The sequence below is a fragment of the Rufibacter sp. JT3400010 genome, from assembly GCF_054956755.1.
Map to the genome: position 1 here is coordinate 57,672 of NZ_JBUDXA010000024.1, position 42,030 is coordinate 99,701.

The window sequence follows — 42,030 nt, forward strand, 5'->3', positions numbered from 1 at the left end:
GCGTGCCTTAGGCATTGACCCCGCCATTTACCTGGCCCGCGTCATTCATAATGACCTGGTGGTAGCCAATGCTACTGCCTGGCAATGGTGGTTGGCCATCTCGCCCTACAACTACAAAGACGGTTTGGTGTACATAGACCAAAACAAAACCGACGGCAATTACTATGAGAGTAAGATGCTGTGGGCCTTGGGCAACTATAGCCGCTTTATTCGTCCCGGAGCAGAGCGCGTAGATCTTCAGGTTACGGGGAATCAAAAAGCTGAAAATGATGCTTTCCTGGCTTCGGCTTATCTAGATTCAGACCAGAAGAAGCTGATTGTGGTCGCTATCAACTCTAGCATTTCTCCTGTCAAATTGAACATGGAACTGAAGGGAGCAACCATCAGCCATATAAAGTCTTATGTCACCTCAGAAAAGGAAAGTTTGACGCCAGGCAATAGCATGGAAGAAACCAATGAGATGTCCGTAGCCCCCAGGTCAATCATCACCTTAGTGGCTGACGTACAGCCTTAAGCAAGATTGATGGGTTTTGAGCCTCCTTTCTGGAAATAAAAGCTAAAACAGACTTTCATGTAGAGTCTGAAAATCAAGAAGTGAATTTGGTTTGAAAGTATCATTTTACATCTACTATAAATGAAAAATAAACTTTTACTGATCCTGCTAACCGCGCTGCTGGCCAGCTATGCACAACAAGCATCGGCGCAAAAAACACGCACAAAATTGCTTTTCAATGACAATTGGAAATTCCACAAAGGCGAGGTCGCGAAGGCTGAAGCGGTCAACTTCTCTGATCAGGGATGGCGGAGTTTAGACTTACCCCATGACTGGAGCATTGAAGGCCCTTTCAGTCAGGAATGGGCGAGTGCCACTGGTTACTTGCCGGGCGGCATAGGTTGGTACAGAAAGACCTTCAAAGTAGCCCCCGAGCAACAGAACAAACAGCTCTTTCTGTATTTTGATGGTGTGTATAAGAACAGTGAAGTTTGGATTAATGGCCAGCCACTAGGCAAAAGACCCAATGGTTTTACTCCGTTCCAATACGAGATTACCAAACACCTGAATAAAACAGGAAATAACGTGGTAGCCGTGAAAGTAGATCATAGCCAGTTTGCTGATTCTAGGTGGTATACAGGATCGGGCATTAACCGGAACGTCTATCTCATTTCTACTGAACCAGTGCATGTGAGTTTATGGGGAGTGGCTTTTACCACGCCAGAAGTTTCAGCTTCTCAGGCACTGTCCAATGTGAAAGTCTCTGTAACCAATGACTCCCAAAAAGCGACCAATGTTCAGGTTAAAACAGAATTGCTTGATCAACAGGGCAAGGTAGTCAGCCAGGCCCAGAAGCAGGTTCAGGTGGTAGAAGGAAAGGAAGCGGAAGCCGCTTTGTCTTTTCAGGTGAAGAGTCCGAAGTTGTGGTCAGTGGAGCAGCCCACTTTATATCAGTTAAGGGTTTCCTTGCTGGTAAACGGCAAAAAAACAGATGAAGTAATAGAATCTGTAGGTTTCAGAAGCTTTGTTTTTGATGCGAACAAAGGCTTTTCTCTGAACGGGAAAAGCATGAAGCTAAAAGGTGTCTGCATTCATGATGATGCAGGAGCTTTAGGAACAGCGGTGCCGGAGGAAGTTTGGGAAAGAAGGCTTATTACTCTGAAAGAAGCAGGCTGTAATTCCATCCGGATGAGCCACAATCCGCACGCCGATTACGTCTATGACTTATGCGACAAGCTAGGCTTTTTGGTGCAGGACGAAGCCTTTGATGAATGGGAAACCGGTAAAAACAAATGGATTGCAGGCTGGAACGTGGGCACTCCGGGCAAAGACGGCTACCACGAGCACTTCAAAGAGTGGGCAGACCGGGACTTAGCTGATATGATTTTGCGTAACCGGAACCGTCCTTCCATTATCATGTGGAGCATTGGCAACGAGATAGATTATCCCAATGATCCTTACTCCCATGAAGTACTCAGTACAGGAAATAACCCACAAATCTATGGCAAAGGATATCAGCCCAATAACCCACCTGCCAGCCGTTTAAGTGAGTTGTCAAGGCATTTGGTAGAAGTGGCGAAGAAATATGATACCTCTCGGCCTATTACAGCGGCTTTGGCCGGGGTGGTGATGTCTAACTTCACGGATTACCCCAAAGTGCTGGATATAGTAGGGTACAATTACCAGGAGCACCGTTACCCCGAGGATCATGCTAAATACCCTGAGCGCATCATTTATGGCAGTGAAAACGGCATGCGCCTCAATGCCTGGGCCGCCGTAGACACCAATGCCTACATCTCGGCGCAGTACCTCTGGACTGGCATTGACTACATGGGCGAGGCGGGTAAATGGCCAAGCCGCAGCAACGGAGCCGGTTTGTTGGATTTGGCTGGGTTCAAGAAGCCAGAGTATTTCTTTCGGCAAAGCCTTTGGTCAAGCAAACCTATGGTGTACATAGGAACTTCTGAGGTGCCGAAACAAGAGGATAGAGGCATCTGGAGTCATAGAAGAGCAGACCCCAACTGGAATTGGAAAGCCAATGATAGCGTACGGGTGAGCTGTTTTACCAACGGTGACGAAGCTGAACTCTTCTTGAATGGCAAATCATTGGGCAGGAAGTCTTTGGCCCAGGCCAGCCAACGCGCCCTCTATTGGGATATGGTGTATGCGCCTGGCGAACTCATGGCCAAGGCGTACAAGAATGGAAAAGAAGTAAGCCGCCATGTATTAAAGACAGCATCTGAGCCAGTTGCTATCAGGGCCATGGTGGATAAGAAGTCTTTGAGAAAGAAAGGGCTTGCCCACGTGGAGATAAACGTAGTGGATAAAAACGGAAACCTGGTGTACGGCGCCGAAAATGAAATCACCGTCACAGTAGATGGCCCAGCCGAACTCATAGGCATGGAAAACGGAAGCCATACCAGTCATGATGACTACAAGGCGGCAAAACGAAAAGTGCTGCGCGGCAAGTTATTGGCTTACCTGCAGGCAACCCAAAATACCGGGAAGGTGAAAGTGACCATCCAGTCTCCGGGGCTTACGCCTCAGGTGCTTGATCTTTCGATTCTATAAACGCGCCCACATTATAAAATAGCCTAGTGAAGAATCTTCTGAATATAAATTCAGAAGATTCTGTCCATTTGATCTTACTTAGGTCTCTATGCAAGTAGAAGACTCTTTATCTAAAGCACGATTCTAACTATTAATTTACTTGATTTACATGGTACGCATGCGAAAGTTACTTACCCTTTGTTGCTTATTTCTGTCACAGATTGTGGCAGCGCAGCAGGCAGGCAATGAATGGGAAAACCCCAAAGTATATGAGCGGAACAAGGAGAAGCCTCACGTGGACTTCATGCTCTACACCAGCGCCGAGGATGCCCGCAAAAACGAATACAGCAAATCCCCTAACTTCCAATCCCTGAACGGCACCTGGAAATTCTCCATCGTGAAATCAGTGGCAGACCGGCCCATGGATTTCTACAAGCCCGGGTTTGATGACAGCAAATGGTCTAACATCCAGGTGCCTTCCAACTGGGAACTGCAGGGGTTTGACATTCCCATTTATACCAATGTGCGGTATCCGTTTCCGGCCAAGCCGCCTTACATAGACCAGCCATACAACCCGGTGGGAACGTACCGCCGCACGTTCACGGTGCCAACCGCCTGGAACGGACAAGAGATTATGCTGAACTTCGGTTCTATCTCGGGGTACGGACGGGTGTTTGTGAACGGGCAGGAAGTAGGTATGACCAAAGCTTCTAAGTCTCCAGCAGAATTCAATGTAACTAAGTTTTTGAAGCCGGGTGAGAACCAACTGGCGGTACAGGTATTCCGCTGGCACGACGGCAGCTACCTGGAAGACCAGGATTTCTGGCGCCTGAGCGGTCTGGAGCGGGATGTGTACTTACAAGCTTTGCCCAAACTGACCATCTGGGACTTCTTCGCGAAAGCAGATTTAGACAATGCCTACAAAAACGGGGTGTTCAGCGCCGAGGTTGACCTGCGTAAGTTTGCCCCAAAAACTGCCGACAAAGCCACTGTAAGCGTGGAGCTGTTTGATAAGAACAATGCAAAAGTGTTCTCTCAGCAAAAAAGCGTTTCCACTAAAGGAACCGGCAAACTTCAGGCTACTTTCAACGGCACCATCAACAATGTGCTGCAATGGAACGCAGAGCACCCCAACCTGTATGACCTGGTGATCACGCTGAAGGATGACAAAGGTAAAACCTTGGGTGTGACCGGCAGCAAAGTTGGTTTCCGCAAGGTGGAGCTGAAAAACTCCCAGATGCTGGTGAATGGCGTTCCTATTCTGATCAAAGGCGTGAACCGTCACGAGCATGACGATGTGCACGGGCGTGCCGTGACCAAAGAGTCTATGATCAAAGACATTGAGTTGATGAAACTCTACAACATCAACGCCGTGCGCACCAGCCATTACCCTAATACCAAACTCTGGTACCAACTCTGCGATGAATATGGTTTGTATCTGGTAGACGAAGCCAACATTGAAACCCACGGCATGGGAGCCGAGTGGCAAGGGCGCTTTGACAAAAGCAAGCACCCGGCTTACCTGCCTGAGTGGGCACCCGCGCACATGGACCGGATTGAGCGCCTTTTAGAGCGTGACAAGAACCATGCTTCCGTGATCATCTGGAGCATGGGCAATGAATGCGGCAACGGCCAGGTTTTCCATGACGCCTACAAATGGATTAAGAGTCGCGACAATTCCCGTCTGGTAATGTTTGAGCAAGCCGGTGAAGACTGGAATACCGACATTGTAGGACCTATGTACCCGGGCATCAGAGACATGAAGTCTTACGCGGCGGCTAAAAAAGAGCGTCCTTACATCATGTGCGAGTACTCGCACGCCATGGGCAACAGCAACGGCAATTTCCAGGAGTACTGGGACATTATCAACGGCAGCAAGCACATGCAGGGCGGCTTTATCTGGGATTGGGTAGACCAGGGCATCAAGACCAAGAACGACAAAGGCGAAACCTTCTGGGCCTACGGCGGAGACTTGGGCAGCGGGCATCTGTATAACGATGAAAACTTCTGCGCCAACGGGGTGGTATCTGCCAATCGTACGCCGAAGCCGGGCCTGAACGAAGTGAAGAAAGTATACTCGGGCGTTCAGTTCAACGCGAAAGATGCCTCCAAAGGGATCATCACAGTGTGGAACCAGTTCGGCTTCACAGATCTGAACCAGTACGCTTTCAAGTGGCAGTTGATCAAAAACGGAGTGGTTCAAAAAGAAGGAGAGTTTGGCGTAACGGCTGCCCCGCTGCAGAAAACCGATGTGACCTTGCCGCTTCCGGTTTTCAATGCCCAACCGGGTGAAGAGTATTTCATCAATGTGTTTGCCTACACCAAAACCGCCAAGCCGTTTGTGCCAGCCGGTCATGAAATAGCACGCGACCAGTTTAGTATCTCCAACAACACTTACTTCACGAATGCCTCAGCAGCCGGTAAACTTAAGATCAAAACCAAAGGAGATAAGCTGAGTTTTTCCTCTGGTGAAGTATCCGGGGAGTTTGACCTGAAGGATGGGAAATTAGCCTCTTTCAGCAAAAACGGCCGCAAAACAATTGAGAAATTCCCAGAGCCTTATTTCTGGCGCGCCGCTACCGACAATGACTTCGGTAACAAAATGCCTGAGAAGCTAGCACCCTGGCGCAATGCCCATCAGGAAATCAAGTCGGTCAACGTGGCGGTAGGCAAGAAGCTCGCTCAGGGGCAACCTATCACGGTAACCTACGCGCTCACCGAGAAGCAGATTCCTTACACCATTGAGTACCTCATCCATAACGATGGCTCGGTACAGGTAACCGCCTCTATTGACATGACGGGCAAAGAAATGCCGGAGATGCCAAGATTTGGGATGCGGATGCAACTGGATGATGATTATGATAATCTCCAGTACTACGGCCGTGGCCCATGGGAGAACTACAGTGACCGCAAGGCCTCTTCGTTGGTAGGCTTGTACCGCGACAAAGTAGAAAACCAGTACTATCAGTTTTACATCCGTCCGCAGGAAAGCGGCAATAAAACAGATGTGCGCTGGGTGGAACTGACCAACAACTCCGGTAACGGGATTGCGGTGGAAGGCCTTCAGCCCATCAACTTCACGGCCCTGAACTACACCGCCGAAGACATTGACGAAGGCCCTAAGAAGATCAACCGCCACCCGGTAGACCTGAAGAAACAAGACTTTGTGAGCCTGCACGTAGACCTGGCCCAAAGAGGCTTGGGAGGCGATGATAGCTGGGGACGTTTGCCACACGAGCCGTATCTGCTCAAGGACAAGAAATACACCTACAGCTACATCATCAGACCCATCACGAAGGAGACTTCTAAACTGACCCAGAAATGAGAAGGCAGTTGGGCTTCATTACACTTATTCTGTTGCTGGCAGGGGTTCAACCCCTGCTGGCGCAGAAAAAGGCTACAGCTGTCATAAAGCCTGGAGAAATCTGGCCAGATACTGACGGCAAACACATCAATGCCCACGGCGGCGGTATCCTCTTCCACAAAGGGACTTACTACTGGTTTGGAGAACACAAAACAGAAGGACGGCGCGGAAACAGTACCTTATTTGGGGTAGGGGCTTATTCTTCCAAAGACCTCACCACCTGGAAAAACGAAGGCATTGTCTTGAAAGTGGCGGAAGACAGTACTTCTGAAATTACCAAAGGCTGTGTGATTGAGCGGCCCAAGGTGGTCTACAATGCCAAGACCAAGAAATTTGTCATGTGGTTTCACCTGGAACTGAAAGGCAAAGGGTATGAGGCTGCCAGAACTGGAGTAGCCACCAGTGACAGCCCTATCGGCCCCTTCACCTACCTGAAGTCCTACCGGCCTAACGCCGGGGTTTGGCCCGTGAATGTACCGGTAAGCCTGAAGGAAAAACAGGTAAATGAGACTAACTTGAAATGGTGGACGCCGGAGTGGACGAAGGAAGTACAAGACGGCCTTTTCATCAGGAGAGATCTGGAACAAGGGCAAATGTCCCGTGACATGACTGTTTTTGTAGATGATGACGGCAAAGCGTACCACATCCATTCTTCAGAAGAGAACCTGACGCTGCATATCTCAGAACTGTCTGATGATTACCTGTCCTTTACCGGAAAATGGAGTGTTCTGGCGCCTGCAGGTCATAATGAAGCCCCGGCTATCTGCAAGAGAAACGGCAAGTACTACATGATCACCTCCGGCTGTACCGGTTGGGATCCCAACGCCGCCCGCTCCTTTGTGGCGGAATCTGTCATGGGACCCTGGACAGCCTTGGGGAACCCGTGCGTGGGAGAAGGGGCGAACCTTACGTTTGAATCGCAGGGAACCTATATTCTACCCATCCAAGGCAAGAAGGATGCTTTTATTTTCATGGCTGACCGCTGGCGTCCCAAGAACCCGATAGATGGGCGCTACATTTGGTTGCCTCTTACCTTTGAAGGAGACAAACCGGTGCTGAGATGGCAGGATGAATGGAGCTTGGATGTGTTTGACAAAAAACAGAAAGAAAAAGCAGTCACCTCAGAGAAAAAGAAAACTGCCTCCAGGTAGGTTTTGAAACCAATGTCAATCTCTTTTTGGAGATTCAATTACGTGCTACTACATGATATGTCATCTGAAAATTATCCGCCAAGCCTCCTTCAGCACCCTCACCCTTGCTTTCTTGCTGGGACTCAATGCTTGCAGTTCCTCAAAAATTGGGACTGGTGAGGGGGCAAATACACCAAAGATCACCCAGGTGGCCGAGGGCGGATGGGCAAACAACTCAGTGAATGTGGTAGCCTTCCGGAAGAACTCGCTGGTCACCTTCAAAGGAACCCAATACACCGGCTGGTATGATGCAGACCGATCCATGATGCTGGCCAAAAGGAAGAGTGGGGCAGACACTTGGGAGATTGTAAAGACCAACTTCAAGGGCAATGCCGCTGATGCTCATAACACCATCAGCCTGATGGTAGATGGCAAAGGCTTTCTGCACGTTTCCTGGGACCACCACAACCACCAACTAAACTACGCCCGTAGCGTGAGCCCCGGCTCTCTGCAACTCACTGATAAAATGCCCATGACAGGTTCAAACGAGAAAGCGGTTTCTTACCCAGAGTTCTACCGCTTACCTAACGGGAACCTCATGTTCTTTTACCGCGACGGCGGCTCTGGCCAGGGCAACATGGTCATCAACAGCTATGACACCAACTCCCAGAAATGGACGCAGGTACATAGCAACCTCATCAACGGCGAGAAAAAACGCAACGCCTACTGGCAATCCTATTTAGACAAAAAAGGCACCATCCATGTGTCCTGGGTGTGGCGCGAGAGCCCTAACGTAGCCAGCAACCATGACATGGCCTACGCGCGCTCTGCAGATGGAGGCAAAACCTGGGAGAAGTCTACCGGCGAAAAGTACACCTTGCCCATCACGGAAGCCACAGCCGAGAAAGCCATGGTCATTCCGCAGAACAGCGAGCTGATCAACCAAACTTCCATGGCCGCTGATGAAAATGGAAATCCCTTCATTGCCACTTACTGGCGCGAGGCGGGTTCTACCATTCCGCAGTACCATTTGGTGTACCATGACGGCACCGCTTGGCAAAAGCTGGAGTTGAATTTCCGGAAAACACCCTTCAGTTTGAGTGGGGTGGGCACCAAACGCATTCCCATCGCCCGGCCCCAGGTGCTGGTGAAAAATGCAGGAGACAAGGCATCGGTGCTCATGATCTTCAGGGATGAGGAAAGAGAAAGCAAGGCCTCGGCATTGATCATCAATAAAATGTCAGACCCTAAGTGGTCCATCATTGACCTTACGCCGGAGTCGCTGGGTTCCTGGGAGCCTACCTATGACACCGAACTCTGGAAAGAAAAGAAAGTACTGAACCTCTTCATCCAGAATGTGGACCAGGTAGATGGGGAAGGGCGCTCCAGTATGGGGCCTCAGCCCATACGGGTGGTGGAGTGGAAGCCTACTTTCTAAATGTGTTGTCGGCCTGTTTTTGGCAAAGTACCTATAAACTGAGTTTATCCTCCCGCATATTAGTAACTATGAGTCAGAAGAAAGCATTATTTACATTCCTTTTTTTGCTGCTCGGGTTTGGGGCAGTAAATGCCGCTGCCAAGCCAAAGCATCCTTTGCTCCCCAAATCAAAGAAAGACGTAGCTGAGCAGTTGAACAAGGCTAACACCTACTACCAGACTACCAACCCAAACCCCGGGTGGGCTTTCTGGGACATAGCCGCTTACCATACCGGCAACATGGAAGCCTACAAAGTGACCAAAAACGAAGCCTACCGGAAGTACTCTGAGGCTTGGGCCGAGAAAAACCAATGGATGGGTGCCAAGTCTACCGACAAATCGAAATGGAAATACAGCTATGGCGAAAAGGATGAATATGTGCTGTTCGGAGATTGGCAGATCTGTTTCCAGACCTACATTGATCTATACTGCCTGGACGGCGCCAAAGACGATAGAAAAATTGCCCGGGCGAGGGAGGTGATGGAGTACCAGATGAGCACGCCCAACAATGATTACTGGTGGTGGGCCGATGGCTTGTACATGGTGATGCCCGTGATGACAAAGCTGTACAAGGTAACCGGCAACAAACAGTACCTGGAGAAACTGCATGAGTACCTGACTTATGCCAACTCCATCATGTATGACCAGGAAGAGAAATTGTATTACCGCGATGCCAAGTATGTGTATCCTAAACACAAAAGCGCCAACGGGAAAAAAGACTTCTGGGCGCGCGGAGACGGTTGGGTGTTTGCCGGTTTAGCCAAGGTTTTGCAGGATCTGCCCAAAAAAGACCCGCACCGGAAAGAGTATGAGCAGCGGTTCAAAGACATGGCTAAAGCGATTGCCAGTTCCCAACAGCCAGAAGGCTATTGGACCCGCAGTATGCTGGACCCTGCCCACGCGCCCGGCCCCGAAACCAGTGGTACCGCCTTCTTTACCTATGGCTTTCTTTGGGGTATCAACAACGGCTTGCTAGACAAAAAGGAATATTTGCCCGTTGCCGCCAAAGGGTACCATTACCTCACCAGCACGGCCCTGCAACCAAACGGGAAAGTGGGCTATGTGCAACCCATAGGGGAGAGAGCCATTCCGGGGCAAATAGTGGATGTTAATTCCACCACGGGTTTTGGGGTGGGAGCTTTTTTGCTGGCCGCTTCTGAGATGTACCGTTTCTTAGATTAAAAATTTTCTGCCTAAATCGTTTGGGGGCTGGTTTTTGGAAATCAGCCCCCAAACGATTTAGGCGTAGTAGCTTTCTATATTTAAATGCCAGGCATTCTGCTGTTATTCTTACCGCGGGTTGCTTGTATTCCTTCAGTTATTTCAATCTTCTGTTTCTCCATGAAGTATTTCTCTAAAGCGCTTTTGTTGTCCGCTTTCCTGCTCACCGGTAATCTGCTGAAGGCGCAGTCTGAGGCCAACCCGGTCAAGGCTGAGGCTGGTCAGAAAACCTTTCAACTAACCAATCCTGACTTCAAGACGAGTCCGCATACGGGCATGACCAGGAAGCATTGGAAAGATGCGGCGCATTATCTATTATCTGGGGCTTTCAGTTACATCAAGACGCTGGATGATCCTATGGTGTTTCCCAAGCAGCCGGGCAAGAGCTATCCGCGCGATGGTGTGCATAACAACACCGAAATGCTGGAAGGCCTGTGCCGCACCCTGTTTATGGCGGTTCCCCTGCTCAAAGAAAACCCCAACCTTGAGATCAACGGCATCAAAGTGGCCGACTATTACCGCCACCAGCTGGTACGGTTGAGCGACCCATCCAGCCCCACGTATGTGAAACCACGAGCGAAAGACGGCGGACCCAGTCAGATATTGGTGGAGTTTGGCGGCTTGGCTGTGTCGCTTTTCTATGTGCCGGAAGTCTTATGGGCGCCGCTTACTTCTTCACAAAAAGAAGCCCTTTCCACGACTATGCTTAGCTACGGCGATGGACCTACCATTGGGTCTAACTGGCGGTTCTTCAACATCTTCGTGATGAGCTTCTTCAAGGAGCAGGGCTACAAGGTAAATGAAAAACTGATGCTGGAATATGTAGATAAATCCCTGGAGCAATACCGCGGCCAGGGCTGGTACAACGACAGCCCAGCTTATGACTACTACAGCATGTGGGCTTTCCAGATGTATGGGCCGCTGTGGTCAGAGTTCTTCGGGAAAAAGCACTATCCAGAGTATGCCGCCAGGTTCATGGCCAACTTCAAAGAGGTGAATGACAATTACCCGTACCTGTTTGGTCGTGACGGGAAGATGATCATGTGGGGCCGCAGCATTGCCTACCGCTTTGCCGCAGCAGTACCGTTTCCGCTCATGGGCTTGGTTCAGGAACCCGGCACCAACTACGGCTGGATGCGCAGAATCGCTTCTGGCACCATGCTCCAGTTCCTGCAGAACCCAGCCTTTATGGCCGCAGATAACATTCCAACGCTGGGCTTTTACGGAGCCTTTGAGCCCGCCGTGCAGATATACAGTGCCCGCGCCAGCGTGTTCTGGATGGGCAAAGCTTTCCTAGGTTTGATTGTGCCGGAAGGTAATCCGTTCTGGACCGAGAAAGAAAATGAAGGCGCCTGGGAAAAAGAACTGGAGAAAGGAAAAGTCTACAACAAGTTTCAGGAAGGCTCCAAGATTCTGATTACGGATTACCCCAACATTGGAGCCGCCGAGGTGCGGGCCTGGTGCCATGAAACGGTTGCCAAAGACTGGCAGGGTTTCCGATCTACCGAGAACTACAACCGGCTCTCCTACAACAGTGCTTTCCCGTGGCAAGCCGATGGGCCCAAAGGTGAAGTAGCCATGAACTACGTCTTTAAAAACAAGAAGAACGAGTGGGAAGCCCTTCGTCTCTACACCTTCAAGAAATTTGAGAACGGCATCTATTACCGCGACGTGGTGCTGGAAACCAGCGACAAAATAAAGCTGAACCTGGCAGATATCACCCTGCCTAACGGTATTCTGCGGATAGACCGCAACATAAGCACCGAAGCGTCACAGGTGCGATTAGGTCATTATTCCTTGCCCCAGAAGAACGGACCTATCAGAGAACAATCTAGGAAAGTGAAAGGCCACAAAGTGCAGATCATTGATAACGGAGAATATCAATTAGCCATGGTTTCCCTCAACGGGTGGGATGGCATGGAAACTGTGAAAGCAACCGGTCTTCACCCGGTCAGCAAGGAAAGCTCCGTGATTAACGCCACCGATAGTTTCCAGCCGCAGCAACAGCCTAAGCTATATGCCACGCTCATGCTCTGGAAGAAATCTGGGGAGAAATGGACAGATGCTGAGTTGGTGCCTGTGAAGAAAGTGGAGCACTCCGCTAAAGATAAAACCGTGACTGTTTCCTTCAGAAAAGGTGAGAATAAGGTAGTGCGGTTTGAGTAAGTTTGAAGATCATCTACGTTCTCCCAGTACTGCTACAAATTAAAATAATGAAAAATACTACCCAGTGGGTCATGTTGGTGATGGCGGTTACAGGCCTTTTCTCCTGCAGTAAAAAGCAACTCGCTTACAGACCTACCTCGCTGCCACCCGCTCAACTAGAAGGCTATAAACTGGTATGGAATGATGAATTCAATGCCAAAGGAAAGCTTGATGCCGCAAGTTGGGACTATGAAAAAGGGTTTGTGCGGAACGAGGAACTTCAGTGGTACCAACCCGAAAATGCCAATGTAGCCAACGGGGTTTTAGTGATTGACGGAAAGCGGGAAGAAGTAAAGAACCCGTCCTATGAGGTAGGGGCCAGAGATTGGCGACGAAACCGTGAATATGCGCATTATACCGCGGCCAGTATCAATACCAGGGGCAAAAAGGAGTTCCAATACGGCATCATGGAGGTAAGAGCCAAAATTGATACGGCCTTGGGCATGTGGCCCGCTATCTGGACCTTAGGCGTTTCAAAGCGCTGGCCCGCGAACGGAGAAGTAGACATCATGGAGTATTACCGAGTAGAGGGGAAACCTGCTATTCTGGCAAATGCCGCGTGGGCAGATGAAAGAATGAGAGCCGTCTGGGACGGTGAAAAGATTCCGTTTACCCAGTTTCTGGAGAAGGATGCCGACTGGCCCAACAAATTCCACATCTGGAAAATGGATTGGACTGAGACGTCTATCAAACTGTACCTGGATGATGAACTGCTGAACGAGATTGATCTAACCAAAACGCTCAACCCCGATGGCTTCAACCCTTTCCACCAGCCGCATTACATTCTATTGAACCTTGCCATTGGGGGAAATGGAGGAGATCCCACCGGTACTTCCTTCCCTAAAAGGTATGAGGTAGATTACGTGCGGGTTTATCAGAAGCAGTAGGGGAAGAAGGTTTTGAATGAAAGTTTGAACAACGAGACACAAAAATAGCAATCATGAAACTCAGGTCTGTATTAGTGGCGGTACTGTTACTGCCCATAGTTTCCTGTTCCTCTTCTTACTTCCAGAAAACACCTGGGCAACAAGAAGAATGGCAATCGCTTTTCAACGGCAAAGACCTGAAAGATTGGATTGTGAAAATCCACCACCATGAAGTAGGTGACAATTATGCTCAGACCTTCAGGGTGAAAGATGGTATCCTGCAGGTGAACTATGATGATTACACAACCTTTGACAACCGCTATGGCCATCTGTTCTATAAGCAGCCTTTCTCCTCGTTTCATCTAAAGTGGGAATACCGCTTCACAGATCAATGGATGAAAGATGCCCCTAGTTATACCTATCGCAACAGCGGTATCATGTTCCATTCCCAAAGCCCGCAATCCATTCTGAAAGAGCAGGATTGGCCTATTTCTGTTGAGTTTCAGCTTTTGGCAGGGGCTGGAGACGGGAAACCCCGTCCCACCGGCAATATGTGTTCCCCTGGCACTGATGTGGTGTTCGAAGGCAAAATAGATCCCAGACACTGCATTGACTCTTCCTCACCTACTATAGAATGGGACCAGTGGGTAGAAGCTGAGTTGATTGTTTTAAGAGATTCCTTGGTAACGCATGTGATCAACGGCGATACGGTACTGCAATATACCCAGCCACAAATTGGGGGAGGGGTGGCAAATAACTTTGACCCGGCTGTAAAGCAGGATGGAAAGCGTTTGACCCAGGGCTACATCGGGTTACAAAGCGAAGGACAGGGAATAGAGTTCAGGAATCTGAAAATCAAGAAACTGGATTAAAAAGCCTAGGTTACGTTTCCTGGGAAAATAGCTTGGTTTTCAAAAACCACGTGTAAAACAGGTCATTGGAAGTGTAGCTTACGGTTTGTATGGTTTGCCCACCACCAGCTTATCACCGGTTAAGTCTACTTCAAACAAATGGGGAATCCGGATGTAGCGGCCGTTGACATCTTTGTGACTGTGTACGGACATAAGCAGCTTACCTTCTAAGGTATGGAACAGCATGCCATGGCCGTAATTGGGAGGAGTGATGGGATCCTGCTCCTGTGTCCAGGGGCCGTCCAGAGTTCCGCTTTTGGAATAAGCAACCCCCTGTACGTACACGTTGTAAATCCAACTAGTCCAAATCATTCCCAATCTTCCGGTTCCGGTCTTAAATAAATAAGGGCCATCGGTAACTTTGTTGGGGCGGTCTTTGCCGTTCTCATCTTTCTCGCGGCTCCACGGCGAGTCACTTGCCCGGAACAACACTTTCCCTTTGCCTATGGTACCGCTTAAATCTGGCTTCAATTCGATCTTCTCAATGGTGCCGTTCAGGTTCTGCAACCACTCATAGCAGTACACCATGTAAGGCTTGCCGTCTTTGTCAATCCAGAAAGTGCCATCTAACGTTGGCTGATTGGCAGGTAAATACGTGGGGTCTTTCATAGGAATGTAAGGACCCTCTGGTTTGTCGCTCACTAATACATGGCTGGCGCGTCTTTCTATCGCATTCCCCTGAACGGTATCAATCTTAACCGCCTGATTGGTAAAGGTGGCAAAGTAGTAGTACTTGTTTTTGTAAGGATGAATCTCGGCGGCCCAAATCATGGGTTTGGGTCCCATCCAGGAGTTTGGATCTGTCTGGGCCACCCTGTAAGGGCCTTCCCATGATCGTAAATCCTTGCTTTTCCAGAGCATACCGCCCGTTCCCGTCATGTAATACAGGTTGGTTTTTTTATCTGCCAAGATGAAAGGATCACTGAGCACAATGGAGTCTAAAGGAACATTCTTTCTAATTGCCATATTCCCTCTTTGCTGGGCCATGAGCACCAAAGGAAAGAACAAGCATCCAAGCAAAGCGAGCCAAATCTTTTTCATCATTTGTTATGGATAGTTTTGTATAAACTTACTGCTACTTCCTGGCTTTTCTCTTTTTAGCGTCTTTTCTGGAAAATAGCCTAAAATCACCAGTTCCTTTTTAAGGTGATTCAATCTGCTTCACTAATGAAGAGAACCTTTTTAATTATCTCTCCAGCAAAGCAGGGAACCAGGAGGAATGGCTTCACTACCTTCTCCCAATTATTAAAGAGGCAGCAATGAACCATTGACTACTGATTTCTACCGCCCCCTTGGCCACCCTGACGCATGTTGCCTCTTTCGCCCGGCATTCCCGGCATTCTTTGGCCAGGACCTCTCTCGCCGGGTGCAGCTCCGTTGAACGTGCGGATGTTATAAGAGAACGTAAGCATGAAGAAACGTTGCAACACCGTTGACTGCACATCTTGCACAAAGGCATCAGAAACCGTGCGTTGTACACTAATGTTCTGCCGCAGCAAGTCATTCACGCTTAAGCTCACTTCGCCTTTCTGGCTCTTGAACACCTTCTTGCTCAAGCTCATGTTCAGGAGGGTGTAATTGGTGTTGAATCCGCTGGATAAACCCGCATTTAGCTGGTGGCTGAACTCCGTGCGGTACACCAGGCCTTTCCAGAACCGCAGGTTGGCCCGCAATTGGGTAGATTGGTTGTAGAAGTTGTTGTTCTGCTCTTTGCGCAAGGTATTGGTGATGACATTGTAACTGCCGTTGGTAGAGACATTGAAATCTACGTTCTGGCTGATGTTGCTGCTGAGCGAGGCACCCAACCCGTAGTTGGTAGAGGTGGAGAAGAACATCTCGTTGTTAAACAAACCCGGCGTTTTGTTATACCCCACCGTACCCGTGAAGTTAACGTTAGACTTGATGATGTTCAGAGGCTGACCGTAGCTGACAAAAGTGCGGGCATTCCAGTTGCCGTCCAGGTTCACCGGCCTAATCAACTGCGCCCCGCGGCTAATCACGAAACCTTCCAGCAAGGGTTCATCTTCCAGACCTACTTCCAGGGTGCTGTTAGTGATGTAATCATCTGTTTTGGAGGCCGTCACAAAGAAAGAGAAAACATGGTTGTTCTCGGTGTTGAACGATCTGTAACGCACATTAACAGAATTCTGGTAGGCTTGCACCAAACCGGCGTTACCAGTTCTGAACCGAAGCGGATTGGTGTTGTCTACCACTTCCTGCAATTGCGTCACGCCGGGGGCGTTGGTGTTGGTGCGGTAGTCTATCTGAAGGTTCTTGGTTTTGGTAAACTTGTATTCAAACTGGGCGGTGGGCAGCAGGTTATGGAAGGTGCGGTTTACCTGGTAGAACGTAGGGAATTCCTGCTCGTTCTGCAGGTTCGCCATCTGGTATTGGGTCTCTAACTGTATCCGTACTTTGTCTGAGTTGTACTGATAGCTGGTTTTTGCCTGCTGGGTGAGGTAATCGCTCTCAAAGGAGTTGCTCAGGCGGGCGTTGAAGTTGGTGTATTCCGTCTCTTCCAGGTCATAAGCCAGGCGTTCTGAGTCTTCTATCCGGTTGCTGATGCTGTATTCCGCCTGCAAGCGGCCTTTCTCCCCAACCCGTTCCCCAAAGGATACATTTCCGCGCCAATTAAAGCCGTTCCTGTCTGCTTTGATCAATTGGTTGAGGTAAATGCTTCTGTCTGGTTGGGCGAAGTCTTCTACGTTGGTGATGCGGTAAGTATCGCCGTTGTTGAGGTTGTAACCGGTGTTCAGGTTCACCGTGAACACACGGCCCGGCTTGTTGAATCTGTGGCTGAAATTGATATCGTTGCCCAGGTTGTAGGAGTAATTGTCTGCGTCTGTGGCGTTGTCTGTAGTGGTGAGGATGGTCTCATCATAGCGTGTATTGGTAGAATCGGCGTCATAGACAGATCTGCCCACGGTGTTGGAGAAAGAATTGTTTTTCTGGATAGAGAACCGGGGCGTGATCAAGAGCCTGTTTCGGTCGTTGATTTTGTAATCGAACCTGAAATTGAATTGATGGTTTTCGTTCTGGTTGGTGTTGAAACTGTTGTCTGTGTTTTCCTGCTCGTAGAACTGGGAGTTGAAGTAATCTCTGAACACCAGCCGGTTATTCTCGTTTTTGGTGTTGTTATAATTGTAATTACCGCTTACCTCAATTTTCTTGCCCCAGAAGTCTGAGTAGTTCAGCCCGAAGTTGTTGGTGGTGGAGATACCACCGCCGCCTCCGCCGGTCATACCCCGGCGTCCACGCATGCCGCCGCCGGGCGCTTCACCCACTGAGAAATCCTGCATGTTGATGTTGTTGGTAAGCCCGTTGATGGTAAACCGACGGTCGCCTTTGAACACGTTCAGGCTGATGCCCGCCATGTATTTCTTGTCTGGCCCAACCCCCACAGACGCTTTCCCGAACTGCCCTTGGCGACGGTCTTTCTTGGTCACGATGTTGAGGGTTTTGGCACGGTTGCCGTCATCAAAGCCGCTGAATTCTGCTTGGTCGCTCTTCTTGTCAAAGACCTCAATGTTGTCAATCACCTCGGCGGGCAAGTTCCGGAGGGCTGTGTTCGCGTCTTCTCCAAAGAACCGTTTCCCGTCTACCAACACCTGCCGCACCTCTTCGCCCTGCGCCTGTATCTTGCCATCCACCACGGTTACCCCCGGCAGTTTGGTTACTAAATCTTCGGCACTGGCGTCTGCGGCTACTTTGAAAGCACCGGCATTGAATACCGTGGTGTCACCTTTCTGGCTTCCCAACGGTATTTTCCCCACTATCTGAATCTCCTGTAAGGTGTTGGAGGCCTCTGTAAGAAGTAACTGGCCCAGTTGAACGGGGGCATTCTGCACTTGTACCGCTCGGGTGAAGGTTTTATAGCCCAGGTAATTCACCTGCAAAGAATATTGCCCCGACCTTACCGCCTGAAACGCGAAGTTACCGTCCTTGTCTGTTCCAACCGCCGTCCGCACAGAATCTGGAAGCCTGATTAACTGCACCGTGGCACCGGGCAACGTCTCCTTGTTTTGGGCACTATGGACAGCACCCGTAACGGAATAGCCTTGCGCCTGTGCATAGGTAATACTGGCTAAGAATAGCAGAAGGAGTAATGGTGCTTTCATGGGAAAAGGTGGTGGAATTTTGGGTTAGACTAAGGAAGTAGTCCAAGGTTTATTCGCTTTATAGAAAAATCGAATATTTATTTTAAGAATTTCAATCAGAGGTCAGAATCCTGGTGAACTTGTTATTTTTTGAGCTAGGAAATTGAAGATGTTGCTGCGTTTTTGGCCTATTTTGCGGAAAGAAAGCACTAAACCCACCTCGGCTTCAGGTGTGGGTAAGCGTCTGTACTGCAAGAGCTGCATGAAGGTGTTTTTAGACAAGCAGGGTCGTTGTTTTTAGCTAGTTTTTGACAAACCGGCGGTAATGCAACCCTTCAATTGTCTTGACATTCAAAATTAAACCTTCAAAAGTTTGCCGTCATTTGTCTAAAAAGGATTGCCCAGCACTCTGTATCCTATAAAGTAGAAGGCTTTGTAAGCATACACTCACTCACCAGAAGCAGCTTGCAGGTTTATATCTGCCCATTCCTTACCCTCCATTTACCCATGCAAAAGTTTTATTTGATAGTACTTCTCTTCCTGCTTACCCTCACGGGCCAGGCCCAGCAGATAGGAGGAAAACCCGGAGACTTCACCCTTGGCAACAAGGAATTCCTGCTCAATGGCAAACCGTTCGTGATTAGGGCGGCCGAGCTGCACTATCCGCGTATTCCGCGCGAATATTGGGAGCACCGCATCAAGTTGAGCAAGGCCATGGGCATGAATACCATCTGTATTTACCTGTTCTGGAACCTGCATGAGCAACAGCCGGGTGTGTTTGATTTCAAAGGGCAGAATGATGTGGCGGAGTTTGTGAAGCTGGCCCAGAAGAACGGCATGTACTGTATTGTGCGTCCCGGCCCGTACGTGTGCGCCGAGTGGGACATGGGCGGATTGCCTTGGTGGCTGCTGAAAAAAGAAGACGTGCAGGTGCGTACGCTGCAAGACCCGTATTTCATGGACCGTACCAAACTGTTCCTGAAAGAAGCGGCCAAGCAGTTAGCGCCCTTGCAGATTCAGAATGGGGGTAACATCATTATGGTGCAGGTAGAAAACGAGTACGCCACGTTCGGGAACGAGCAAGCGTATATGGAAGCCACCCGTGATGCCGTGCGCGAAGCCGGTTTTGACAAAGCCCAGCTTTTCCGGTGTGACTGGCCTACCAACTTCAACAAGTATAAACTAGACGGCGTAGCCACCACCCTAAACTTCGGGGCTGGTACCAACATAGACAACAGCTTCAAGGCATTTCAGGAGGCGTATCCTACCGCACCGCTCATGTGCAGCGAGTACTGGTCGGGTTGGTTTGACCACTGGGGGCGTCCGCACGAGACCCGTTCAGTGAGTAGCTTCATTGGAAGCTTGAAAGACATGATGGACCGCAAGATTTCCTTCAGTCTGTACATGGCGCACGGTGGTACGTCCTTTGGGCAGTGGGGCGGAGCCAATGCGCCACCCTATTCGGCCATGGCTACTTCCTATGACTACAATGCGCCCGTGGGCGAGCAAGGCAATACAACTGAGAAGTTCTTCGCGGTACGCGACCTGCTCAAGAATTACCTGCAGGAAGGCGAAACGCTGGGCGAGATTCCGGCCGCCAAACCGGTAATTTCCATTCCAGCGTTTACCCTGAATGAGAGTGCTGACCTTTTCTCCAATTTACCCAAGGCGAATAAAACCGAGCGCATTCAGCCTATGGAAAACTTTGACCAGGGTTGGGGCCGCATCTTGTACCGCAGTACCATTCCGGCATCGGCGGCTGGGCAGCGGTTGGTGATCACGGAGGTGCATGACTGGGCCACGGTGTTCGTGAATGGAAAATCAGTAGGAAAATTAGATAGACGCCGAGGCGACAATTCATTGAAACTTCCCGCCTTTACCGGCAATGCCCAACTGGATATTCTGGTGGAGGCCACTGGCCGGGTAAATTACGGCAAAGCCATCATTGACCGCAAAGGCATCACGGAGAAAGTAGAAGTTTCTGACGGTAAGAAAACCACCGAACTCAAAAACTGGCTGGTCTACAACTTTCCGGTGAACTATGATTTCCAAAAGAAAGCCAAGTTCAAGAAAGGTACGGCAACCGGACCAGCCTGGTACAGAGGAACCTTTGACCTGGACCAGACCGGCGACACCTTCCTGGACGTGAGCAAGTGGGGCAAAGGCATGGTATGGGTGAACGGGCAGAATTTGGGCCGTTTCTGGAAAATTGGCCCACAACAGACCTTGTTCGTACCTGGCGTGTGGCTCAAGAAAGGCAAAAACGAAGTCATAGTCCTGGATGTGGACAAACCGGAAGCACTCTCCATGGCCGGGCTGAAAGAACCTATTTTAGATGAGCTTCGGGCAGATGAAACCCTCTTGCACCGTGCCAAAGGCCAGCAGCTAAACCTAACCGGAGAAAAACCGGTACTCACATCCTCTTTCCCGGCGGTAAGTGCCTGGCAAGAGGCGAAGTTTGACCAGGCGGTACAGGGGCGCTATTTCTGTTTTGAAGCCTTAAACAGCCAGAAACCAGACGATCCGTTTACCTCTATTGCAGAACTGGAACTGCTGGATGAGAAAGGAAACCCTATCTCGCGCCTGAAATGGAAAGTACTCTACGCCGACAGTGAGGAAGTAACCTCCGCCAACAACGCCGCTGACCGCGTCTATGATCAACAGGAATCTACCTTTTGGCACACCCAATACGGGGCCGCTAAACCTAAACACCCCCATCACCTGGTGTTGGATCTGGGAGAAAATGTAACGGTAAAAGGTTTCCGCTATCTGCCTAGGTCAGACAAAAACACCAGCGGCATAGTAAAGGATTACCGCATTTACCTCAAGAGCACGCCGTTCAAAATGTAAGAATTAAGATTTATACATAGATGAAAAAGAGGCAAACGTCTCCGTGCCATAGTAGATAAAATAATTCCAGTAGAATATGAAGAAAGTCGTGTTTGCGTTGGGTGTACTTTGCGGGCTTTCCCTGGGAGCGAATGCCCAGGGAAATGTAGAAAGTTACTTCAAGGAGAAGGCAATTCCGGTGAAGGATGTTAGCAACTTAGGAGGCTTCTTCGGGGATAGGGTAAGAAAGAATAAGGACGTTTATTTGAAACAGTTTCCTATTGATAATTACATGAACTTTGTAAAGAAGCAAGACCATGAGAAATGGGACTGGACCCAGGCCGAGCAGCACGGGAAGTGGATAGAATCCTCCATTTTTGCGGCCGCGGAAAGCGGAGACAAGGAGCTGCAGAAGAAAGTGGAGGAAATTTTCTCCCAGCTTATTGCCTTACAGGAGCCAGAAGGGTATGTTGGGCCTACCGCCAAGAAAGTGCGTACCCCAGAAAAACCCTTGAGGGGCATGGATCCCTACGAGCTCTACTTTGTGCAGCATGCCCTTATCTCCGTTACCGAGCAGCTCAATAATCCTAAAGGTCTGGATGCAGCCAAAAAGCTAGGGGATTACTTTGTGAAGTACATCGGTCCGGGCAAGGCGGAGTTCTGGCCTTCTCCTAAGTATCATTACCCTGAAAACGTGGGAAGGGAATTAGCGGGACAATCTTCTATTGCCGGGCACTCGGTACACTATGGCTGGGAAGGCTCCCTGCTTATTGACCCTATGTCCCGCCTGTACATGAAAACCGGAGATAAGAAATACCTTGACTGGTGCCTTTGGGTTGTTGAGAACATGGACAAGTGGAGCGGTTTTGCCTCCTACTCCAAGCTTGATGCCGTGGCCGAAGGAAAGATTGGCGTAGATGAATTGCAGCCTTTTGTCCACTCACACACGTTCCAGATGAACTTCTTAGGTTTCCTGAACCTGTACAGGATCACCGGTGATGAATCTTACCTGAGAAAGGTGAAAGGTGCCTGGGAGGATATCGCCCGCCGCCAGATGTATATCACAGGGGGGGTGAGTGTCGCGGAGCACTATGAAAAAGGGTTTATCAAACCTTTGAGCGGCCACATTGTGGAGACGTGTGCTACCATGTCATGGATGCAGTTAACCCAGTACCTGCTGGAACTTACCGGCGAGCCTAAGTATGCAGATGCCATGGAGAAATTAACCTGGAACCACGTTTTCGCGGCCCAAAGTCAGGATGGGGCATCTTGCAGATACCACACTCCGCCAAACGGTGTGAAACCTCAGGGTTATTTCAGAAGACCTGACTGCTGTACTGCCAGTGGCGGAAGAATTCTTGCCATGATGCCTTCCTTTATTTACGCCGGCAGGGAGAAAGATATCTTCATCAACCAGTTTGTACAATCCACTGCCAATTTCAGATCTGTTTTAAACAAAGATGTGACCATTACCCAGAACACTTCTTATCCTGAAACTGAGAATGTAAACATTGTGGTTAACACTCCGCAGAAGTCAAACTTCAAACTAAACCTCCGTATTCCGGCCTGGGCTAAAAACGCAACTGTAAAACTGAATGGCAAAACCATTTCAGGCGTTACTCCCGGCCAGTACACCGTACTGGAAAGGGAGTGGAAGGACGGGGACAAAGTAGAGGTCAAACTGCCGATGGAGTTGAAATGGGTGGAGCATGACAATTTCATGAAAGTATCTACCAGAAAACTACCGGGTGGGGAGATTATGTATGAGGGTACTGCCGATCAGCAAAATGCACCTTACGCCTTGATGAGAGGGCCGGTAGTATACATGGTGGATAACGTGTGGCTGGACGAAAAGCGTTCTGATTATCCCAAGGATGTAGCGGCAGACGTGAAAGTACTTGTTACGGATAAACCTAAATACGAAACGGTTAGATTAAACGACGGCAATGTTCTCTTTGGGCCGGCCTTCAAAGTACCGGCAATGGTGAAGGGGGCCAAAGCTGAGGTGATCATGCTGCCCTTCTCCAATGTGGGTAAATGGTATAAAGACGAAGCGGATAAAGGGGATAAAAACGCCGCTAAGTATTCTTACGCTATCTGGCTAAACAAGGCAGAATAATCAGTCCTCCAAGTTTCAATTCGAGTGCTTTTTCTACCCTGGTGTTAGGTTTAACTGACGCCAGGGTAAATTTTTTTATGCTTATGACAGAAACTAAGCAATTGGCAAAAGCGATCATCTATACTAAGATAGACCAACAAGAACTACAAGTGGCCTTGGCCTTCTTGGGTTAAGGAGGAATGAAGTGCTTGCTCATACACGAGATTTCCAAGTATAAGTGAAGGATAAAGATTTTCCGCTACACCTGCCCAGGTCAGACAAGGCTACGGCGAGCGTGGTGAAGGATTGCCGCCTACATTAAAATTTGGTGGTCTTTGTCTAAAAAGAAGCAGATGGTGCTCTATCTTGATAACGGTATCTAGTTTCAAATCATGCCTCTGTTTGTGAGGCTTATCTCAGTATGTATAAACCACGCCAGAAAAACCTGATCAAAGGCTGCGTAAGTCTTTGTGTTGCTGTAAGTGTACTTGTCTCTGCGTGCTCTAAGCAAGCGGTTACCTCAGAATCTGCCGGTAAAAAGGAAAAAGGCTCGCAGGAAAAATACAGCGCCTACCTGTTTGCCTACTTCACCGGAAATGCCAAACAGGAAGAAGCCATTCGGTTTGCCATCAGTAATGACGGCTACAACTACAGAGCCTTAAACGGAAACCAACCTATAATTCCTTCGGCCCAGAACAGTTCCACTGGGGGCGTGCGTGACCCGCATATCTTGCGTGGGGCAGATGGCAAGACCTTTTATATGGTAGTGACTGATATGGTATCAGCCAACGGTTGGAGTTCTAACCGAGCCATGGTCTTGCTGAAATCAACCGATCTGGTCAACTGGACTTCCAGCGTGGTCAATATTCAGAAGCGTTTTCCGGGGAACGAGAAGCTGTTGCGGGTGTGGGCACCCCAAACCATTTATGATCCCCAGGCCAAGAAGTACCTAGTGTACTTCTCCATGAAACACGGTGATGATCCAGATAAAATCTACTACGCCTACGCCAACAAAGATTTCACAGATTTGGAAAGCGAGCCGAAGCAATTGTACTTCAGCCCTACCAATGGAGCAGCTATTGATGGCGACATTGTCTTCAAAGACGGCAAATACCACTTGTTCTTCAAAACCGAAGGGCAGGGCTCGGGCATCAAGATTGCCGTTTCTGATAAACTGACCGGAGGCTACGTGCTGCAAGACCGGTATGTGCAGCAGACCAAAGATCCGGTAGAAGGTGCTGGGGTTTTCAAACTGATCAATGAGCCGGGTTATATCCTGATGTATGACGTGTACACCAAAGGCAAGTACCAGTTCACCAAAACCACCGACCTGCAGAATTTCACCGTGGTAGACAATGAGGTGTCCATGAACTTCCACCCGCGCCACGGCACCGTCATTCCTATCACGGCCAAAGAATCTGAAGCATTGGTAAGCAAATGGATGAAAGCAGAAGATGTGCTCCGTTCCGCTAGCGCAAAGGAGCTGAAAAAGATAAACGTGGCACTTGATTCAGCTAAAAAGACGCTTTATTTACCAGTAGTGCCGGGCACCAACCTGAGTTCTTTCAATCCTGAATTTCAGACTTTTCCAGGGGTAAAAGTTTCCCGTTCTTCAGCCGATTTCACCAAAGGAGCAGTAAACTACACGGTGGAGATTAATGGACAAGCACCTCAGACCTTTGCTGTTACGGCCCGCGAAGACTACAACCCCGTGCTGCAAGGCTACTACGCTGATCCAGATATAATCTACTCTGAGAAAACCGGCAAGTATTACATATATCCCACCAGTGACGGATTCAACGGCTGGTCTGGGACTTATTTCAAAACCTTTTCATCTGATGATCTGGTGAACTGGAAAGATGAAGGAGTGATTCTTGATTTGCCCAAAGACGTGAGCTGGGGGAATCGAAATGCCTGGGCTCCGGCTATTATCGAAAAGAAAATAAACGGCCAGTACAAGTACTTCTACTATTTCACGGCCGCCCAGAAGATTGGGGTAGCCGTTTCAGACAATCCTACCGGTCCTTTCGTGGATTCAGGGAAGCCTCTGGTTGACAAATTCCCTCCGGGAGTGAAAGGCGGCCAGCAGATTGACCCAGATGTGTTTACTGATCCAAAGACCGGCAAAAGCTATCTCTACTGGGGGAACGGCTACATGGGCGGTGCTGAACTGAACGAAGACATGGTGTCTCTCAAGCCTGAAACCATCAAAGTACTAACGCCAGACAAGACCTTCCGGGAAGGAACCCATGTCTTTTTTAGAAACGGAACCTATTACGTGCTCTGGTCTGAAGACGACACCCGTAGCGAGAACTACCGGGTACGGTACGGAACGGCCACTTCGCCCTTGGGCAACATCACCATTCCGGCCAATAACCTGGTCATCGCCAAAGATCCGGCTTCCGGTATTTACGGCACCGGCCATAACTCCGTTATTCAGGTGCCAGGGAAAGATGAGTGGTACATTGTCTACCATCGGTTCAATTATCCCAAAGGAATAACCATGGGCGATGCCGCAGGCTTTAACCGCGAGGTTTCTATTGATAAGATGGAATTCAACCCAGATGGTACCATCAAACAGGTAAAACCTACCCATGAAGGAATCAAACCTGTTAAGTAGTACCACTTGCTTTATCAGTTTACTTGTTTGGGTTATTTTAACAAAAGTTTGATGAAAACTACCAACTTTTCCCCGCCCAACGGGCTCGGTGCAGTGGAGCGCCGCGCCAGAAAGGAAGCCTAAAAGTTGACGAAGCAATGAGCTTAGAGAGGAAGTTTTAAGAAAATGGGCGTCACGGCAGTGGCTCAGAAATCATATTGTCATATGAAAAAGTTTGTTGTGCTTTCGGGCCTTGTTTTGGGGGCCGCCTTGTTTCAATCTGCTTCGGCAGGTGTTGGTAAGAAAATGAACGAGCCGGACTCTGTGTATCTTTTTTCTTACGGCACTACTAAGAACGGGGGCCGGAATGGGCTGCATTTCGCCTGGAGTCGCGACAAGGAAAAATGGCACAGCATTGGGAACGACTTCGGTTTCGTGAAATCAGATTATGGACGTTGGGGTGCAGAGAAGCGGATGCACACACCATTCGTGTTTAGGGGACCTAACGGGGTTTGGCAAGGCGTTTGGAGCCTGAACGACCGGGAACAGGTCTTTGCGCATTCGGCCTCCTCAGACCTGGTGTATTGGGGAAGGCAAAGCTACCCTTTTGTGCAGGCAGGAAGTAATGTGCTACAACCGGTAGTTCAGTATGACGCTTCATCGGCCAATTACGCGATCACTTATGTAGACTCATCCGGCAAGTATTACAGAGTCACCACCAAAGATTTTAAGGCTTTCTCGCCTGCGGTGGAAGTGCCCGCAAGCCAATATCGTAACAACAGCCTAAAGGTAGACTTGCCAGATGGCGAAGCCATGGGGCAGTTACACCGCGTAGCTTGGTCAGATGTGGACAGATTGGTGAAAACCTATGAACTGAAGCAATACAAGAACAGCCAGTATAGTGAAACCACGGCGCAAGATGCCCAGCGTTTTGCGGGACTTAAACCAGTAGAGGCAAAAATATCCATTGAAGCCGCTAAGGCGAAACCCATCAGTGATTTGCTGGTTGGTGTTTTCTTTGAGGACCTCAATTATGCAGCTGATGGTGGGTTATATGCAGAACTGGTCCAGAACCGTGGCTTTGAATATGCTCCCAGTGACAAGGAAGGAAATGACAAGAACTGGAACAGCACTCACTCCTGGTCTTTAAAAGGAAATAACACCGACTTCACTATTGGAACGGCCGCTCCGTTGCACCCCAACAACCCGCACTACGCAGTCTTGCACACCAATGCGCCCGGGGCCGCGCTGATTAACACCGGTTTTGACGGAATCACTGTTAAAAAAGGGGAGCGCTATAACTTCTCTGTTTTTACCAAACAGTTACAAGGGAGAAATGGCAAACTAGAGGTGCGTCTGATCAGCGAAAAGGCGGGTGTGCTGGCAAAAGCTACCTTCAACGCTTCTTCAGGCAATTGGAAGCAAGTGACCGGGGTGCTTACTCCGTCAAGTACTGCCTCTGATGCCAGATTAGAGGTTCAGCCGCTCACTACCGGTCAGGTGGCATTGGATATGGTTTCGTTGTTCCCCCATAACACTTTCAAAGGTAGAAAGAATGGCCTGCGGACCGACCTGGCACAGACCATTGCCGACCTGAAACCTCGTTTTGTCAGGTTTCCGGGCGGCTGCGTGGCGCATGGTGACGGCCTTGAGAACATCTACCATTGGAAGAATACCGTTGGGCCGTTAGAGACCCGTAAACCCCAACGCAACCTTTGGGGCTATCACCAGTCCATGGGGTTAGGCTATTTTGAATACTTCCAGTTCTGCGAAGACATTGGAGCAGAGCCGGTGCCCGTAGTGGCGGCCGGAGTGCCCTGCCAGAACTCCGGCAGTAGTCCTAGGGGCGGTGGCCAACAGGGTGGCATCCCGATGGAGGACATGGACGAATACGTGCAAGAGGTTTTGGATCTGGTGGAGTACGCCAACGGCAGCGTGAACACCAAATGGGGCAAGAAACGGGCAGAGGCCGGACATCCCAAACCATTCAACCTCAAGTATATTGGCATTGGAAATGAAGACCTGATCACTGATGTATTTGAGGAGCGCTTTGCGATGATCTACAAGGCCATGAAAGAGAAGCACCCAGAGATTACCGTTATAGGAACCGTAGGGCCATTTTCTGAAGGAACAGACTACGTGGAAGGCTGGAATATAGCAAACAAGATGGGCTTAGAGATGGTAGATGAACATTATTACCAACCGCCGGGCTGGTTCATTCACAACCAAGACTACTATGACCGGTATGACCGTAACAAAGCAAAGGTGTACCTGGGTGAGTACGCCGCCCATTTGCCCGGCAGGCCCAACAACCTGGAGACTGCGCTGGCCGAGGCGCTGTACCTGACATCTGTGGAGCGGAACGGCGACGTGGTGCACATGACTTCCTACGCACCTTTGCTGGCCAAAGAGGGGCACACCCAATGGAATCCAGACCTTATCTATTTCAACAACTCTGAGGTAAAGCCTACGGTGGGCTATGAGGTGCAGAAACTGTTCGGGCAGAACTCCGGCACAACGTACCTGCCCAGCACCATCAGCCTGTCTAACAGCCAAGAAGCGGTAACCAAACGGGTGGCAGTGTCGGTGGTCAGAGATGCAAAAAGCAAAGATGTCATCATCAAACTAGTTAATTTGCTACCGGTTCCCGTGAACTCTACGGTAGACCTGAAAGGAGTAGGAGTTACAGGCGATAAAGGAGTGAAAACTGTCCTGCAGGGCAAGCCCACGGATAAACTGCTGAAGCCGGTGGAAACCACGTTGGCAATGTCTGACCTTGCAAAAATGGAGCTTCCGGCGTATTCCTGTACCATCGTTAGGTTAAAAGGCAAATAACAGGTTTCCCTGTTTGTACATTATCTGTCTAGTGGGAACAATCAATGAATCAAGGGCTTATAGCCTTTAGTCATTGAGTAATATCTAAGAACCAAACGAACTACTCTCACAATTTATGAATCAAATAATGAGTATGAGTTACAAAACATTCTCGTTTGCGGCATTGGCGTTGAGCTGTCTTCTGACCAGCGAAGTGACTGCGCAAACTACTTCCAAACCCAGAACCTTTACCATAAAAGCAGACCAGGCTTACGCCGAGATTGCCCCCACCATGTATGGGCTCTTCTTTGAAGACATCAACCTGGGTGCCGATGGAGGCGTGTATGCTGAGTTGGTGAAGAATCGTTCCTTTGAGTTTGAAACGCCCCTTATGGGCTGGAAAGAGATAAAGAAAGACCAAGCCAATGGGAATATTCTGGTACTTAACACTGGTATTGAAGACAAGGCAAACCCAAGGTTTATCCGGCTCACGGCTAAGAAAGAAAACAGCGGCTACGGTATTGCCAATGAAGGCTTCCGGGGCATGGGTATTAAACAAGGAGAGCAGTACAACTTCACAGTGTTGGCGCGGGTGCCGGGGAATACTGGCGTGCCGCTTACGGTGAAACTGGTGAATGCCAAAGGCGATGAACTTGGGTCAGGGAAGATATCGCCGGTAGGCAATGAGTGGAAACAATATGCGGTAAGCCTCACCGCCAAGGCTACCGATGCCAAAGCGCAATTACAGCTATTGCCAGAAACTGCGGGTGTGGTGGACCTGGATATGATTTCCTTGTTTCCCAAAAACACCTGGAAACAACGCCCCAACGGAATGCGGGCCGACATGGTGCAGTTGTTAGCAGATATGAAACCAGGCTTTCTGCGCTTCCCGGGAGGCTGCATTGTGGAAGGCCGTACCCTGGATAACCGATATCAATGGAAGAAAACCATCGGCCCGGTGGCCGAGCGGGAAACCATGATCAACCGCTGGAACACCGAGTTTCAGCACCGGCATACACCAGATTACTTTCAGACCTTCGGGCTGGGTTTTTTTGAGTATTTCCAGTTAGCCGAAGACATTGGGGCGGCGCCGCTGCCTATCCTCAACTGCGGCATGGCCTGCCAGTACAACACCGGTGAGGTAGTACCCTTGGACCAGTTGGACCCGTTCATTCAGGATGCTCTGGATTTAATAGAGTTCGCGAATGGCTCAGCTGAAACAGAATGGGGCAAAGTGCGGGCGCAGATGGGGCATCCTGCCCCTTTTAACCTGAAGTTCCTGGGAGTGGGAAATGAGCAGTGGGGACCACAGTATGTGGAGCGTTACCAGTTGTTTGCCAAGGCACTCAAGGCGAAGTACCCGGAAGTACAACTCATCTCCTCGGTGGGACCATCCCCAGACGGAGCCGAATTCAATTACCTGAGCCAGGCCATGCGGGAACTGAAAGCAGATCTGGTAGATGAACATTACTACCGGTCACCGGAGTGGTTTTTGCAGAACGCCACGCGCTATGATAGCTATGACCGCCAAGGACCAAAGGTGTTTGCGGGAGAGTACGCGGCGCACGCCACCGGCATAGACAGGAACGTGCGGGACAAGAATATCTGGAAGGCGGCATTATCTGAGGCAGCCTTTATGACTGGCCTAGAACGTAACGCCGATGTGGTGAAGATGGCTTCCTACGCGCCGTTGTTTGCTCACGCGGAAGGCTGGCAATGGAACCCCGATCTGATCTGGATTGACAACCTGCGCATCTACGGAACGCCCAACTATTATGTGCAGAAACTCTTCGCCACCAACAAGGGAACGCACGTGGTGCCCATGCTACTTGACAACCAGAAAGTGACCGGTCAAGATGGTTTGTACGCTTCGGCAGCCTTGGATAAGGCTAGCAAAGAACTAATCCTGAAAGTAGTCAACACCACTGACAAAACGGTAACCGGTGACTTTGCCCTGGAAGGCGTGAACGTGAAAGCCAAAGGAACCTTGTTGAAACTCAGCAGTCCTAAATTGGATCAGACCAACTCCTTTGAGAACCCTACGGCTGTTAGCCCAGTACAGGAACCCATTCAGGTAAAAAACAAGAAGGTGAAGTTGAACATGGCGCCGTACTCTGTGAACGTAATCAAAGTGAAAACTTCCTAGTGGGCTTTCTCCATTGTTTTTGGCTTGTTTTTACCAAAGCAGGTTAAAAACAAAGCAGGGGAGAAAGCTTCCTTCTACTGGATTTGGATTGGACATCAATTCAAAAGGTGTTTAGGGCTGTTTTAGCAAAAGCAGCTCCTAAACACCTTTTCTGATTACAAAAGCAGCAGATCAAATTATTCCAGCACAATGGTCATAATGGACCTTGCCGGTAAGTGAATGCCGTTCTTCAGCTTCTGCGCAGGAAGCGCTTTTAGGTTGTCTTCTTTGTTGGCGGTAGTAAGAAAACTGTGGTAAGTTTTTGGCCTTTTCACATTCTGAAGCTTCAAGGCCAGGTTTTGCACTTCCGCTGAATAGTTAATGGCCACTACTACAGTTCTGCCTTTGTCGTCAGCGTAGGCAGAGACCATCAGGGTTTGGGCTTCTTCCATAGAAGTTAGGTTGTCACTTCTGTCTAATTGCAGGCGGTGCATGCCGGGGCGTATAAAGCGACTGTAATGGCCCAAGGCCCACAGGTTCTTGGTGTCTTGAAAGTTGCCGTCGGTGTGGGTGGCGTTGGGTTGCAGCGCGATCAGGTAATAGCGGGTATTGAAATCGGCGGGGCCGGGCTCATAGGCATTCCAGTATTGCCACGCCGTTGCGTTGGCTACGGTAAGGTCCTGGTGGATGATCTTGGCTAGGAAAAGGCCACAATCCATGGCGTTGCGCCTGCCTTTAACACCATCTCTGAAGCCATCACCTAACATAGAGTACTCAGACTGCCAAAAGTTCACGCCGTGCTGCTTAGAGGTTTCGGAGACCTTGTTCCTGATCGCGATGATAGCACTGTCACCAGAATCTGTGAAGTAGCTGTGCCCGGCCACTAGTTTGGGAACATGACTAAGCTTGCCCATGTAATTGCGGCTCTTAGGGTCAAAGAACTGCGGTACTTGGCGAGAACTGGTGCCAGAACCTTCGTATAGGTAGGTAAGCATGGCTGCTTCAGGCAACAGTATCTTAGAAGCTAGTTGCTTTTGCTCTAATGACGTGTTCAGCGCCTGCACTACTTTGAAAATCTCTTCATTGCGCCAGGGTGTTCCTTCCTGCTTGGCTTCCCCAATCTTACCGGTCCAGTCCCACTGAGGTTCGTTCACCGGACTGATGTAATCAAAGGGCAAACCTTCCTGTTGAAAGTGTTTGCTTACCTCGGTTAGGAAATCGGTGAAAGCCTCGTATTTGTCTGCTCTTAAGTTTGAGGAAAAGTCTTTCTCCGTTTTAAAGCCCCGGTTGTTTTGGGTGAACTGCACGGGCGGCGTATTGGAGAAGGCAATCAATTTCTCTACGCCATATTCTTTCGCTTTGCGCATAAACCAGACATATCCGGCTTGTTTGCTCCAGTCATAAGTGCCATCGGGGCGCAGGAAGCTTTCCACCCGGTGGTGTACGTCTTTGATGCCGCTGCTATCGCCTTGCTCCGTGGTACCGCCGCCAATGTTGAAGCGCCAAGCTGATAAACCTATTCCTTTGGGATTGCTGTTTGTGTCCAACTCCTTACTGAACAGCATCTCGGCAATGCGTTCCTTCTTTTCCTGGGGCCAATGCTTGCCTATGCCTTCTGAGAACCAAGCACCAGAAGCCCCGAAATTATCTATGGTTTGGGCTTTTTTGTGCGCATCAAGGGTGATAACCACTGGGGTAGGAGACTCCCTTTTCTTTTGTGCCAGGCCGGGAAGCGAAGAGACGGTGAGCAGTAGTATTGCTGCAGTTTTGGAAAAAGAGGTTAGATTCATAAGGGTTGATTTTGGTGGTGGAGGAGAATGCGGTTTTATGGTAGAACACAAAAAGAAAAGCAAGGCTCCCAAAGAGAAGCCCTGCTTTCTGGTGATTATGACAAAGCTGTTACTTGCCTTTTCAAATCATAATTTTAATTGTAACCTGGGTTCTGTTCCAGCACAGCGTCCTTGTTCAAGTCTATCTCATTTCTAGGGATAGGCATTAAAAGGTGCGTTTGAGATAGCCCCACAATAGGGTTTACCGGAGGATTGCCGTTTAACCGCTTGGCTCTATCTACCAACGTTTTGGTACGCATGAGTGTTAAGCGGCGGTTTTCCTCTCCTATCAATTCCCTTACTCTTTCATCTAAGATAAAGTCAAGCGTTATGTCTGCTGCTGTAACAAGTGGGGCATGTGCCCTTTCTCTTAAAACATTGATTGAGGCCGCGGCTTCTGACATTTTGCCTTGTTTGAACTGAGCCTCGGCGCGTAAGAGGTAGGTCTCTCCCAATCGCATCAGGATAAAATCCTTCCACATCCCGAAACCAAATACATCCTGTGGGTCAAAGTGGCCCCATTTGGTGATATATGGATTGATGATGAACAAGGTATCAGGCCCTGTATACGGCACTTTCTTCTTGTAATCCACATAGGTTGGGTCGTTGTACCAGAATTCCCGACGGATGTTGTACTTAGAATTACGCATGTCATTGGCAGGATACAAACCATATAATACCCAGTTGTTTAACCGGATTCTAGCTACTCCTCTTCCACCTAAGGAATCAGCGGCCAGCATGCCTCTTCTGCTATGGTAAGATGCTTGCCAAATACGGCGTTGTTGCGGGTTGCCGGTCATGCCACCTGGGACATCTCTGGGGTTTTCAGCTTCCATTACCCAGATACCTTCAGTGTTACCTTGGTTTCTGCGCTGGTTGCCAGGTATAAACATATCTGAGAATGGATCTCCTGGCTGGTTTGCCTTTACCCCGTAGCGGGCTTTGATAAGACTGAATTTACCGCTGTTGATGACATTATTTGCCTGAACCTCTGCTTCGGCGTTTTTGCCCATTCTTAGGTATGCTTCAGACAAAAGTTGGTTAGCCATGTGTTTGTTTGCTCTTGCCAATGATTTGGCCGCACCTATTTCTGGAAGATTCTCAGAGGCAAACAAGAGATCTGCTTCAATCAATTTGTTCACTTCTTCTAACGGAGACCGAACAAAGTCTGTCTTTGGGGCACTGAGGGGTTCTGTTACCAGGGGAACTGCACCAAATGCCGTAGCCAAAAGGTTGTAGGCAAAGCCTCTGAAAAAGCGGGCCTCAGCATTAATCTTCTTTTTCTGATCTTCAGAGATACCAGTGAGAGCAGGATCCTCAATATTTTTAATGATGACATTGGTGTTGTTCACCATTACATAGGCCCATCTCCAGGTGTCTGCTGCAGCTCTGTCTAAAGGGGTTAAAGTAGCATAGTTTACATAGGGAAGTTCAATTCCCTGCGGCTGCACTGCCCAGGTGATATCTGTTCCAACTTGCCAAACTGCCGGCCAGCCCTGTGCATCACTCATAGAATAAAAGGTGCTTTGATGGTTGTAGAGGCCAATCAAAGAAGCTTCTAAACCGGCAGGGTCATTCAAGGTGGAGGGGGAGTAGGAACTCAGAACCTCTTCCTCCAGAAAGGATTTATCACAGGCGGTAAACGTCTGTAGGCTTATACAAGCGCCAATAATAACTTTTATATACTTGTTCATGGTAATTAGTTTTTGGGTATTAAAGAGTGAGGTTCAGGCCAAACGAGAAAGCTCTTGTGAGTGGATAGTTATTTACCCAGTCTCCTGATCCTCTGGAAGAGTGGTTGTTTTCTGGATCCCAGCCTATCCAATCTGTGAAAGTGTGAAGGTTTCTGCCTGCTACATACAAGGTCAGGTTGCTAAGTTTATACTTTTCCAGAAGAGCACTAGGCACGGTATAACTTAACCGTACATCTTTGATGCGTACGTAACTGTTGTCTCTGGCAAAGTTGTAGCCTCTTGGGTTTCTATAGCTTAATGATGGCCATTCATTGCTCATGTTTTCAGGAGTCCAGTAACCTACAGCGGCAGGTATGTTTCTCTTGCCCGCTTCATCTCCGTAGTAAATATCAGGGTTGCCTTTGAGAGACCCTTGCGAGGTTTGCAGGAATACGCTAAGGTGGAAATTACCGTAGTGGAAAGTGTTGGTGAGACCTCCGTACCACTTAGGCTGGGTTGACCCTATATAGGTTCGGTCATTATCATTGATAACACCGTCACCGTTGATATCCTCAAATTTGATGTCACCTGGTTTAGCGGTTGGGTCAGTCTTGGAGTTGTCTTCCCCTGCCTGCCAAATCCCTACCATCCGGTAGTTGTAGATGGCTCCAATGGGTCTGCCAATCAGCCAGCCGTTGGCAAGGTCATCTTTTTTCTCGCCATACAGACTCACAATCTGGTTTTTATTAGAGGAGATATTGAAGTTGGTTTCCCATCTGAATTTACCGGCATCCATGTTGATGGTGTTCAAGGTAAATTCAATACCACGGTTTTCCAGTTCACCTAAGTTGTCCCATATTCTGGAATACCCAGAGATAACCGGGATGTTTCTTTGCACTAAGAGGTCTTCGGTGCGAGATTGGTAAACTTCTAAGGTACCATTGATTCTGTTCTGGAAGAACCCGAAGTCAACGCCCAAGTTAGTAGAAGTGGTGGTTTCCCAGTTCAGGTTAGCATTTCCCAACGCTGAAGCGAGAACCCCAATGGAACTTACTCCTCCAAAAGGGATTCGCACAGGGTTGGCAAGTGTGAAGGTCTGAAACGGAGCAACTGCCTGGTTTCCTGCCTTACCATGGGAGATCCTAAGCTTTAACTGGTTGACAAAGCTAACATTCTGAAAAAAGCTTTCATTGGCTATGTTCCAGCCCAAGGCTATAGAAGGGAACACCGCATGTTTATCTGTGTTCGCCCCAAAAGCTGAGTATCCGTCCCTTCTGGCCGTAACTGTTAATAGATAACGGCTGTCATACGAGTAATTGATCCTGCCCATTTGAGAAACCAAGGCATATCTGTCTCCAAAGGAGGAAGACGTTCTATTTGCACCTGCCCCAAGGTTATAGTAGGATAACTCGTCATTGATAAAAGTATTGGCTGAAGCGCCGGAAGAAGTGTATTTATTCTCCTGGGCACTGTACAAACCGGTAAAATCTACGTGGTGTTTGTCCCAGTCTTTGTTGTAGGAAAGAATATTTTCCACTACCCAGCTTTGGGTTTCATTGTTGTTGGCGTAGGCCGAACCCACCAGGTCATTGGCTTGACGGCCTGTGTATCCCGCCTGTCTTCCAATTGTATAGACAGAGGAGGCGTTCAACCGGTATTTTAGTCCTTTCACAAAGCTTGGTGACACCTCTGCATAGACGTTGCCGTTCAGGTTTTTACTTCTATCTACTCTATCTGTCACTAACCCCAAAAGCGGATTCGCGAACAATAATTCAGGGAACATTGGATAGATTTCGTAATTACCCAAAGCATTGGTAGGTACTGAGTAAGGACTCATGGCAGTAGCGTTAAGTAGGTTGGCCCTGCCCCCGTCAGAGTTCTTGTCAGCGAAAAACAAGGAGGTTCCTACTTTCAAATAGTTGGTAATGGTGGCATCCAAGTTGGCCCTGATACTTCCCCGCGTAAATTGATATCCTTTCACTACCCCGGTCTGGTTGAGATAGCCACCACCTAAATAGTATTGGATGTTCTCAGATCCACCAGCTACACTAAGGTTATGTTCCTGGATTTTGCCGGTTTGGGTAGCCTCATCTAACCAGTCGGTAGTCAAACCTGCGTTATAGGCATCTACCTCCCTGTTATTTGGTAAAATCTGGGTCTGGGTTAGCTTTTGGGCAATCATGTAATCTTTGTACTTCTGTACATAGGCATCTGGTGACATGGGTTCCAGTTTGTTGGCAAGGCCTTCTACCCCGTAGTACCCGCTATAACTTACCCTTGGTTTGCCGGTGGCTCCGCGTTTGGTCGTGATCAGGATAACGCCGTTTGCCCCGCGGGTACCATAAATCGCTACTGACGAAGCATCTTTTAATACTTCTATGGATGCAATGTCATTTGGGTTAAGATCATTGATTGCCCCAAAAAATGGAACCCCATCCACTACCAGAAAGGGGCTGGTGTTGGCGCTAAGTGAGTTAATGCCCCTTACCCGCACAGTTCCAGAACTACCTGGCACAGACGAGCCCTGTGAGATGCTGAGGCCTGCGGTTGTTCCTTGTATGGCTTGAGTGATGTCTGTAACAGGCAGGTTAGTAAGCCTATCTTTGGGAATGGAAGCTACAGACCCGGTAATATCAGACCGTTTCTGCGTACCGTACCCCACCACTACTACTTCATCCAAGGCTTTGGCATCAGTTCCTAGTTGCACATCAATAGTATTTCTGTTGTTGATGGGAACTTCTTGTGGAAGAAAGCCCAGGTAAGAGAAAACCAACGTGCCAGTGCCACTAGGGACGTTTATGGTATACGCCCCATTGATGTCTGTAGGAGCCGCAGTGGTAGTCCCTTTCAGCAGGACGGTCACGCCGGGAAGACCTGAACCGGTATCATCGGTCACCTTGCCATGCACGGTAATGCTTTGGGCAAAAGCCGTAGACATGGCTAGTAGATAAATGGGGATAAAGAGAAGGTACTTTCCCCCTTTTTGTAATAAGTGTTTCATGTTTTTCTTCATAAAGGTTATCAAGCAGTAATAAGTGGGGTTATTGATTACTAATTAATGTACATGTTGAAACAGATAGGATGGCACAAAGGCCAACTTCTGAATCCGAGACATAGAATGTGGGTTTAACCTGCTGCCATAGGCCAATGTATTAACTAGGTATGATTTTGATGATAGAGATACACCTAGCCGTTTTTAGACAGATTTTGCTAAATATTTATTCACTCACACATTCGCGCAGAAAGAGATACAAAACGAGTAGAGTGCGGACATTTTTAAGTGAAAAGGCAAAGACCCAGGAGGTGATTCAATGGTGATGTCCATGAGTGATACCTGATACAGCAGGATGGTTTAGTAGCGAAAGACCTATAATTTCAATATCAAATGGCCTCTGGTCCCGCAGAATGCATGATTGTTAGCTCAGGAAATTATAGGTTTTAATAACCTTTCCTTACACTAATTTTCTGGATATCCATGTGCAATAAGAGGTAGAAAGTCAGTCTTATTTTAAAAACAGCTCAGAATCAAAGGACTGCTATGAAGACCTGGCTAGGTTGTAGACTGATCAATCAAATGAACGCCTGACGTGTGGCAAAGAAGAGATTTAGCCTGAAGCAAAGGAAGTGCAACATTAACCCGAAAGTAAATTGTACTACATGAACACACCGCTTATCAAGGTCATTTGGTCCAGTACAAAGAAATTTACCCTGAGCGTAGCCATGACAGTGGGCCTTCTAAGTTGCAGCGCGTCTGACAATACCACCGGCTTTAGCAGCAGTTTTGGGAAAATAGACCGGAAAGCGTTGGTGACCCGGCACAACGTGGCGCTGACCCGGCCGGACACCTTGGCCTCCCTCTCGGTGGGGAACGGCGACTTCGCGTATACCGTGGATGTGTCGGGTCTGCAGAGCTTCCCGGAGGTTTATGAGAGGGGAGTGTCACTGGGTACGCAGTCGCAGTGGGGGTGGCACGTGATCCCCACGGACCAGGAGTACACCATTCAGGATGTGGCCCGCTACGATACCGCCGCAAACGGCAAAGTGATTCCGTTTCCGGTGCAGCACAAAGGGACCGGCCGCAAGGTAGATGCCATGAACTGGCTCCGGACGAATCCGCACCGGCTGCATTTGGGCGTGGTGGGATTGGTACTGTTGAAAGAAAACGGCCAGCAGGTACAGATACAGGATTTACAGCAGGTGCAGCAGAAATTGGATCTCTGGACCGGAAAGATTAAAAGCAAATATGAAATAGAAGGGGTTACGGTAACGGTGGAACTGTACGGGCACCAGGAGCAGGACGGCATCTCGGCCCGGGTCACCTCACCCCTTATCAGCAAGGGCAGGCTGAGAGTATCGTTGAAGTTCCCGTACGGGGCCACCTGCCATGTTTGCCCGGGCTACGACTGGCAGAGCCAGGACAAGCACACCACCACACTCGTCCGTTCCGAGGCGAATAACAACCAGGTGCAGTTAACGCGCCAGCTGGATTCTACCGTTTACTACACCAGTGTGCAATGGAAGGAAGACGGGCAATTCAACGAGAAACAGAAACATACCTTTGAGCTGGTGCCTTCAACTAAAGAAGGAAGCCTTGAGTTCAGTGTGCTGTTCACGCAGCGGCAAGCCAGAAATATCCCAGATTTCAAAGAAACGCAGGCCAGCAGCGAAGGCGAATGGAAAAAGTTCTGGACCGAAGGCGGCGCGATTGATTTCTCCGGGTCCACCGATCCTCGGGCTAAAGAACTGGAGCGCCGCGTGGTGCTGTCGCAGTACCTAACCAAGATCCAGTGCACCGGAGACTTGCCGCCGCAGGAAACCGGCTTGACGTTTAACAGCTGGTACGGCAAACCGCACCTGGAAATGCACTGGTGGCACGGCGTGCACTTCGCCCTCTGGAACCGCCTGGGGCTGCTGGAGAAAAGCCTGCCCTGGTATACCAAAGTGATGGACAAAGCCAGGGCCACGGCCAAATGGCAAGGGTACGATGGCGTACGGTGGCAGAAAATGACCGATCCCAACGGCAACGAAAGTCCGTCCAGCGTGGGGCCATACCTGGTTTGGCAGCAGCCGCACATCATCTATTTCGCGGAGTTGGTGTACCGCCAGAACCCTACCAAAGAAACGCTGGAGAAATACCAGAACCTGGTGTTTGAGACGGCTACGTTTATGGCCTCTTTTCCAACATACAGCCAGAAAGACCAGAAGTACCACCTGGCTGCACCCATCATTCCGGCGCAGGAACTGTTCCCGGCCAGGGAAACCAATGACCCTCCGTTTGAACTGGCCTATTGGCATTTTGGCCTCAGTACGGCGCAGGAGTGGCGCAAGCGCATGGGCCTGCCCGCCGACAAGAAGTGGCAGAACGTGCTTGATAAACTGGCCCCGCTGGCGATAAAAGATGGTTTGTACTTGCCAAGTGCCACCCATCCGCAGGCCTATACCAATGATTTCTACCGCCGTGATCACCCGGCGGTAGTAGGTGCCTACGGGTACCTGCCCCTCAGCCATAAGCTTGACACAACCATCATGGCGAACACCTACCGGGAGATCCTGGACAAATGGCAATGGGACACCACCTGGGGCTGGGATTATCCGCTCATGGCCATGAGCGCCGCCCGTCTTAACTTACCGGAGAAAGCGGTAGATGCCTTGTTTATGGACGTGCAGAAAAACACGTACCTGCCCAATGGCCATAACTACCAGGACGAACGCCTGCGCATCTATCTTCCCGGTAACGGAGGGTTGCTCACCGCAGTCGCCATGATGGCCGCCGGCTGGGATGGGGCCCCAAACCGACCTACGCCTGGCTTCCCCAACAACGGCAAGTGGAAAGTAAGATGGGAGGGACTGCGTAAAATGCCTTAGATTCCTCTTTTCTAGAAACGAAGCTCCTGCCAGACGTACAGCTTAATTGCCCATCTGGCGTTAAACAAGTAACCAAAACACCATGAAACAAACGATCAAAAAATGCAAAGTTCTCTCTTACTTCTTCGTGCTTCTTGGCTTGGGTGCGCTACTAGAAAGCTGCGCGAGCAAAGCAGGGCAGAAAGAAGCGGAAAAAGATCCCTGGAAGGAAATGGAAAACCTACGGAAACAAATCAAAGCGCCCACCTTCCCTAACCGTGATTTCCTGATCACTAATTACGGCGCGGTGGAGGGCGGCAAGGTAAAGAGCACCGAAGCGTTCCGGAAAGCCATTGAAGCCTGCCATAAAAGCGGTGGGGGACGGGTGATTGTACCCACCGGTACTTTCCTGACCGGGGCCATCCATCTGAAAAGCAACGTGAACCTGCACCTGCAAGACAATGCCACCATCCTCTTCAGCCGCGACACCCTTGATTATCTGCCCGTGGTGTTCACCCGTTGGGAAGGCATGGAACTGATGAACTATTCGCCGTTTATCTATGCCTATGAGCAGGAGAATATTGCCATCACCGGCAACGGCACCCTGGACGGCAACTCTAACATGGAGTACTGGTGGCCTTGGTGCGGAGCTAAAAAATACGGCTGGAAAGAAGGCACGCCCAAGCAGACCCCAGACCGTACGCTGCTGCACGAACAGAACCACCAGGAACTAGACCCTACCAAGCGAATCTACGGGCCCGGGCATCGGCTGCGGCCGCAATTTGTGCAGCCGTACAAGTGCAAGAACGTGCTCATCAGCGGCGTGAAACTCATCAACTCGCCCATGTGGAACCTGCACCCGGTGCTGTGCGAGAACGTGACCATTGAGAACGTGAAGGTAGTAACGCTTGGCCCCAACAACGACGGCTGCGACCCCGAGTCCTGCAAAAATGTGCTCATCAAGAACTGCTACTTTGACACAGGAGACGACTGTATCGCTATTAAGTCGGGCCGCAATGAAGACGGAAGAAGAATTGGGAAACCCTCTGAAAACATCATCATTGAAGGCTGCGAAATGAAGGACGGGCACGGCGGCGTGGTAATTGGCAGCGAAATCTCAGGCGGGGCCCGCAACATTTACGCCATCAACTGCACCATGGACAGCCCCAACCTGGACCGCGTACTGCGCATCAAGACCAGTTCGCAACGGGGCGGCATCATAGAGAATGTGTTCATGAAAGACGTGAAGGTGGGTACCTACAAAGAGGCCGCCGTGAAATGCAACATGTTCTACGAAGAACCCGGCAACCACATGCCTACCATCCGGAATGTGCTGGTAGAAAACCTGTACGTAGAGAACGGCGGCAAATACGCCGTGATGGTGAAAGCCTATGAGCAGTCGCCGGTAGAAAATCTGCGGTTGGTGAACTGTGTGATTAATGGCGTAGACGAGCCGCTGAACGTGGACCACGTGAAAGGCATGAAGCTGGTCAATACCAAGATCAACGGCACAAGCTACAATTCCCAGAACGTGACAGCAGAAAATAAAGGACAATAGTTTACGGGTAGGTTGTAAGCAAGAAATCACCCGCAAAATGGCCTCCTTCAGTAAAAGATGATTCGTGTCTTTTTACTGGAGGAGGCCATTTTATTGAACGAACATGATGGAAGCTATTCTCTTGGTTGATGCCAGCATCCTTCCTTTTGGGCGTGCTTTCTCAAAAACAGCTGAGAAACACAGTACACCGTCTTTTAAGAAAGATAGTAAGTTGGTTCGCCTATTCATTTCTGAATGATCATTTCCCTACGTTGAAGCCTTCCCTTCGTTTATATTGCGTTTTCAAAAAGTGGTAGTGGTCTAAAAAGTATGATGGGATAAAAGCTGGCAGTGAAGTGTTCAAGATGA

General features: G+C 49.4%; 21 protein-coding genes (1 of these 21 cut by a window edge). 16 read left to right on the forward strand and 5 right to left on the reverse strand.

Annotated elements, in window-relative coordinates; all coding sequences use genetic code 11:
- The 9 genes from ACY0JR_RS17970 to ACY0JR_RS18010 form a co-directional block, all read left to right on the forward strand.
- Nucleotides 1-514 carry the final stretch of a glycoside hydrolase gene (locus tag ACY0JR_RS17970; protein WP_462635541.1) on the forward strand. It extends 1,112 nt beyond the left edge of the window, so only the last 514 of its 1,626 coding nucleotides appear in the window; its start codon lies off the left edge, out of view; its stop codon occupies nt 512-514.
- 120 nt (nt 515-634) lie between these two features.
- On the forward strand, nt 635-3,064 hold the full coding sequence (locus ACY0JR_RS17975) for a sugar-binding domain-containing protein (RefSeq protein ID WP_462635542.1): 2,430 nt from the start codon (nt 635-637) through the stop codon (nt 3,062-3,064).
- 157 nt (nt 3,065-3,221) lie between these two features.
- A complete protein-coding gene (gene lacZ / locus ACY0JR_RS17980; protein ID WP_462635543.1) occupies nt 3,222-6,368 on the forward strand; it encodes a beta-galactosidase, LacZ type in 3,147 nt (1,048 codons plus the stop codon).
- The gene (locus ACY0JR_RS17985) at nt 6,365-7,558 is read left to right on the forward strand and encodes a glycoside hydrolase family 43 protein (protein WP_462635544.1); all 1,194 of its coding nucleotides are present in this window, start codon (nt 6,365-6,367) and stop codon (nt 7,556-7,558) included. Before lacZ ends, ACY0JR_RS17985 begins: the two co-directional genes overlap by 4 nt.
- A gap of 52 nt (nt 7,559-7,610) precedes the next feature.
- Nucleotides 7,611-8,975, forward strand: coding sequence for a BNR repeat-containing protein (locus ACY0JR_RS17990; protein WP_462635545.1), 1,365 nt, complete (start codon nt 7,611-7,613; stop codon nt 8,973-8,975).
- A gap of 68 nt (nt 8,976-9,043) precedes the next feature.
- The gene (locus ACY0JR_RS17995; protein ID WP_462635546.1) at nt 9,044-10,195 is read left to right on the forward strand and encodes a glycoside hydrolase family 88/105 protein; all 1,152 of its coding nucleotides are present in this window, start codon (nt 9,044-9,046) and stop codon (nt 10,193-10,195) included.
- 159 nt (nt 10,196-10,354) lie between these two features.
- A complete protein-coding gene (locus ACY0JR_RS18000; protein WP_462635547.1) occupies nt 10,355-12,400 on the forward strand; it encodes a DUF2264 domain-containing protein in 2,046 nt (681 codons plus the stop codon).
- A 47-nt stretch (nt 12,401-12,447) separates the two neighbouring features.
- Entirely contained in the window at nt 12,448-13,326 is an 879-nt protein-coding gene (locus ACY0JR_RS18005) for a glycoside hydrolase family 16 protein (RefSeq protein ID WP_462635548.1), read from the forward strand.
- 53 nt (nt 13,327-13,379) lie between these two features.
- Nucleotides 13,380-14,177: a 3-keto-disaccharide hydrolase gene (locus ACY0JR_RS18010; RefSeq protein WP_462635550.1), complete on the forward strand. Its 798-nt coding sequence runs from the start codon at nt 13,380-13,382 to the stop codon at nt 14,175-14,177.
- Nucleotides 14,178-14,255: 78 nt separating this feature from the next.
- Here the strand turns inward: ACY0JR_RS18010 and ACY0JR_RS18015 are convergent, their stop codons facing one another.
- Both ACY0JR_RS18015 and ACY0JR_RS18020 read right to left on the reverse strand, forming a co-directional pair.
- Nucleotides 14,256-15,257, reverse strand: a complete 1,002-nt coding sequence (locus ACY0JR_RS18015) for a glycoside hydrolase family 43 protein (RefSeq protein WP_462635565.1) — start codon at nt 15,255-15,257, stop codon at nt 14,256-14,258.
- Between the two features lie 230 nt (nt 15,258-15,487).
- Complete coding sequence (locus ACY0JR_RS18020; RefSeq protein ID WP_462635552.1) at nt 15,488-18,334, reverse strand: outer membrane beta-barrel protein; 2,847 nt, start codon at nt 18,332-18,334, stop codon at nt 15,488-15,490.
- Nucleotides 18,335-18,820: 486 nt separating this feature from the next.
- On the opposite strand from ACY0JR_RS18020, the gene ACY0JR_RS18025 reads away from it, so the two are divergent.
- From ACY0JR_RS18025 to ACY0JR_RS18045, 5 genes are all read left to right on the forward strand, one after another.
- Nucleotides 18,821-21,163: a beta-galactosidase gene (locus ACY0JR_RS18025; RefSeq protein WP_462635553.1), complete on the forward strand. Its 2,343-nt coding sequence runs from the start codon at nt 18,821-18,823 to the stop codon at nt 21,161-21,163.
- Nucleotides 21,164-21,239: 76 nt separating this feature from the next.
- Complete coding sequence (locus ACY0JR_RS18030; protein WP_462635554.1) at nt 21,240-23,261, forward strand: glycoside hydrolase family 127 protein; 2,022 nt, start codon at nt 21,240-21,242, stop codon at nt 23,259-23,261.
- A gap of 400 nt (nt 23,262-23,661) precedes the next feature.
- Nucleotides 23,662-25,860: a family 43 glycosylhydrolase gene (locus ACY0JR_RS18035; RefSeq protein ID WP_462635556.1), complete on the forward strand. Its 2,199-nt coding sequence runs from the start codon at nt 23,662-23,664 to the stop codon at nt 25,858-25,860.
- 204 nt (nt 25,861-26,064) lie between these two features.
- A complete protein-coding gene (locus tag ACY0JR_RS18040; RefSeq protein ID WP_462635557.1) occupies nt 26,065-28,674 on the forward strand; it encodes an alpha-L-arabinofuranosidase C-terminal domain-containing protein in 2,610 nt (869 codons plus the stop codon).
- A 133-nt stretch (nt 28,675-28,807) separates the two neighbouring features.
- Nucleotides 28,808-30,799: an alpha-L-arabinofuranosidase C-terminal domain-containing protein gene (locus ACY0JR_RS18045; protein WP_462635558.1), complete on the forward strand. Its 1,992-nt coding sequence runs from the start codon at nt 28,808-28,810 to the stop codon at nt 30,797-30,799.
- 176 nt (nt 30,800-30,975) lie between these two features.
- Here the strand turns inward: ACY0JR_RS18045 and ACY0JR_RS18050 are convergent, their stop codons facing one another.
- The 3 genes from ACY0JR_RS18050 to ACY0JR_RS18060 all read right to left on the reverse strand — a co-directional run bounded on the left by ACY0JR_RS18050 (nt 30,976) and on the right by ACY0JR_RS18060 (nt 37,281).
- On the reverse strand, nt 30,976-32,568 hold the full coding sequence (locus tag ACY0JR_RS18050) for a glycoside hydrolase (RefSeq protein WP_462635559.1): 1,593 nt from the start codon (nt 32,566-32,568) through the stop codon (nt 30,976-30,978).
- Nucleotides 32,569-32,702: 134 nt separating this feature from the next.
- Complete coding sequence (locus tag ACY0JR_RS18055) at nt 32,703-34,301, reverse strand: RagB/SusD family nutrient uptake outer membrane protein (RefSeq protein WP_462635560.1); 1,599 nt, start codon at nt 34,299-34,301, stop codon at nt 32,703-32,705.
- A 19-nt stretch (nt 34,302-34,320) separates the two neighbouring features.
- Nucleotides 34,321-37,281: a SusC/RagA family TonB-linked outer membrane protein gene (locus ACY0JR_RS18060; RefSeq protein ID WP_462635561.1), complete on the reverse strand. Its 2,961-nt coding sequence runs from the start codon at nt 37,279-37,281 to the stop codon at nt 34,321-34,323.
- 656 nt (nt 37,282-37,937) lie between these two features.
- Between ACY0JR_RS18060 and ACY0JR_RS18065 the strand changes: the two genes are divergently transcribed.
- Nucleotides 37,938-40,145: a hypothetical protein gene (locus tag ACY0JR_RS18065; protein WP_462635562.1), complete on the forward strand. Its 2,208-nt coding sequence runs from the start codon at nt 37,938-37,940 to the stop codon at nt 40,143-40,145.
- Between the two features lie 82 nt (nt 40,146-40,227).
- Nucleotides 40,228-41,682: a glycoside hydrolase family 28 protein gene (locus tag ACY0JR_RS18070; RefSeq protein WP_462635563.1), complete on the forward strand. Its 1,455-nt coding sequence runs from the start codon at nt 40,228-40,230 to the stop codon at nt 41,680-41,682.
- Nucleotides 41,683-42,030: the final 348 nt, after the last annotated feature.

Coding starts and splice junctions, on each gene's coding strand:
- ACY0JR_RS18010 (WP_462635550.1), top strand. CDS start 13,380: ATGAAACTCAGGTCTGTATTAGTGGCGGTACTGTTACTGCCCATAGTT.
- ACY0JR_RS18020 (WP_462635552.1), bottom strand. CDS start 18,334: ATGAAAGCACCATTACTCCTTCTGCTATTCTTAGCCAGTATTACCTAT.
- ACY0JR_RS18000 (WP_462635547.1), top strand. CDS start 10,355: ATGAAGTATTTCTCTAAAGCGCTTTTGTTGTCCGCTTTCCTGCTCACC.
- ACY0JR_RS18005 (WP_462635548.1), top strand. CDS start 12,448: ATGAAAAATACTACCCAGTGGGTCATGTTGGTGATGGCGGTTACAGGC.
- ACY0JR_RS17990 (WP_462635545.1), top strand. CDS start 7,611: ATGATATGTCATCTGAAAATTATCCGCCAAGCCTCCTTCAGCACCCTC.
- ACY0JR_RS18060 (WP_462635561.1), bottom strand. CDS start 37,281: ATGAAACACTTATTACAAAAAGGGGGAAAGTACCTTCTCTTTATCCCC.
- lacZ (WP_462635543.1), top strand. CDS start 3,222: ATGCGAAAGTTACTTACCCTTTGTTGCTTATTTCTGTCACAGATTGTG.
- ACY0JR_RS17975 (WP_462635542.1), top strand. CDS start 635: ATGAAAAATAAACTTTTACTGATCCTGCTAACCGCGCTGCTGGCCAGC.
- ACY0JR_RS18050 (WP_462635559.1), bottom strand. CDS start 32,568: ATGAATCTAACCTCTTTTTCCAAAACTGCAGCAATACTACTGCTCACC.
- ACY0JR_RS18055 (WP_462635560.1), bottom strand. CDS start 34,301: ATGAACAAGTATATAAAAGTTATTATTGGCGCTTGTATAAGCCTACAG.
- ACY0JR_RS18040 (WP_462635557.1), top strand. CDS start 26,065: ATGAAAAAGTTTGTTGTGCTTTCGGGCCTTGTTTTGGGGGCCGCCTTG.
- ACY0JR_RS18030 (WP_462635554.1), top strand. CDS start 21,240: ATGAAGAAAGTCGTGTTTGCGTTGGGTGTACTTTGCGGGCTTTCCCTG.
- ACY0JR_RS18025 (WP_462635553.1), top strand. CDS start 18,821: ATGCAAAAGTTTTATTTGATAGTACTTCTCTTCCTGCTTACCCTCACG.
- ACY0JR_RS18070 (WP_462635563.1), top strand. CDS start 40,228: ATGAAACAAACGATCAAAAAATGCAAAGTTCTCTCTTACTTCTTCGTG.
- ACY0JR_RS18045 (WP_462635558.1), top strand. CDS start 28,808: ATGAGTTACAAAACATTCTCGTTTGCGGCATTGGCGTTGAGCTGTCTT.
- ACY0JR_RS18015 (WP_462635565.1), bottom strand. CDS start 15,257: ATGAAAAAGATTTGGCTCGCTTTGCTTGGATGCTTGTTCTTTCCTTTG.
- ACY0JR_RS17995 (WP_462635546.1), top strand. CDS start 9,044: ATGAGTCAGAAGAAAGCATTATTTACATTCCTTTTTTTGCTGCTCGGG.
- ACY0JR_RS18035 (WP_462635556.1), top strand. CDS start 23,662: ATGTATAAACCACGCCAGAAAAACCTGATCAAAGGCTGCGTAAGTCTT.
- ACY0JR_RS18065 (WP_462635562.1), top strand. CDS start 37,938: ATGAACACACCGCTTATCAAGGTCATTTGGTCCAGTACAAAGAAATTT.
- ACY0JR_RS17985 (WP_462635544.1), top strand. CDS start 6,365: ATGAGAAGGCAGTTGGGCTTCATTACACTTATTCTGTTGCTGGCAGGG.